Below are 57,671 nucleotides of genomic sequence, written 5' to 3' on the forward strand. Positions count from 1 at the left end.
AAAGTAGGACATTACCAGGCTTCAAATTGTAGAGAGCCCGACTAGAAATAGTCGGGCTTTTTTACGTCTGCAGAAAATTGAAATGTGCGCAATTAACATACACTCATATCGCGACACAAAGAGAGTGTAGCATTTCACTGTGGCTCTCTACCGCTATGGGCACTACGACATCCTACTGCGTAGCGCACCGACTTCAAATTGTAGAAAGCCCGACTAGAGATAGTCGGGCTTTTTTACGTCTGTAGAAAAGTAAAATGTGCGCAATTAATGCACACTTACAGCAACACCCATCACGTAGGTCGTTCGAGCGTAGCGACTCCCGACGTTAAAATCACATCTAGGAGTGTGCAATTAATATTTATAAAAGTAGGATTGTTAATGAGAGCAGAGATATTTAGTCGTTAAGCATTACTTAAAGTTTTATCTAGTTGTCCTGTTCTCATTTTTATATAGATACTTCTAATAAAGTACTTAAGAAAACTGTACTATTACAGGTGTTTTAAAATAACTATAACGAGAAACATATGAAATTATTAACTGCAGCAACTTTATTACTTGCTTCATCGACAGCCTTTGCACGCCCTGCACCATTAGTGTCTATTCCTACTCATGATGCCTTTTTTAATAGTATTGCAGCGCATTGCGGTAAAGCTTTTGAAGGTGAAGTAGCGGTAGATAACGCGAAAGGGCCAAGCTCATTTACAGATAAAAAACTGGTTATGCATGTACGTAAATGTAGTGAGACTGAGTTACAAGTACCGTTTCATGTAGGAGACGATGCATCACGTACGTGGATCATAACTAAAACGGGTAGCGGCTTGAGTTTAAAGCACGATCATCGTCATAAAAATGGAACAGACGACGCATCAACTATGTATGGTGGCCATACGCTTGATGCAGGGTCTGCGCAGATACAGTCGTTTCCAGCAGACCAATACTCTAAAGAGTTATTTGTAAAACAAGGTCTTGCGCAGTCTGTAGGTAATACATGGCAAATGTATATTTACCCAGAAGTATTTACTTATCGATTAATTCGCCAAGGACGTGAATTTAAGGTGGATTTTGATTTAACTAAACCGATTACTCCACCATCAGCACCTTGGGGTTATAAAGACTAAGGTTACTTACCCTTGTTTGTATCTTCTTTAGTTTCGCATTGGAGTAAAACACTTAAATCTGGTTGGTAAGCGCGTGGTTTTGTTGGAAAACGTTCGTACTCTTGCACGCCTTCAAGTACTTTCAACATAAAGGTATTGCCGCGGCATAGACGGTCAGCATGGCGTAACAAAAATACACTTTGATTGGTAAAGTGTTTGTAATCGTCTGACTGGATTTCTATTTTATAGTTGTCTTCGCCAATTTGTGTTTGGTAGTAATGTACTTTGTTATCAAAGTCGTAGAGCTTCTCGGTTTCGGCTTTTTCAGCAAGTGCAGTATTTGCACTCGAAAGGGCCACCAGCGTAGCGCCTATAAATAAGCGTGGTGTGTTTATTCCTTTCATAAAATGTATCCTTTAATTTGCGAACTTTATACCCATTAATAAGAGTAATAAGGTCGATTTCTTTACGTATTAGTCTAACACCCAAAAAGGGAAAGTGTGATGTTCAAACAAATAAAACAACTTTTTGCTGTATTCGATGAACAGCAGCCAAGTATGCAAGAGCACGATTTAAAAACAGCGGTTGCTGCATTATTAATTGAAGTTATGCGCGCAGATACCAAGCTTGAACATGATGAACAACGAACCCTGACTGTAACCTTAAAAAAGTACTTTAATTTAACAGACACTGAGGTTAATGAGCTTACTAATAATGCGGCAAGTAGCTTAGATGATTCGATAGATTACTTTCAGTTTTCAAAGCAGATTAATGAGCATTGTAGCGCGGCGCAGCGAATAGAAATAATAGAGTTATTATGGCGCTTAGCGTATGCTGATGGAGAAATAGATCCCCAAGAAGACTACGTTATACGTAAAGTAGCAGGGCTTTTATATGTAACGCATACCGACTTTATCGCCGCCAAAATAGCAGCGACAAAGTAAGTAGGCGTGCGTGCAAGTTATTTTAACTTACTTGCAACGCTTACTAACTGATGAGCGAGAGCTGATACTTTTTCAGCCGTTACAGGTTCATTTATTTGCCCATTTTCATTAAACAATGTGTGCACAGCGGGTACTGCAAGTTGATCGGCAAGCACTAACGATCCAATACCGCTTAATATATCACGCACATGATTTAAACCGCGTAAGCCGCCAAGCCCACCAGGCGATGCTGCAAACAAAGCAACCACTTTATTACGAAAAGCAGGAACAGCACCTTGTTCTGTGCGCGATGCCCAATCAATCGCATTTTTTAGTGCTGCGGTAATAGAGCCGTTGTATTCTGGGCTTGCTAGTAAAATACCGTCGGCTGTACGTAGCTTATCTTTTAAAAGCTGTACATCGCTAGGTGTACCTTGCGCTTCAATATCTTCGTTAAATAGTGGGATGTTTAATTCGTTTAGTTTTATTACTTCTACTTCAGCACCTGTTTGTAGAGCAAAACGTGCTGCCTCATTGATAATTTTTTGATTAAAGCTTTCTTGGCGAAGGCTTCCAGCTAGGGCGATAATTTTTGGTGCTGACATGGTAGTGGCCTTTTAATGTTTTAAGTTACATGACTAATGTAGCAAAATTTCACTTGTAGAAAACCCTAATAAACGCAACACTTATGTGCGTATATGCACATAAGTAAAAGGTAGGCAGCATGGCGATAAAATTTGAAGATTGGCAAGACGTTAAAGTTGCGTTTGAAGTAGCACGGTTAGGCACGCTGACAGCGGCGGCCGAGGAGCTTAATGTGCACCACAGCACAGTGCTTAGACGCATTAATAATCTTGAAGAAAACTTAAATGCACGGCTTTTTCATCGCCATGCTCGTGGCTACAAGGTTACTGAAATTGGCACCAAGTTATTTGCAACAGCACAAACAATCCATAGCTCCTTAGAGCAGTTACATAACGATATAGTAGCGGCCGATAGCGCCCTTAGAGGTAGTTTGTTGCTAACGACGGTAAGTGGCTTTATGGATATACTTGGTGATGTATGTGAGCAATTTCAGGCGCTACATCCACAAGTGCAGCTTGAGGTTATTTTAGAACAAAAAAGGCTAAGGCTCGATCACGGACAAGCACACATTGCAGTGCGTGCAGGCCCAAGACCTGATGAAGGCGATTATATTGCTCAGCATTTGGCGCAGCTTTCATCGGGTTTATACGCTAATAAACGTTACATTAATAAGTACGGTATGCCTAAATTATTAAGTGATTTACAACAACATAATTTTGTATCGGGCGTGGCAGGTTTTAATGCCCGCGTGCCTTATTTTGCATGGGCTGATGAACATATTCCTGCATCGCAAATTAAGCTGCGAGTATCTGAAACCGCAGAAGCGACTCGTGCAATAATTAAAGGGCTAGGCATAGGCGGATTACAGCATGACGTAGCGGCGCAATACCCTGATTTAGTGCCTGTATTGCACAGTGAGTTAAGCTGGCCTACCGATGTATGGTTAGTCACGCATCACTTAGTGCATCGCACTGCTAAAGTGCAAGCTTTTGCAGGGTTGCTAAAAACACATTTTAGTAAGTTAGCTGCTAATCAATAGTTTTATACCAACCTGCATAAATCTTTGATCAATTTAACGAATTAAATTTCACTATAACGTCGTTAAAAATTTTTTATTTAGAACAACTAGATACAAAAATTTTTGCCTAGTTCTAGCGTAATTTTCTTAACGTTAAATAGACCCCATATATAAGCAGATTGGTATTAGCAGCATTTTAGCTGTGTTTTAAATGATTATAGTGTTTTTTTTACTTCTATTCCTAGGCGTTTAGCCAAGCGTACTAAGTTTGCTCTATCTAATTCAAGTACTCTTGCTGCTGCCGACCAGTTGTAGTTATGCTGTTTTAATTGCTCGGTAATTATGTTGTATTGCAACGATTCTACAGCTTGTTTTAAAGGTTGGTTGATTAAGGCGTTCGCTGTACTTCGGCTCTCTGCTATAGGGGGTTGCAGCGCACTCGGTGTTAAATCACAGTGCTCGCTTGTAATGGTTATTATTGGATTTTGCCATTGGCTTTGTTTTGCTTTTAGGGCGCTGCGGCTAATGACATGTTCAAGCTCGCGAACGTTACCTGGCCAGTTGTACTGATTAAGCAATGCTTGCGCTTCGGGGCTTAGTTTTAATTGTTTTATCCCTAATTTACGGGCTGTTTGCTCAATAAAATAACCAGCTAAGAGTGTTATGTCGTGCTCGCGTTTACTAAGTGGTGGCACAGTAATAGGGTAGACACTGAGGCGATGGTATAAATCGGCTCTAAAGCGACCTTGAGCTACTTCTTCTTTTAAATTTCTGTTGGTTGCAGCAACGACGCGTACATCTACGTACTTTGGCGTGTCTTCTCCTACCGTTTGTATTTCGCCACTTTGTAGCACTCGTAATAGTTTACTTTGCATGGCCAGGGGCAGTTCGCCAATTTCATCTAAAAATAACGTGCCGCCATCAGCTAATTGAAATTTACCTTGGCGCGAATTTTGTGCGCCTGTAAAAGCCCCTTTCGCATGACCAAAAAATTCACTTTCAGCAAGGCTTTCGGGAAGTGAGGCGCAATTTAAGTGAATAAGCGGTTGATCTTTGCGAGCTGAATTTAAGTGAATATTACGCGCAACAAGCTCTTTCCCTACCCCTGTTTCACCTAATATAAGCACGCTAAAGTTAGATGCTGCAACGAGTTTAATGTCGTTTTTAAGTGTTTGCATTAGCGGACTTTGGCCAATAATTTCACCGCCGTCCCGTGTTAATGCTTCACGATTTAGTTCTTGTACTAATGCACTTGAGTGCTGTGCATGCTGTTTGTAATGGGCAAGTTCTAAGGCCGTTTTAAAGTGCGCGCTACACAGCGTTTGTAAGGTATTGAGTGTATCAGCGCTTATGCTGTTAAATGCATTGGCGTTAAGGCTATCAAACGTAAGTACGCCAAGTAGCGCGTTTTTATCATAAAGAGGTAAACCTAAACATGCATGTACCGGTATGTCGCCGGTTTTAGCTAATAGCAATCCGTCGTATGGATCGGGTAGTGGGCAGTCGTGCGCAAATTGAAGCGCGAGTGTGCTTTTGCAAATAGCTTCTAGGCGAGGGTGTTCTACTATTTTAAATCGTCTGCCTAAACTGTCGGGCATTAATCCTTTAATTGCCAGGGGTTTTAATTGTTCGCCCTGAAGCACTAATAACGCACTTGCATCACTAGGAATAACCCGTTCAACCGTTGCTAGTAATTGATCAAAGCTATGCTCGTGTAGTGTACTTTGAGCAAGCTCTAGAGCAACTTGTGTAAGGTTGAATTGCTGGTTCACGTCAAAATGACCTATTTGTGTTTTTATGAGTTAATTTATAGTAGGTCATAAAGACTCACACTGTAAAGTGATTTAATTTAACTTGTTGAATTTAATTAATTAAACTTGTTGGCACAGTATGTGTAATAGCTAAGTAACGTAGTTAGTTACAGAGATCGCCATGAACACACTAATGCTGAATAATTTAAATAATCAAACACAGTTTAGTTCACTGCATGAGGCACTAGCGTGCGCTGAATACTTTTTTGCTCAGTATGGTGTAGGGCAGGAAATAAAATAATGCGCCCTATAAACTTAACAGAGCCAATGCCAGCACGCGTTGCTATTCATCAAGTATCTCAATGGCCGTTATGGATGCTAGCTTTTAGGCCTTTCTTTTTAGGCGGTGGCTTATTGGCATTTTTGTCAGTGGGGTATTGGCTACTTATTTTAACAGGCCATGCAAGTTGGCACTTATCGATACCTGCGACATTATGGCACGCGCACGAAATGCTGTTTGGCTTTGCAGGAGTTGTAGCTGTTGGCTTTTTACTTACCGCAGCACAAACGTGGACAGGCGTGCCGAGCATAAGTGGCAAAGCCCTTATGTGGCTCACGTTTATATGGCTTGCAGCGCGCTTAGCCTTTTTTGTGATATTGCCTGATATTGCTCATTTTAATTTATATGCTGCACTTACATTACAAGTTATTTGGTGGCTAGGCGCCATAACCGCGTTGGCTAATATGTTATTAAAAGCCAATAGCAAAAGTAACTATCCGTTTTTAGCTATTTTAGCTGTGCTTTGTGGGCTCAATGTATTGTATTTAATACTTGTTTTACAACAAAACATGCAGCTTGCACTTGGTGTGGTTGATACCGCAGTACTGGTAATTACTTTACTAGTTGGCATTGTTGCGGGCCGCGTTTTACCATTTTTTACCGCTAAAGGTCTAGGTTTAGCCGCACAAGTTCGCACTCCTAAAATAGATAAAGCGGTGATGTATTTATCTATTTTGGCTATCACTTTGTTTTTCATCAACAAGTTGTTTTTGAACACGATTAATCCTGCGTTAGTTGTTGCAACTGTTGCTGCGCTTCACCTGCTTAGGGCTGGTTGTTGGTGGGATAGCAAGGTATTGAGAGTGCCGTTGTTATGGTCTTTACATTTTTCTTACTTAGCGTTAGGCGTAGGGTTAATGATGGTTGCATTTAGCTTTTATAGCAGTGCAATACAATTTAAAGATGCGCTGCACTTAATCACTATTGGCACAATAGGTATGATGATTTTAGCAATGATGACGCGTGTATCACATGGTCATACAGGGCGGACACTCGCTATTCCCCATTACATGGCTGTTGCTTTTGCGTTTTTGCTTGTGGCCGCTATTACTCGTTCATTACTCCCTTTTATTATTGGGCCTCACCTTGCTTGGCAAATAAGTGCTTTGCTGTGGTTAGTGGCTTTTTCATTATTTTTAATTCACTGCACACCTATATTAACGCGGCGTCGTGTTGATGGGCGTCGTGGTTAGTTCATCCATAGGAAACACATATGTTATCTGATAAAACCATTGAGATTGTAAAAAGCACAGTTCCGTTATTAGCGCAGGCGGGTACGGTTGTTACCGATCATTTTTATAAGCGTTTATTTAGCCATAATCCTGAGCTTAAAAATATTTTTAATATGGCGAATCAAGATACAGGTCGTCAGCAATTTGCACTTTTTAATGCATTGGCTGCGTATGCACAAAATATTGATAATTTAGCCGTATTAAAAGAAGCGCTAACACGTATTAATCATAAGCATACCAGCTTGAATATTTTACCTGAGCATTACCCTATTGTAGGTGCACACTTAATTGGTACGCTTAAAGAGCTTCTTCCTGAGCAATTTACTCCCGATGTTGAATACGCTTGGCGCGAAGCTTACGGCGTACTTGCTGATATTTGTATAACCGAAGAAGCTGCTTTGTATGAGCACAGTAAAAATAAACACGGTGGTTGGGCGGGAACTCGCCAATTTGAAATAACCAACAAACAGGCCGAATCAGAACTAGTAACGAGTTTTACACTTACGCCAGTTGATGGCGAAGCTGTTATTACACATAAACCAGGGCAGTATTTAGGTATTAAAGTTAAGCCAGAGGGCGCTGAATATGAAGAAATTCGCCAGTATTCTATTTCACAAAAAAGTAACGCTAAAAACTACCGTATTAGTGTTAAAAAAGAGCTACAGCCAAAGCCTGGCATGGTGTCTAATTATTTACACTCATTAGAGCAAGGCACTATTGTTGAGTTGTACCCGCCGGCAGGAGACTTCTTTTTACGCAATAACACAAGTCCAGTGGTTCTCATTTCAGCAGGTGTTGGGCAAACGCCAATGCTGGCTATGCTTGAAACGTTATTAAGTGACAACTCTAATCAAGAGATTATGTATTTACATGCCTGCGAAAATACTCAGCAGCATTCGTTTTCAAAATATTTAAATGAGTTAAATGTAGTTTATAACCGCTTACAAACAATGACGTGGTTTAACCAAGCGACAGAGGGCGCTGACTTTACTGGGTTAATGAACCTAAACGCAGTACAAGCACAGCTACCATTGAGTAATGGTGACTTTTACTTATGTGGTCCTGCCGGTTTTATGGCATTTATAAAAAACCAGTTACTTGAGTTAGGTGTTAAAAACGAGCAGATTCATTATGAAGTGTTTGGTCCGCATCAAGACTTGTAATAACGCTTTAAAATAGAAAAAGGCGTGCAGCGATGTGCTGCGCGCCTTTTTTATAAACTTTAAAGTGCCTTATAACTCTTTACAGGTCACACCTTCAAGTACTGTAGTAAGCTCTTTTTTAGGATAGTAAAGTTCGCATTGATTATTACGTAGTTGCAAAATAAACTTCTCAGATTTTATATTATGCGCGCCCATAATTACTCTGCCATCAGACCCTTTACTCATTGCATGATCAATTAGCAGTTCGCTACGTTTAGTAAATACGGAATCGGAAAGTGTTACTAATGCGCCTCCCTTAGCTTGTTGAATTGCCTGTTGTAGTGTTGTAATAACGCTGGGATTAACGCTCGTTAATATAGCGGGTTTAGCGGGCTCACTATTTACACTTTGGCATCCTCCCAAAGCGAATAAGGTAGCTAATGGGAGTAATAATTTAGCCATTACCTTTCCTCACTCAGTGTTGGCCAAGTTAAGTCCATATTACGCTGGGTAAATTGCTCAGGCATATTTAAAGGAATGAGAGATTCACGAGAGCTTGAAAAATTAGCTGGCTCTGCTTTTGCAGCAGCCGTTCTAATTGGACAACTGCCATTTTCAACATGAAACAATGCGGTGGCTAAAACGGCCTCGTCACTGTCGCCTAACTGATGATCAAAGTCGTCCTCAATTTCACAACCTTGAACATCAGCATCAAATTGTGGAGTAGGGGTTGGTGTAAAACCCGCAGCGTATTCGCCAAATCCTTTGCTATTTACGCCACTAAATTGAATAGTGTAATAGGTTGTTGCGCAGTTATGAGTTGGGGTAAAGCCATAGGGCTTACCGCAGGTTGTGTCGCCAATTAAAATAACTTCTGCGTCTATACCTTTTAAACCATTAATAAAAGCTTCTGATGCCGAACAGGTGCCTGATGTGCTTAATACATAAACCTTTGATAGGTTTAAATCAGGTAGGTTTTCACCTGTGCTAAAAAAAGTAGAGTAATCTATTTCTTCATCAATAAATGGAAAAGGTGAATCAACGGGTTGTTTATCGTTTTGTTGAGTTTGATAATAAAAGCGGTTGTTAACGTTGGCATTACCGGCAACCATATAAGCCAATTGTGCTGACAGTGCTAATAAACCACCACCGTTATATCTAAAGTCGATTACAAGCTCATCAATACCATCGGTTTTAAACTTATTTACTGCATCAATAAGCCCTTCTTGGGCAATGCTTATATGGCTATTAAATTGCATGTAACCCACGCTTGAACCATTTGCGGTTGTAATCGTTTTAACATTTTGAACTGGTGTTTGTTCAATATTGCCAGCGGTTACATTAAATGTTTTTTCGGCACCATCGTTACTGCGTACAACAATAGTATGTGAGTCGCCGTTAGTAGGACTAAATAAACCTTCGTTAAGCGTATCTACACCCGACTGTGTATTGGTATTAATGCTAACACCGTCAACTGAAAGTACAGTATCACCACGTTGAAAGCCTATTTGGCTTGCAGGTGAATCATCTTCAAGATAAGCGACGCGTAAAATACGGTCGGCTGTATCGCCAATAAACGCCCAATTTATACCGTAACCAGAAGTAACGCCCGATTGCGCTTCTTGGAAGTAATCTTCAGTAGGTTCTGAAAAATGAAAGTTATCTTTTTTTGCACCTGAGTCGGTAAGCTGCTCTGTTTTTAATTGGGCAAAATAATCGGCTACTGTGGCAAAGCTTTCAGGATCGTTATCGGCAATCTCATCATACCAAAGGTAGGTTTCGTCGCTCCAAGAGCGAAGCCAGAGTTTTTCGTAAAGGGCAGAACCGGCTTGATCTGGGTAAGGCTCGTTGTTATTAAAGGGATCATTACCCGTACGCGGGGTTTCGCAAAAGTTTTTTAAATCGTTAGAGGGTTCAAATACACCCGCAGTCCATGTTGGACTGCTACTAACAGGTGTTGTAACTACAGGGGCTGAGTCGATACCGCTACCGCCGCCGCCACAACCGGTCAAAGCAAAGCCCGCAAATGCAGTGAAAATGGCAAGCGAGGTTTTATTTTTTTTAAACATAGGTAAGGGCTTTTTTTTGTAAATAAGTTGTTTAAAATATTACAACACTCGCTCGTTTATTCAACATTTATAACTTTGATTTATGTAAATGAGTGTTAAAGCTTAGAGCTTGCTCGCACTACTTGTATCTGCGAATGCTTGCTTTTTCCACGCATTAAATAACTTTTGCTGTTTATCAGAGATTTTTAAACCGTATGTTTTCTGCATGTAAGCGTAAGTGTCGGCTATACGTTTACGTGCATAGACAGGCGGTTCAACTACACGTTGCTTAAAGTTTACTTTTACTTCGCAGCGACCATACTGTGTGGCGTTTTCGCTAAGCATGCCAAAACGATAATTAGAGCGATCGGCATTAATTTCGCCAATAGCTGGCGCTAAGTTATTTATATCAGCTTCCATTTTTCTAAATTTAGCACTTACTTTACGGCAGTTTTTACGTCCGCCATCTTGCCAACATTGTAGCTGATGACCAAATTCCCACGCCGGAACAATATGTTCCCACTCAATGCGTAGTGCTCGCACATTTACTTTGCCTGAGCGGGTAAGTGTATTTCGAGGAATGTAACCACAGTTAGAAGGATCAGGAATGAGTTTTTTGCCTTCTTTTTTAATATCACAGCCGCAGTAAATGCTTTTGGCGTTGTCAGGTAGGGTTTTAATTAAATGTCTTTTAGCCGTTGAAAAACGGGTAAATTGTTCGGCTGATACCGAAACGCACACACAACAAGCCAATAAGGCCAGAATAAATCGAGTCATATCCATCACAAATGTGAACTACAGGAATAGGCAGTTTAAAGCCTTGAAGATAAAAGATAAAGTTAACTTAAGGCCTACGCTTATATTAATAAAAAGTGCCTGATTAATTTTTTACTCAAAGTTATTTTCACTATTCATTTATTTCTTACTATTTATCGTATTTTAACCACACAAGGTTACCCGTTAAGGAGTATGCTTAAAGCTTACTCAATATGAGGATTTGGATTGCAAATGAAATTTGTTGATTATTATGCAGTGCTTGGAATATCGCCTGATGCAGATGATAAAGCGGTTAAAGTAGCTTATAAAAAGTTAGCCAGAAAATATCACCCAGATGTAAGCAAAGAGCCTCAAGCAGAAGATAAGTTTAAAGAAATAGCAGAAGCTTACGAAGTCATCCATAACAAAGAAGAACGCACTAAATACGACGAGTTACGTCGTCACCAACAAAATCGTGCTCGTCAACAGCAAGGCCATTATGGTGGTAACAATGCCTCTTCGCAAAGTAATTATCAGCAAAGCGATCCTCAAACCGACCAAGAGTTTTCTGACTTTATTAATTCAATGTTTGGCGGAGCTGGTGGATTCGATCGTTCCGGGCAGAGCAGAAGTAACGCCGCTCGCGCGCAAAAAGGACAAGATGTGGAAATAGAGTTCCCAATTTTTCTTGAAGAGACTTTAGTTGATACCGTGAAGCCTGTTGAGTTTATGTTACCGCAGCGAGACAGCAGTGGCCGTGTCACTGAAATTAAAAAATCACTTAAAGTGAAAATTCCTGCAGGCTCAGTAAATGGCGAACGAATTCGACTAAAAGGGCAAGGCGGATTAGGGTCAGCGAATGGGCAAAATGGCGACTTGTATTTACAAATTAGTTTAGTGCCTCACCCATTATTTGATGTTGAGGGTCATAACCTAAATATAGTTGTCCCTCTTGCACCATGGGAAGCGGCTCTTGGTACAAAGCTAAATTTACCTACGTTGACAGGAAAAATCCAATTAACTATTCCTTCTAATAGTCAGTCTGGTCAACGCTTGCGTATTAAAGGTAAGGGATTAATGAGTAAAAAAGCTAAAGGTGATTTATTTGCTGTGCTTAAAATTGTTAATCCAACATCTGTTGATGATACCAGTAAAAAACTTTGGGAAGAATTAGCCGAAAAAGCTCACTTTAATCCCCGTAATAACTGGAGCAAGCCATAATGCAAATTATCGTGACACAAAAGGACGATTTACTTACTAGCAAAGAGCTATGTTTGAGTAGTGATATTAGCGAAGCAATTTTATATGAGCTAGTTGAGCATAATATTGCGGTTCCAATTGAGGGGGAGCATGTTACACAGTGGCAATTTACGGTATCTGCAGTGACCTTAGTTAAAAAAGCGGCCCGTATCCAACATGACTTTTCGTTAGATTGGTCGGCAATAGCTTTAGTTTTACAATTACTGGATGAGCGTGATGAGTTGATTTTCGAAAACGAAATGTTAAAGCGACATTTGAGTCGATTTAAGCACTTGGAATAAAATAAGCACTAGGCTTATTTACTCTTTGATAAGTGGGCGCTAGCTCTCAAAAACCAATATGACTACTTTGATTTATTCTTATTTTTAATTCGGATAAATCGTTTTAGTCGTATATTTTGTATAAGTAGTAATATTCCACTTAAACAAAAAAGTACACTGGTTGCTGAAAAGCTAATAAGCAGTGGATTATTAAAATTCTCTCGCTCATCGTAATCCATAATATGTAACATCCAAAAAAAGTCGAATATTCGCCATAGCGTGCTGCGAACGGTGACAACTTTGCCGTTATTTTCTGACAAGTACAGTGTTGTGTTAAAAGTGTCGTCAAATTGGACCTGCCAAACATTGGTTTTATATCCGACTTCCCGCGTACCTTGCTTTAGTAGTACAACGCTTGTTACTTGAGCGTCAATAAGTAAGTGTGCTTTAGCATTTGCGGTAATTTGTATTTTAGTTGGCGGTTCAAATGGTCGGCCTGTTATGCCATTGAAGCTTTGCTGCTCGTTATTACTAAAGAAAGTAATAAGTGGTGTAGTTAAGAAGTTCTCAAAAATTATTTGTGTTGGATTAACCACCTGAGAGGCAATATCGTCAAGGGAGGCAACATAATCAGCCTGCGTAAATGGGTTATTAAGAGTACGTGTTGCAAGATGCTCCCCATGAACTTTATCAAGAGGGATTGCACTCATAATTAAACCACCTAGTAACCATGCTAAAATTTGTAGTGCTAATAAATAACCTAACCATTTATGTAACTTGCGAGCATGTTTAAATATTTTTTTATTCATGTTTTAGTCTTATTATTTTTAGAGGCTAGTTTATTACATTAATGGGATAAGTTACTGCGACATTTTGTCGCAGTTTGTACTATAGCTTACTGTAATCATTTAAAAATAAAAAAGATTACACTTAAATCCCTAACATGACTTATCTGTTTAATTGAGCTGGATGTTTGATATCCAGCTAGCTTTAAATGCTAAAAAATACTTAAAAGCTGCGAAATATCCATATAAAGTGGTTAATAGAGCATAGTTGATTTGGTATAACGGTAAAACTGCGTTAAAGTTTGCAATGAAATTATTAGAGGATAAATACGAAACGATGTCGGAAATTCAATTTTTAAATGTAGATCTTGAGCTTGAATCAAAGCAAGATATTAGTTTGCTAGTGGCGGACTTGAAAAAAGTCGCGACGATTTTACATTATGACAAAGACGAATACCGTCAACTAGCGCGTATTGAAGCTACAGGTGAGGTGAGCACACCTGATAAAGCCATAAACCATATATGTGAGCTTATTGAATCGTGTTCGCGTAACGCGCTAAAGCAATGGTTAAGCTGTTCACGTAGAACGTTTGATATTGGTTTTGAATCAGGGACTTCTCCTAAGTGCTTTAATCAAGCCTTAGATGCAGATACATTATTGCGTATATCTGCGATTGGTGCGGGTATGGAAATTACCATTTACCCAATCGAAAAGTAACTATCTTCGCTCTACGACTGCTGCGGTCATTTTTGATACGCAGCACAGCTCATTGCGGCTATTTGTAATTTTTATTTCCCACACTGAACTACGTTTGCCAATATGAAATGCTCTAGCCGTGGCTGTTAAAGTGCCGTTGCGAGATGCTTTTAAATGACTTGCGCTAATCTCCTGCCCTACACAGTAAAATTTAGTAAAATCGACAACAAAGTTAGCGGCATAGCTGGCAACTGTTTCGGCAAGTACAACGTTAGCACCGCCGTGAACCATGCCCATTGGGTTATGATGTTCAGGAATTGCCGGCATTGTGGCAACCAAATAATCATCGCCAATTTCTGTGACTTCTATCCCCATAGTTTTCATTAATGTTCCTTGGCCATTAATGCCTTGCTCTAACTGCTTGCACAGCTCTAAGGTGATGGGCTGGTACCAAATACTCATAATGTCTCCTTTGCATTTTTAATCATTTATAAACTTAGCTTTAGTTATATCCTTGAAATGTACACAAGTGAAATTACTTTAGCTATTTTAAGGCTTAATTTAAATTTGCGATTTTTATTTAACTGTATATACTCACAGTTAAATGTACTGTATGGAAAACCAGTTGTATGCGACCATTAACGAACCGCCAAGCTCAAATACTCGAACTAATTAAAGTTTTTATTAAAGACACTGGTATGCCCCCTACACGTGCTGAAATAGCGCAAACATTAGGTTTTAAAAGTGCCAATGCTGCTGAAGAACATTTAAAAGCACTTGCTAAAAAAGGCGCAATTAAAATGAAACCAGGTGCAAGCCGTGGTATCCAATTAATTGAAGAAGAAGAGCCAGAACAATTAGGTTTACCGCTTATAGGGCGTGTTGCTGCTGGTTCACCTATTTTGGCGCAAGAGCACGTTGAAAGTCACTGCAAAATCGATCCATTAATGTTTAAACCGGCTGCAGATTTTTTACTACGCGTTAACGGTATGAGCATGAAAGATATTGGTATTATGGATGGTGATTTACTTGCTGTACATCGTACTCAAACCGCTGAAAATGGACAAGTTGTTGTTGCTCGCCTAGACGAAGACGTAACTGTAAAACGTCTTGAGAAAGCGGGTCGTAAAGTATTACTTCATGCTGAAAACGACGATTTTGACTCTATTGAAGTAGATCTTGAGAATGAGTCTTTTAATATTGAAGGCTTAGCCGTTGGCGTTATAAGAAACGCTGATTGGATGTGACTTGAAAAATAGCTTTTAAACAAGCAGTTTTATAAATGCGTACTAATTAGTACGCATTTTTGTTTTAAAATTTGTACTAAAAATAGGGCGTAAACAGCCCACTGACTATTTAAGCTGTAAACTTTTTTGCACTTATATTTTCCCCCTCCGAATGCGTTAAACCCCTTTGTTTTGCTCATATTTTGAACTTCCTGTCGCCCAGTTGATTACCGATTTTTTATTAATTATTCAATATCACCTGATTGTTTTTTATACTAAAACTTGCTTGTTGTTCGTTTTTTAGCTAATTGTTAATGTGCTGAGCTAATAATAACTCACAGCTTTTTAGTTTTGAGAACACACAATATACACAAACCCGTTGTTGGCGCAGCAAAACCAATCAATATTAAATGAGATTGACTAAAAAAATAAAAATAACGAATTGGCGTTTAAGCCGTATGCCTCTTCGCTTTGCATTCGCAATAGCATCAAAGGAGCCGTCACATGGGTAAACTGACCTCTACCTTGTGGCTTATATTATGTGTTTTTTCGCACCCAGTTTTGGCTAACAGCCAATACAATATGCGCAAAGGCGTAACCGATATAAGCAATAATGTATATCAGCTGCACATGACCATATTTATAATATGTTGTGTGATTGGGGTGATAGTGTTCGCAATTATGTTCTGGGCACTTATTCATCACCGTAAATCTAAAGGGGCTGTACCTGCCCAATTTCACGAAAGCACTAAAGTAGAAATACTTTGGACTGCAATTCCGTTTGTTATTTTAATTGCTATGGCAGTACCAGCCACTAAAACCCTAATTGCAATGGAAGATGCCAGCAAAGCTGATCTCACTATTAAAATTACGGGTTCGCAATGGAAATGGCATTATGAATATATGGGCGAAGATGTAGAGTTCTACTCTATTTTATCTACCCCGCAAGATGAAATCGCGAATCTTGCAGATAAAAATCCTAACTACTTACTTGAGGTTGATAAGCCTCTTGTACTGCCAATAAATCAAAAAGTACGATTTTTAATGACTTCTGACGATGTTATTCACTCTTGGTGGGTACCTGATTTTGCAGTTAAAAAAGATGCGAACCCCGGCTTTATAAACGAAACATGGACGAACATAAACGAAGAAGGTACTTACCGAGGACAATGTGCTGAGTTGTGTGGTAAAGACCATGGCTTTATGCCCGTTGTGGTGGTCGCTAAATCTGAAGCTGATTTTAAAACATGGCTTGCAGATGCAAAGCAGGCTAAACAAAAAGCAGCATTAGCAGATGCCGCATTACTTGATAAAACCCTCCCAAAAGAAGAATTAATGACTTTAGGCGAACAAGTATATATGGCTAATTGTGCTGCATGTCATCAACCTACTGGCATGGGGTTACCGGGCGTATTTCCTGCACTTAAAGGCAGCCCGATAGTGCTTGGCGATATAAAAGATCACATTGATGTAGTTATCCATGGACGACCCGGTACGGCAATGCAAGCTTTTGCCAAGCAGTTATCTATAAAGCAATTAGCTGCGGTTATTACTTATAAACGTAATGCGTGGGGTAATGATACGGGTGATGTTATTCAACCGAGTCAAATACAGACAGCACTTGATGCCAAAGTGGAGGCGAACTAATGAGTAGCATAGTAGAACAACCTAACGCCAATGAAGCTCATCATGCTCATCACCCAGCTAAAGGTTTTAAACGCTGGCTTTACACAACTAATCATAAAGATATAGGTAGTTTATATTTAATTTTTTCGCTGACCATGTTCTTAATTGGTGGCGCAATGGCTATGGTGATCAGGGCTGAATTATTTCAACCAGGTTTACAGTTGGTCGATCCTCACTTTTTTAATCAAATGACCACAGTGCATGGTTTAATTATGGTTTTTGGTGCGGTTATGCCGGCCTTTACAGGCCTTGCTAACTGGATGATACCACTCATGATTGGCGCGCCAGATATGGCATTGCCAAGAATGAATAACTGGAGCTTTTGGATTTTACCGTTTGCGTTTTTAATCCTATTGGCATCGTTATTTATGCCTGGTGGGGGTCCTGCATTTGGTTGGACTTTTTATGCACCACTGTCCACAACATACAGTAATGATAATACTGCATTGTTTGTATTTGCCGTACATATTATGGGAATTAGCTCGATAATGGGCGCAATCAATGTGATTGTAACCATAGTGAACTTACGTGCCCCCTGCATGACATGGATGAAGTTGCCCTTATTTGTATGGACGTGGTTAATTACTGCCTTTTTATTAATAGCCGTAATGCCAGTGCTTGCAGGGGCTGTCACTATGGTACTTACCGATAAGTATTTTGCGACCAGCTTTTTTGATGCCGCAGGCGGTGGCGACCCGGTGATGTTCCAACACATTTTTTGGTTTTTTGGTCACCCTGAAGTATACATAATGATTCTTCCTGCCTTTGGCATTATATCGACCATAGTGCCTACCTTTTCTCGTAAAAAACTTTTTGGTTATGCATCAATGGTCTACGCCACATCCTCAATTGCGCTACTTAGCTTTATTGTTTGGGCGCATCATATGTTTACCACTGGGATGCCGGTCGCTGGCGAGTTGTTTTTTATGTACGCGACCATGCTTATATCGGTACCTACAGGAGTAAAAGTATTTAATTGGGTTGCCACAATGTGGAAAGGCTCAATAACTTTTGAAGTGCCAATGCTTTTTAGTATTGCGTTTATTGTGCTGTTTACCTTGGGTGGTTTTTCGGGATTGATGCTGGCAATTACACCTGCTGACTTTCAATATCACGATACTTATTTTGTAGTGGCGCACTTTCATTATGTATTAGTAACAGGGGCTGTATTTTCGATAATGGCAGGGGCTTATTACTGGCTGCCCAAGTGGACGGGCAATATGTTTAATATCACATTGGCTAAATGGCATTTTTGGCTATCGCTGGTGAGCGTGAACGTACTGTTTTTTCCTATGCATTTTGTAGGGCTTGCTGGTATGCCGCGTCGAATTCCCGATTACGCTCTTCAATTTGCCGACTTTAACGCAATCATAAGTATTGGTGGGTTTGCCTTTGGTTTATCGCAATTGTTGTTTGTAGCTGTGGTAATTAAATGCGCGCGTGGCGGTGATAAAGTGCCTGCAAAAGTATGGGAAGGAGCAGAAGGGCTTGAGTGGGAAGTTGACTCTCCAGCGCCATATCATACTTTTTCTACGCCGCCGGTAATTAAGTAATGACACACGCACCGCTACTCAAACGTTTGGTACTTATTTGCATAGGCATGTTTGCCTTTGCCTTTGCTTTAGTACCTTTGTATGACGTGTTTTGTGATGTAACAGGGCTTAATGGAAAGCCTTCGCTTGAGCAAGCAGAGCAAAGTACACAAATAGTACAAAACCGAGAAGTCGGCGTTAGCTTTACTACTCACGCACAAAGTGGTGCACCGTTTGAAGTTAAATCAAAAGAATACAGTGTAGTGGTAAAACCCGGTGCAATGCGTGAGGTAATGTTTAGCGCTAAAAATAACAGCAATCTGGATAAAGTAATGCAGGCTGTACCATCAGTCTCACCAGGTAAAGCGGCAAAGTATTTACATAAAATAGCTTGTTTTTGCTTTGATCAGCAACCTCTAAAAGCAGGGGAAGAACTTGAATTTAAATTACTTTTTTATGTTGATACCGCATTGCCAAGCGACATTGAAGAATTAACTTTATCTTATACCGTATTTGATATTAGTGAACAGCTGGTGGCAAGTAATAACTAGCTTTTTAAACTAGTGTGAAACTAGGAGTAAATAAAATGAATCAAGAATATGAGCATTATTACGTACCTGAGCAAAGTCCGTGGCCTATTGTAGGTGCTGTTGCATTGTTTTTTATTGCAGTAGGGGCAGGCTTAACAGTTATGAGTGTAGGTAAAGAAAGTGGTAGCGGGGTTTATCTGCTTTATGCCGGTATTGCTGTACTTGTGTATATGTTGTTTAGCTGGTTTAAAAATGTAATTAGTGAGTCGGACCAAGGTTTGTACTCAGCACAAATGGATCGCTCTTTTAGACAAGGTATGAGCTGGTTTATTTTTTCTGAAGTTATGTTTTTTATGGCCTTTTTTGGTGCGCTTTTTTATGCACGGGTATTGTCGGTACCTTGGCTTGGAGGCGCAGGCAATAATGCAATGACTAACGAGGTATTATGGCCTACTTTTGAAGCCGTTTGGCCGCTAGTTTCAACACCTGCTGGCGAAACTACTCAAGCTATGGGCTGGCAAGGCTTACCACTTATAAATACCTTAATACTGCTTACTTCCTCAATTACTTTACATTTTGCCCACGTAGCGATGGAAAACAATAAACGCACTCCACTTAAGGTTTTTTTAGGCGCTACTATTTTATTGGGCGTTTGCTTTTTAGGGCTGCAAGTTGAGGAGTACATGCATGCATATAATGACCTTAATCTAACGCTAGATGCGGGCATTTACGGTAATACGTTCTTTTTATTGACTGGTTTTCATGGCATGCATGTAACGCTAGGAACCGTACTTTTATTTGTAATATTTTTACGGATATTAAAAGGGCACTTTACTAAAGATAAGCACTTTGCTTTTCAAGCAGCTGCTTGGTATTGGCACTTTGTAGATGTGGTGTGGCTGTGTTTGTTTGTATTTGTATATGTGCTGTAGCGTTTATTGGCGAATTATTTGCTTTAATAAAACCAAGTTTAAGCGCTGCAATAACAACAACTAAAACAACGACCGAAAACAATACGCGACGACCTAAAAAGTGAGACATAGGTCGTCCCTCTGTTTTCCCTGACACCATAATAAACAATGCTCTAAATAAGTTAAAAAGTATAAATATTAACAACAGTACGATAATAATTTTAATAATCACTGAGTTGACCCTTTATGCAGTTAGTTTTATGGCACAAACAAAAGCTTAGCTCACTAATCACACTTTGTATGGTTGTGGTTGTTGTACTTGTGTGTGTGCGATTAGGGTTTTGGCAGTTGGAGCGAGGTGAGCAAAAGCAGCAACAACTAACCGCCATTGCTAAGCAACAGACTCGTGGTGTGATGAGCTGGTCTCAATTACTTAACCTGCCTGATAGCTGGAACAAAACTGGTGTATTGGTTGAGTTAAAAGGGCGGTTTGTACAAAACCAATATTGGCTTTTAGATAATCAAGTTTATAACGGGCAAGTAGGGTACGACTTACTTGCTTTAATAAAGCCAGAAAGCGAAGAAAAAGTGATTTTAGTTAATTTAGGATGGGTAAAAGCGCCTATATCTAGAGATACACTGCCAAAGGTTGCTCTGCCTACAGGTGTTTTTATTCTTAAAGCGCAAATAAAAGAAAATAACTTAAGTAGCTTTACGCTTGAAGATAAAACTACAAATAACGACTTACCTACAAGAATCCAATCTATCGACTTGAATATGCTGAGCACCCAAAGCCAGCAATCATTAATTAATTTTATGGCTTACAGACAAGGTACTGGTGATGAGATTGCAACACCTCATTATGAGGCCGTTGTTATGAGCCCTCAAAAGCATAATGCCTACGCTGTGCAATGGTTTTTAATTGCTGTTGCATGTGCTGTTGTGGCTATTTTTGCGAGTAAAAAAAGGACACATAATGAAAAATAATCCCCTTTTGTTGTTTGTGGGCTGCTGCGCAATCCCATTGGTTTTGGCATATGGCGCTTTAAAGTTTGATTGGTTGCCTACTGCAATTACTAATAATGGTGAGTTTTTAAGCCAAGAAATAAAACTTAAAAATTGGCCGCAAAATAATCCCAAACAATGGACTATCGCACTTAATTATTCAAACGAATGTAACACCCCATGCAGCGAACAGCTCAATGCACTTAATAACTTATATGTGGCACTTGGTAAAAACCAAGGCAAGGTTGATATGGCTGTAATGGGAAGCCCCGACAATAAAAATCTACCATGGAAAATTATTACCGAACAACAGAGTTTAAATCCTGCAAGTTTATATTTAATTGATCATATGGGGTTAGTGGTACTTGAATATCCCTTTAAGGTCGAGCCACAAGAAAACCGTTTAGTACAAAAAGGGTTATTAAAAGATCTAAAAAAATTACTTAACTATTCTCGTTCTAGCTAATTAAGTTGAGCTTAAGGTGGAGTATCTGATGTATAAAAATTATAAAAAATTAGTATTAATAACAGGATTACTCGCTTTGATTGTAGTTGCTTTAGGTGCGTACACCCGCTTAAGTGATGCAGGTTTAGGGTGCCCCGATTGGCCTGGTTGTTATGGCTTTTTAACGGTACCTAAGCATGAGGCTGACATAGCCTTAGCAACTCAAAGCTACCCCGATATGATGTTCGAAACCGCAAAAGCGTGGAAAGAAATGATTCATCGCTATTTTGCAGGTGCTTTAGGCTTACTTATTTTAGGTTTATTTGTGTTGGCTTTTTTAAAACGCCAATATCCAACTACGCCAGTTAAATTGCCTTTGGCTTTACTTCTACTAGTGGTGTTTCAGGCAGCCCTTGGTATGTGGACAGTAACCATGAACCTTCAGCCGCTTATTGTAATGGGCCACTTATTAGGGGGCTTTAGTATTTTGTCACTTATAACGCTTTTATATTTACGGCTAACCGCAAAACCTATTATGGGTGGTGATAGCGGCGCAAAACGCTATTTTGGTTTAAGTTTAGTAGCGCTCAGTGTATTGATTATCCAAATTGCACTTGGTGGTTGGCTGGCTGCAAATTACGCCGCTCCTCATTGTAGTGGTTTGCCATTGTGTAATTACGCACAACCGTTTTCATTGAGTAGCGTATTTCAATTACCACTTGAGCACAGTAATTATGAATTTGGTGTGTTATCGCAGCAAGCGCGTATGTCTATTCATTTATTACACCGCATTTGGGCACTGGTTACTTGCATCGTCCTGGCGCTAATTATGTGGAAAATATACAGCCAAGCGTACTCTAAAAAAATTAAAAATTGCGTGGTGAGCGTATTACTTACCCTGCTTTGCCAAATTAGCTTAGGGCTTATTTTAGTACATTGGCATATTCCGTTGGGAGTTGCACTGGCGCATAACTTGATGGCTGCCATACTATTATTAAGTATGGTTAGGTTGTGTTATTACCTAAAATCACGCACATAAAGGGTAAATATAATGGCACTTATAATTGATAAAAAAATACTGCTACCCGTTAATACTCAATCGCTAATTTCGCGTACTCATAATTTGCTGCAAGACTACTTAGCAATTAGTAAATTTAAAGTGGTAGCCATGCTGGTACTAACAGCTTGGGTTGGTTTAGCGCTGGCTCCTGATGTAGGGCGAGGTATGGCTGTACAGTTTATTAGCTTGTTAGGTATAGGACTACTTTCTGCTGCTGCAGCGGTTATTAATCATGTGGTTGATAGTGAGATAGACTCAAAAATGGCAAGGACTCGTCATCGTCCTGTGGCTAAAGGGCGCTTAAGTAAAACACATGCGCTTAGTTTTGCAGCTGTTATTGGGGTTGCTGGTTTTATTATGCTAATGGTGTGGGCTAATACCTTAACCGCTATATTAACGTTATTTGCATTGGTAGGTTATGCATTTGTTTATACATCATTTTTAAAGCGTGCTACACCGCAAAATATTGTTATAGGTGGGTTGGCTGGCGCAATGCCTCCATTATTAGGTTGGGTGTCAGAAACAAACCAAATGGCAGCAGCCCCTTGGTTACTTGTAATGATAATATTTACCTGGACTCCGCCACACTTTTGGGCGCTGGCTATAGCACGAAAAAGTGATTACGAACGCGCTAAAATCCCTATGTTACCAGTAACCCATGGAATCGACTTTTGTAAAACGTGCGTCGTTGCCTACTCTGTTTTACTCGCTGTTGTTTGCGTATTACCTTATTTAATCGGTATGTCTGGATTAATATATTTAATAGGTGCGTGTGTATTAAATGCAGTGTTTATATATAAAGCCGTCAAATTAAAAATTGCTGGAAATGATGAGACTGCAATGGACTTATTTCGTTTTTCGATTATTCATTTAATGGTACTCTTTGTAATCTTATTTATAGATAAATGGCTCCCTTTATGAAGCAGTTATGGCTTGGATTAATTGTTATTTTAGTTTTGTTTTTATCGGCATGTTCAAACGAAAATAGTCCGCCAGATGTAGATGCATTAGTTTACGAAAATGCAAAGCCACTGTCTGATTTTACGTTAAACGATCAGCGCGGCGAATTAGTGACTAAGCAACAATTTTTAGGACAGTGGAATTTAGTATTTTTAGGCTACACAAGCTGCCCAGATATTTGTCCATTAACACTAGCTAAGTTAAATGCTGTTTATAAAAACTTACAGGCAGATTATCCGCTACAAATTTGGTTTTTATCGGTTGATCCAAAACGCGATACACCAGCTAAACGAAAGCAATATATAGATTACTTTAATCCTGACTTTTTAGCTGTATCAGGGGAACATAAACACCTTTTTCCTGTTGTTAGAGAGCTTGGTTTAATTTACGCGATTAGCGATAGTAGTGAATCAGAATATGCAGTTGATCATAGTGCTTCGGTCGCTATGGTTGATCAAAATGGAGCCGTTAGAGCTATTTTTAAACCAGAATTTAAACAAGGTAGTGTGCCATTAATTAACGCGACGATTTTAACGCAAGAGTTTAAAAAAATAGCCGATTACTACAAAAACTAGTTTTTACTTTTTACCAATTTGAAAGGAGCTTTAGGCTCCTTTTTTTGTTTTTTAACGACGATTTAAATTTAATTAAGCATTTTATGGCAATTTTAATAACTAGGGCTAAGCTTTTGTTATGAATTGAATTGACAGGGAATGCACCTACAAAATGCTAAAACTTCCGAGCGAACTTGCTATTACGCAAGTTGAAACACTACATCAAGATTTACTGCACGAACTCAATAGCAACGATGATATCTGTCTTGATATTAACGATGTAATTTCTGCTGATACTGCCTCAATTCAACTTTTATGCGCCTTACAAAAACACCTACTTACCATACAGCACAAAATCATTTGGGTAGGCAGTAGCGAGGCCTTAACACATACAATCAATAAACTTGGCTTAAGCCAATACTTAACAACCGAAAGTAAAAGTTAGGGGTATATATGAAAAGAATTTTAGCGGTTGATGACTCAGCATCGATGCGTCAAATGGTGAGCTTTACATTAAAAACCGCAGGGTTTGATGTAACCGAAGCTAAAGATGGCAGTGAGGCTCTCGCTATAGCCAAGCAGCAAGACTTTGATGCCGTGATCTCAGATGTAAACATGCCAATAATGGATGGAATTACATTAATACGAGAGTTGCGTACTTTGCCTAGTTATAAATTTACACCATTACTGATGCTTACAACGGAGTCGGGTTTAGAAAAAAAAGTAGAAGGTAAAGCTGCTGGGGCAACAGGTTGGATTGTTAAACCATTTAATCCCGATCAGCTACTAGCGGTAATTAAAAAAGTTATTCGCTAAGGAGCGCAGTGTGAGTATAGATTTAAGTCAATTTTTTGAAGTTTTCTTTGAAGAGAGTTTTGAAGGCCTAGATACCATGGAGGCTGAGCTATTAAACTTAGTGCCAGGTGAGGAAGATTTAGAAACTATCAACACTATTTTTAGAGCTGCTCACTCAATAAAAGGAGGCAGTGGGACATTTGGTTTTAGCTCCGTTGCTGACTTTACTCATGTACTTGAAACACTACTGGATCAAATTCGCCAAGGTGAACGAGAGCTTAGTACCGAGCATGTTAATTTATTACTCAAAGCTGTGGATTGCTTACGCGCTTTACTTGCTGCACTTCAAGGTGAACAAGAGCCAGATTTAACCGAAGCAGATTTGTTAAAAGTACAATTTGAACATGTACTTGGAATGAAAAATGAAACACATGAGAATAAACCTCAAAGCTGTGAAGAGCAAACAAGTAGTAATACCTATCAAATAGACTTTAAACCTCACCATCATTTATTTAAAACAGGAAACGAGCCACTGTATATGATCAGTGAGCTTGAAGAGCTAGGTGAGTTAGAAGCCACAGTATTTTACGATGAAGTTCCAGAAATCACCGATTTAAGTAGTGATGAATGTTTTTTACATTGGCGCTTTTTTTTAAGCACTAGCCATGATGAAAAAGCCATAAAAGAAGTGTTTGAATGGGTTGAAGACGATGCCGATATAAAAGTTGAATTATGTGGCGGCTTATTTGGCAATGATGAGCCAATTCCACCTAATCAAGATGAGATACCTAAAGCTGTTGAGCTTGAAGAACCCGATTCAATAAAAGTAGCTGAGTTACCAAGTAAGCCACAGCAACCCGTTGCTAATAAAGATAAAAAACCTGCAAGTACACCAGAGTCTACCTCCATTCGCGTTGGCATTGATAAAGTTGATTCGTTAATAAATATGGTAGGTGAACTTGTTATTACACAAGCCATGCTAAATCAACTCAGCGAACAAGAAATCACACCAGCCACAATCACTTTACTACAAGAAGGCTTAGCACAACTTGCACATAATACGCGTGATTTACAAGAAAATGTGATGCGTATTCGTATGCTCCCAATTAATTTTGTATTTAGTCGTTTTCCTCGATTAGTGCGAGATATAGCGCAAAAGCTAAATAAGCAGGTTGAGCTAAAGCTGATTGGAGAGCAAACCGAGCTTGATAAAACAGTAATGGAAAAAATATCTGACCCTATGGTGCATTTAGTAAGAAACTCACTTGATCATGGATTAGAGACTGTTGAGCAAAGACTGGCGGCAGGTAAAGATCCCATTGGCACAGTAACCTTAAATGCATTTCATCAGGGTGGAAACATCGTTATTGAAATAATGGATGATGGACAAGGGTTAAATACAAAAAAAATAAAAGAAAAAGCCATCGCTAACGAATTAATCTCAGCTGATAACCATCTCAGTGACGATGAAATAAATGAGCTTATTTTTATGCCGGGCTTTTCGACGATGGATGAGGTAAGTGACTTATCTGGACGTGGAGTTGGGATGGATGTTGTTAAGCGAAATATCCAATCATTAAATGGCTCAGTGGAAGTAACCTCAGCGCCCGGTGTTGGTTCTACGTTTACTATTAGATTACCCCTTACTCTCGCTATTTTAGATGGGCAATTAGTTAAGGTGGCTCAGCATACTTATATTATTCCGCTCATTTCTATTGTGGAGTCACTGCAAATTGATATTGCAAAAGTGAGTCGAGTGGGTAAAAGCCTTGATGTATTGAGGCTTCGAGACGAATACATTCCTATATTAAGACTCTACGATATTTTTAATCATAAAAATGCCATTGAATCACTCGATAAAACGCTGCTTGTTGTTGTAGAAACAGATAACCAAAAGGTGGGTTTATTAGTTGATGATTTACTGTCTCAACAGCAGGTTGTTATTAAAAGTTTAGAGGCAAACTACCATAAAGTTGATGGCGTATCGGGAGCCACTATTTTAGGCGATGGGCGTGTATCGCTGATTGTGGACATTAGCGGCTTAATAAAGCTCTCAGGTTTAAAAAAACCAGGTAGCCAAGAACTAACTATTGAAACGCAAGCCACTTTGGAGGCGTTATGAGCTCAGATCAAAGCCAGTTAAGTAACCAATTAAATCTTCAGCAACAGCAAGGTGTAAAACAGTTTTTAACTTTTATTATGGCTGATGAAGAATATGGCGTTGATATTTTAACAGTACAAGAAATTCGCAGTTGGGAAGAAATTACAGTACTGCCCAATGCACCTGAATTTGTAAAAGGCGTTATTAATTTACGCGGAACAATAGTGCCAATTATTGATTTACGGTTGCGCTTTGGATTACCAATTGTCGACTATGGACCATTAACGGTGGTTATCGTTGTCAAAATAGAATTTGAACTAGGTAGTAAAATTATAGGTGTTGCTGTTGATGCCGTCTCTGATGTTTACAGTATTGCGGAGCAAGATGCGAAAGCTGTTCCTAGTTTGTCTGAATCGAGTAATTGTGAATATGTAGCTGGGTTGGTGAATGTTGGTGAAAAAATGGTAGCGCTAATTGACCTGCAAAAAACAATGAATATTTAGCAAATAGAAACTAAATGAATAATAAACTTAAAGGTGGTGATGAGCATGGGATGGTTTAGTAATCCAAAGCAGTCAAAATCAAGTAATGATTTAATTGTAGACGCATTGAATAAATCATTAGCGGTGATTGAATTTGAACCTAACGGAAAAATAATTACTGCAAATATGAATTTTCTAAACGCGATGGGCTATCGTCTTGAGGAGGTTCAAGGCCAGCATCACTCGATGTTTGTTGACCCAGATGAAGCTCAGGGCAACGATTATAAAAACTTTTGGCAACGCCTGCGTAATGGCGAGTTTATCTCAGATGAGTTTAAGCGTAATGCTAAAGGTGGAACTGAGGTATGGATCCAAGCAACTTATAACCCAATTGTTGATGAGCAAGGGCAAGTATTAAAAGTAGTTAAGTTTGCCACCGACGTGACTGAGCAAAAGTTAATAACAGCAGAAGCTTCAGGGCAAATTAGTGCTATAAGTAAATCTCAAGCGGTTATCGAATTTAATTTAGATGGCACTATTATTGATGCCAATGATAACTTTTTAAATGCGCTTGGCTATCAACTTAGCGAGATTAAAGGCCAGCACCATAGGCTTTTTATTGATCCCGAACATGCAAATAGTATCGAATATAAAGAATTTTGGGCCAAACTAGGTCGCGGTGAATTTGATTCAGGGGAATATTTAAGAATAGGAAAGCAGGGTCAGGAGGTCTGGATTCAAGCATCTTATAATCCAATTTATGATATGAATGGCAAGCCGTTTAAAGTGATTAAATATGCATCTGATATTACTGAACAAAAAGAGCTTGAAAAAGCATCTCGCAAAGCAGCCGATTTAGCAAATGCGCTTAAAGTTTGCCAAGCAAACGTAATGATTGCTGATGAAAACCTTAATATAGTATTTGTGAACGACCGTGTTCAGCAAATGCTAAAAGTCCGCGAAAAAGAATTACAAACCGTATTGCCAAGCTTTTCTGTTGATAATTTAATTGGCACCTGTGTTGATGATTTTCATAAGCACCCTAATCATCAACGTGATTTATTAAAAAACCTAGATAAGCCCTATAAAGCCGAGCTACTGTTAGCAGGTGTCACTTTTACCTTGATTGCTTCACCTTGGATCAGTCAAGACGGAAAGCATTTAGGCACCATTGTTGAGTGGGAAGATAGAACCAATGAAGTTGCGCTTGAAAAAGAAATTGCTGAGCTTATTGGCGCTGCAGGTAATGGCGAATTAGATACAAGAGTTGCGGAAGATGGGAAGGAAGGGTTCTTTTTACGTTTGGCTCAAGGATTAAATAGCTTAGTTAAAATAGTTGATGATGCCGTTGCCGACACTGGCAATATGCTCGATGCGATGGCAAGTGGTGATTTATCAAAACGAGTTGAAAAAGAATATAAAGGCTCATTTGATAAACTCAAACGCGATGCTAATGCAACGGCAGATAAATTAACAGAAGTGATTAATCGCATAAATTCATCGGCAACGTTAGTAGCCAGTGGTGCAGAAGAAATTTCTCAAGGTAATGCTGATTTAAGCCAACGTACAGAAGAGCAAGCCTCGTCACTTGAAGAAACCGCTTCAAGTATGGAGGAAATGACCAGTACCGTTCGTCAAAATGCTGATAACGCAAAAGTAGCAAACGACTTAGCAGAAGAAACCTGTGAAAAAGCAATTCAAGGTGGTGAAGTTGTTAATAAAGCTGTTACGAGCATGTCGGCAATTAATGAGTCGAGCAAAAAAATTGCAGATATTATCGGTGTAATAGACGAAATAGCGTTTCAAACGAATTTATTAGCGCTTAATGCCGCAGTAGAGGCAGCAAGAGCCGGTGAACAAGGGCGAGGCTTTGCGGTTGTTGCAGGTGAGGTTCGTAACTTAGCGCAGCGCTCTGCGGGCGCAGCGAAAGAAATTAAAGAGTTAATACGAGATAGTGTAGGCAAAGTAGCTGATGGCTCTCAATTAGTTAATGAGTCGGGCGCTACACTTAAAGAGATTGTTGTGTCGGTGCAAAGAGTGACGCAAATGATTTCTGATATTACAGAGGCATCTGAAGAACAAAGTGCAGGTATTGAGCAAGTTAACAAAGCTATTTCTCAAATGGATGAAATGACGCAACAAAATGCCGCTCTAGTAGAGCAAGCCTCTGCTGCTGGTGAGTCTATGGCTGAGCAAGCTAATGAGATGCGCCGATTACTTAACTTTTTCTCAGTAGATCAGCAAGAGATGACAATGATGTCATCAACTATGCGAACCCCTGAACTATCTCATAAGCCGCAAAGTCGTTTTGTGAGTAATAAGCCCAGGGGCGATAACTTTGTAGACTCAGCTGATGAGTGGGAAGAGTTTTAATATTTAGCCTTTTTATGCCTCGTCTAATAAATAGTTACAGCGAGGCACTACTTGTTAGCGTTAGGTTTAATTGAGAGCGAACAATGAAAGAGTTTTTGTGTACCGACCGCGACTTTAAGGAAATTGCCAGTTTAGTTTACAGCGCATGTGGAATTGTATTAGGGGATCACAAGCGAGAGATGGTTTATTCACGCTTAGCAAGACGTATTAGGGAGCGTAAATTAACTGATTTTAAAGCTTACTTAGAGTATCTGAATAGTCATAAAGATCAGGAGTTTGATGCCTTTATTAATGCAATAACAACGAACTTAACGTCTTTTTTTCGTGAAATACATCACTTTGAATTTATAAAATCTGAGCTTGTACCTGCTCTTTTAAAGGCAAATAAAAACAGTAAGCGAGTAAGAATCTGGTCTGCAGGTTGCTCCACAGGGGAAGAGCCTTACAGTTTGGCGATGACTTTAAATAACGCATTTCCGAGCAATTGGGATGTAAAAATACTAGCAACCGATTTAGATTCTAATGTATTGGCAAAAGCACAAAAAGGTATTTACACCGCAGCGAATGTTAACGGCTTAGATGACGTGCAACTTAAGCGTTGGTTTTTAAAAAGTAAAGACGGTGAAAATTATAAAGTTAGAGATAAACTAAAAGAGTCTATTTCTTTCAAGCGTTTAAACTTATTGCAAGACTGGCCAATGAAAGGATCATTTGATCTTATTTTATGTCGTAATGTTGTTATTTACTTTGATAAAGAAACAAAAGATCAGCTTTTTAAGCGCTACGCTAATATATTAAATGAACAAGGTTATTTGTTTTTAGGTCACTCAGAAAGTATGGGTAAAGAGCATTCACAATTCAAAAACTTAGGGAAAACTATGTACCAAAAGGGACAAAATGCACGCTGAGTTTAGGCCGGTATTACCTAACTTTGAACATATTAAACGATACTGGGATTCGGGCCGAGGTAGCGTTGTTGCTAAAGTACTTCCGGGTGAGTTTTATGTTTCTAAAAATAATGAACTAATCTCTACAGTTCTGGGTTCGTGTATTGCGGCTTGTGTATACGATGAAGTACTTGGTATTGGCGGGATGAATCACTTTATGTTACCAATTCAAAAGGGAGTAGAACTTAAAAATGCGCATAGTTTAAGTTGTCGCTACGGTAATTGGGCTATGGAGTATCTTATAAACGAAGTTTTAAAAAATGGCGCGTCTCGGTGTAACCTAAAAGTAAAACTTTTTGGTGGGGGGAAAATTATTAGTGCGATGACTGATATAGGGCTGGGTAATATTAGTTTTGCAGCAGCGTATATTAAAGAAGAGGCATTAAATCTAGTTGCCCATGATATGGGGGGGCCGTGGCCGCGAAAAATATTTTTTCACCCGAACACCGGTAAAGTTCACATGAAAAAACTTAAAAACCTACATAATAATACGATTGAAAAACGCGAAGTCCGTTACTTACAAAACCTTAAAAAGCAAGAAGTAGTAACCGATATAGAGCTGTTTTAGGAGTATGCATGATTAAAGTATTAATAATTGACGACTCCCCTTTAATTAGGCGTTTACTCACTGAAATATTACAACAAGCTAAAGACATTACAGTAGTGGGGAGCGCAGAGGACCCCTATGAAGCTCGCGAAATGATAAAAAAACTCAGTCCTGATGTATTAACGCTCGACGTAGAAATGCCAAAAATGGATGGTATTAGTTTTTTAAAAAACTTAATGCGATTAAGACCAATGCCAGTAGTGATGATTTCAACTCTGACGCAAAAAGGCTCTCCTATCACACTAGAAGCACTCGAATTAGGGGCTGTTGATTTTATAGCTAAGCCTACTAATAACGTAAGAGAGCAATTGAGCCAATATGCATCACTTGTCCAACAAAAGGTGCGAATAGCTGCTGGAGCAAGAGTAAGAAGCTATAAAAAAACGGTCGTCACAAATGAGCCTATTAATACCCATTCTCAATTTTTACTTAATAAAGTAATAGCGATAGGTGCTTCAACGGGGGGAACTGAGGCTATAAAAGAAGTGCTTATTAAAATGCCACAAAATTGCCCGCCCATTGTAATTACTCAGCATATTCCTCCTGTGTTTAGCGCTTCATTTGCTGAGCGAATGAATCGTACATGTACGATAAATGTGAAAGAGGCTGAACATGGCGATAAGCTTAGCACTGGCTGGGCTTATATAGCACCGGGTGGGTTTCATTTAAGTATTAAAAAACGAGGTGTTAGCTTGTATTGCCAGCTTGATGATGGCGAGCCGGTGAACAGACATAAACCTGCGGTAGATGTGTTGTTTAACTCATTAGTCGAAACTGGGGCTAAAAACGTAGTTGCAGCCATACTAACAGGAATGGGGAGTGATGGCGCAAAAGGGTTACTTGCACTAAAACAAAACGGTGCACATACCTTGGCTCAAGATGAGTATTCGTCTGTGGTATGGGGTATGCCTAAAGCAGCAGCTGAGCTAAATGCAGCTGACGAGATAGTTGCGCTGGATAAAATAACCCAGCGGCTTTTACATCAGGCTGTTAAGGTTTAGATGCTTCAATTACCCAAGGCTGCGAAAACCAAAAGTAATCACCAGGGCTTGAAATAGAAGGGGCCGTACAATTAAAACGAGAACGCCCTTTATTAAGCACCTTTGGTGAGGTGATTTCGACAGTATTTTTAGTTATCCATTTTAAATCTGCTTGGCCTACGCTTGATACATAACAGGCAAATTGGCTCTTATGAAAATCACCCATCTTAAATTCAATTGTGAGCGTGGGTGGATTTTGCTGTGTAACGCTATCTTGATAAGTTAAATTGGTGATATTAAACGCGCGTGAGTTAAGCTTAGTAATAAGGGCTTCTAGCTTGCTGTAAAAGCCTGATGCAGGAAAACGCGGCAAGCGGCTAAAATTAGAATCTTTATTTACGGCGCCTGAGTGCTGGCCAATACCTACAAAGCCAAGCTCTGTCACGAGTGCTTGCAGCTCGTTATTAAACTCACCATACGGGTATGCTAAGTATTTATAGTTGTGGCCTATTTCTTCTTTTATGCGCTTTTGAGAGTTAAGAATATCTTGCTTAATACGTGATTGCCATTGTGCATCGGTTTCGTTTTCAAGCTTAAGGTGTAAGTAATCATGTTGTCCGCTATGATTGGCTATTAATGCCCCTTTTTTAGATAATTCTTTGAGCTTATCCCACCCCATTACGTAACTCATACCTTCGTCTATTAATTTAGGATTTACAAAGATAGTGTACGGGTAGCCAAACTTTTCTAAAATAGGTGCGGCTTGTTCATAGTTATTGTTATAACCATCATCAAAGGTGATGGCGAGTGTTTTATCAGGTAAAGTTTCACCTTGTTGAAGCGCGCTAATTAACTCATTAAGAGGAATAACGTTAAAGTTGTGCTCTTTTAAATAGCTTAAATGCTCCGTAAATGTATTTGCGCTAACGCTCGTGACAGCGGGTAGGGTTTCACTAACATGATGATACTGTAAAATAACGGCTGCTTGAGCCCGCACAGATATACTAATGAGGATAAATAACACTAAATGAAACAATTTCTTATACATAATAAGGCACACCATAAAAGCTTGCTGTTGTTAGCGGGTCCGATGATACTATCAAATATCACAGTGCCGTTGTTAGGAATTGTTGATACTGCTGTAATTGGGCACTTAGGAAGCGCTCATTACTTAGCTGGAATTGCCCTTGGCTCTGCAGTTATATCTATTTTATTTTGGCTTGCTGGTTTTTTAAGAATGAGCACCACGGGACTCGTGGCACAAGCATACGGAAAAAACGATTTAACCCAACTTGCCGCTTTACTTAAACGAAGCCTATTGCTTGCAAGCGCAGTGGCCGTGCTATTAATTGTGTTATCCCCATTAATAAAGCACGCGATTGCTTACCTCTCCGCAGCTAATGGCGACGTACTTAACCAAGCTTATCAGTATTTTAGCATTCGTATTTTTAGTGCTCCAGCAGCATTATGTAATTTAGTGTTACTGGGTTGGATGCTTGGTGTGCATTATGGTCGAGGTCCATTTTATTTATTACTCGTCACTAATATCGTTAATATAGTGCTCGATATTTATTTTGTTGTTTATTTAGATTGGGCAGTTGCAGGCGCTGCATGGGCGTCACTTATTGCTGACTATACAGCACTAGTATTTGCACTGTTTTTAGTGGCTAAACTAGCTAAAAAACAAGGCATTGAGCTAAATGTACCGAATTGGTTGAGTATTAGCAAAATGGCTGAATTATTGAGTTTGAATAGGGATATATTTATTCGCTCTTTAATACTGCAATTATGCTTTAGTTTTATGACATTTTACGCGGCGCGTATAGGCGAAACCACATTAGCTGCTAATGCTGTTTTACTTAACTTTTTAATGTTGGTGAGCTTTGCTCTTGATGGCGTTGCTTACGCCTCTGAGGCAAAAGTAGGGCAAGCGAAAGGCCAAGGAAGTGTTAAGAATATAGAGCTATGGGTTAAAATAAGCGTATTTTGGGGTATGCTTTTTGGTGTGTTATATAGCCTGTTTTTTGCATTATTTGGCAACACCATAATCAAGCTTTTAACCAATGTGCCAGAGGTTATTCAAGAGGCAACGCATTATTTACCATGGATAGTAGTATTACCAATTTTGGCCATGAGCTGCTTTTTGTTTGATGGTGTTTTTGTAGGGCTTACGCGAGCAAAGAACATGCGTAACAGTATGATACTTTCAGCTGGAGTTGGCTTTTTTGGTGTGTTTTGGGTGTTTATAGACTTGCAAAATAACGGGTTATGGCTGGCTATGAGCTGTTTTATGTTAATGCGCGGGGTTACATTAATAATTAAATATCACCACTTAAAAATAAATAATCAGCTATTAGATTAAATAAATGGTTTATTTCCAGAGATCGGGGTCGTGGTGTCTAGGGCCCATATCTTTTAAAACTTGTGAAAAACGATTGGCAAAAATACCGCAGTAGCCCCAACCGGCAAAAAATAATGCGGGGAGTAAAATTATAACGCCAATTATTTGTAAGCTGTAGTGGGTGTAATACCCAATAGATATGAATATCACGGCTAGCACAAACAGTGCTAAGCCGCGAAAAAAGCGCTTTAAGCTCAGCTTAGGATTGCTCCCTAAGCGATAGATAAGCTGCTTTAGCATTTACAAGGCCTAATAGTAAGAGTGATCGCCCGCTTCGTGTTCTGTTATATCAGCAACACCGGTGATTTCTTCAAACTTAGCTATCATTTCTTTTTCAATGCCTTCTTTTAGTGTTACATCGATCATAGAACAACCGTTACAACCACCACCAAACTGAAGTATAGCTATACCTGCAGCTGTAATCTCAACAAGGCTTACTTGACCACCGTGGTTAGCAAGTTGTGGATTTACTTCGGTTTCTAGCATGTGCTGTACACGTTCGTTTAACGATGCATCGTCACCTATTTTACGCGCCTTTGCATTTGGTGCTTTTAGCGTTAACTGAGTACCCATTTTGTCGGTAACAAAATCGATTTCAGCTTCTTCTAAAAACGGAGCACTTTCTGCATCTACAACGGCATCAAAACCGTTAAAGTTTAGGCGAATATCGCTCGCTTCTACAGCGTCTTCTGGACAATAAGACACACCACATTCCGCTTGTGATGAACCAGGGTTTACAACAAACACACGAATATTGGTTTGTTGTGATTGATCTGCTAATAGTTTAGCAAAATGCGCTTGCGCTGTTTCGGAAATAGAAATCATAAAACCATCTATACTTGACTAAATTACTCGGATACTGCGTATCATACTCCGCTCATCGTGTTGCGGCTAGTGTTGAGCGTAAAAAGTTGGCATCTATTTTAAGCAATGGTAGCGTGCAAACAACGAACATTTTTTGAGTGATTTATATGCGTTTGGTATTAACATTAATGGTGGTGTTGCTTAGCTTTTCAAGTGTAGCTAAGCCACTTTCGTATTATTTTGAACAAGATGTAAAATTTGACCCTTCAATTCCTACTCCTGAGCAAGTACTCGGTTACGAAGTAGGAGAGTGGCACGTGAGACACGATCAGCTCGTACGTTATATGGAAATACTTGCTGATAAAAGCGACCGTATAAATTTTGAAGTGATTGGCCGCACACATGAACAACGCCCCCTTGTCATGCTAACAATTACAGCAGCTGATAAGTTATCAAGCATAGAGCAGACACGCCAAGCTCACTTAGCACGCTTAAGTAACGATGGATCAGATGCTAATTCTACAAAGCAGCCTGCCGTTGTATGGATGGGGTATAGTGTGCATGGTAATGAGTCATCAGGTAGTAACTCATCTTTGCTGGTGGCATATTACTTAGCTGCTGCACAAGGTGCTGAAATAGATGAGTTATTAAACAACACGGTTATTTTACTCGACCCTTCGCTTAATCCTGACGGACTTGCTCGTTTTGCTAACTGGGCCAACAGTAACCGAGGTATGAACTTATCAAGCGACCCTAAAACCCGTGAACATGTTGAAAACTGGCCAAGTAGTCGTACCAATCATTACTGGTTTGATTTAAATCGTGACTGGTTATTACTACAACATCCTGAATCGCGCGCGCGTATTGCTAAATTTCATCAATGGAAACCAAATGTCTTAACCGATTTTCATGAAATGGGACCAAACAGCAGTTACTTTTTTCAGCCAGGTATCCCTAGTCGTAAACACCCAATAACACCGGATGAAAATGTAACGTTAACTAAAGCGATTGCTAACTATCACGCAAAAACGTTAGATGAAAATAACGCACTGTACTTTACCGAAGAAAGCTTTGACGACTTCTATTACGGTAAAGGCTCAACTTATCCCGATGTAAATGGTGGTGTAGGTATTTTATTTGAGCAAGCAAGTTCTCGCGGGCATATCCAAGACACTATAAATGGACCTTTGAGCTTTCCCTTTACTATTAAAAATCAACTATTAACGAGTTTATCTACTTTTAAAGCCGCTGTTGATAACCGCCAAGCATTACTTGATTACCAAGCTAAGTTTTATAATCAAGCTACTGATTTAGCCAGTGATGAAAGCTTTGAAGGTTATGTAATTGAGGGCGCGGATGACAACACTCGTATTAAAGATTTTTTAGGGTTGTTGAAACAGCATCAAATAGATGCTTTTTCGCTTACTAAATCACTCAAGGCAAATGGCAACAACTATACAACCAATAGCTACTTTGTGCCCTTAGCCCAGCCACAGTACCGCCTAATAAAAGCTATTTTTAGCGAGCAAAAAAACTTTGCTGACAACACCTTTTATGACGTATCTGGCTGGACTTTAGCGCATGCGTTTAACTTACCTTTTGCAAAAGTAAAAAGCAGTTGGGGTTTAGAGGTTGCAAGTAAACCGTGGCAAAAAGCGGTAAAACCTTCTTTTGCTTCACTTGAGCAAGGCTATGCGTTTGGCTTTTCGTGGGATGATTACCTAGCACCTAAAATGCTAAACAGCCTGTTAAAGCAAGGTATTAAAGCGCGTGTAGCGCTAAGCCCATTAACAGCCAAATCAAGCTCAAGTGAAGTAAGCTTTGATGCTGGTAGTATTATTGTGCCAGCAGGCTTACAAACGAATAATGATTGGGTTGGAATATTAAATAAAGCACAAAACGAGTTTGGAATTGCAATCAAGCCTATTAACTCAGGTCTTACAAGCAAAGGAGCCGATTTAGGGTCTCGTACAATGGCGGTTGTTAGCGAGCCGAAAGTATTATTGGTAGGTGGTAAAGGCGTAAGCCAGTACGAAGCTGGGGAAGTATGGTATTACCTCGATCGCTTTGTAGGTGTTGCGCCAACAATTGTTGAAATGGAGCGTTTAAACTCTATTGAACTCAGTAATTACAGCCATATAGTACTTGCTCATGGTAACTATAATAGCTTATCTGATGCCGACAAAGTGGCTATAAAAAGCTGGGTAAGAAAAGGCGGCGTTATTTGGGGGCATAAAGGCGGTGCTAAATTTTTAGCTGATCAGCAATTACTCAAAGCAAGCTATCTATCACGCCAAGATGTAGCAAGTGCATTTAAAACAAAAGGTTTAAGCTACGCCGATAAGGACCATTTAGCAGGACGTCAACGCATTGCAGGTGCTATTTTTAATACTAATGTAGATTTAACTCATCCGCTTACATTTTCACTTAAGCGCAATACATTGCCCGTATTCAAAAACAGTACTTGGTTGCTAAAAGCTTCCGATGCGCCATTCGTAAATGTACTTACCTACACTAAAAACCCATTATTGGCTGGTTTTACTGATGCCGTTAATGTTGATCAAGTTGCTGGTGGTGCTGGCTTAATTGCGCACTCATATGGACGAGGTACAGTAATAGGCATGACCGACGACCCTGTATTTAGGGGTTACTGGTATGGGACTAGTCGACTACTAAGCAATGCGTTATTTTTTGGTCATACGTTTCGTGCAAATGGCGAATAATACCAATTCGCTTAATTAAGTGATTTATTTTGAGGATGGAAAAACGTGTTGATAGCTAGGCAAAAAATTCGCTATTTAGTTGTTCTCGGCAATTGCTCCTGCATTGCTCTACCTTCTGCATCCATGCAGTCGTAAATGAGAATTTTTTAACACAGATAGCGACACGTTTAGCCCCGCAAAATGATTAAGTATTATTGCGGATTGGTATAATACTTTTTAATAATTAAATAGGCGTTAAGCAAGTTGTAAAAGCCCACACTTGTTTAGCGCCTGCTTGTTTTAGTGCACTAGTAGCTGCGTTTAATGTTGCCCCTGTCGTCATCACATCATCAACAATAGCGACTGTTTTACCGCCCATATCCTGTGTACAAATAAAGGCATTTTTTAAGTTTCTTATACGCTTTGCTTTGGATAGCTCCGACTGAGCTTGTGTTTTTTTATCGCGAATAAGAACATTACTTAGTGGGGCGTAATTAGCTAAACAGGGTTGCCATACTTGGCTTACCTGATTAAATCCGCGAGTAATAAAGCGGCTTTTATGAAGAGGTAAAATAATAAAGGTATCAGGCAAGTTAGGGCTTTGCTCAAAAAACTGCGTTAACTGTTTTTGTATAATTTGCTGCAATGCCTTTTTATAATGAATTTGATTATTAAATTTTAGCCTTTTAAGCCAATGCTCAAAGGGAGGTTGATAAAAAGCGCATGCAAATAATTTATCAAACTCGCAATTAGGAAACATCTCAATAATATCAGGTCGATGCAATAAACTCGTATGCTTACTAAAATCAAACAATGGTAAATCTTCAAGGCAATAATCACATAGCCCTAAAGAGGTCGTAATCGAGTTTTGACACTGCACGCAATAAGAGGGAAATAACCAATTTAAAACGGCTTGTTTCACAGACTCGCTCCTTGCATTGCAATCGCCTTTCTAAACGTTATGATGAGCCTAAGTTTGGTAAAGGTTAGGCAAATATGCAAAATGAGTTAGTGTTATTACATGGTTGGGGAATGAATCAGGGCGTATGGCAGTTAGTACAGCCAGAACTTGAGTTTTTATATTCAGGAAATGTACGTAGCCTTGACCTACCTGGGTTTGGTAATAGCGATGTATGCCCAAGCCCTTATACTTTGCATGATGCAGCAGAAATTTTAAGTAAGCAATTAAAGCCGAAGAGCATTTTAATGGGGTGGTCGTTAGGTGGTTTATTTGCACTTTATATTGCTAAGCATTGGCCTGAAAAAGTATCTAAGGTTATTTTAATAGCATCGACTCCTTTTTTTGCTGAGGCAGATAACTGGCCTGGAATAAAAGCGAATGTATTGGCGCAGTTTAAAGAGCAGTTAGTTAATCATCGAGAAAAAACAATAGAGCGTTTTTTAGCTATTCAAGCAATGGGTAGTGAGTCGGCGCGAGATGATATAAAGCAGCTTAAACAATTGCTAAATCAGTACAGCGCACCCCAAAGCGATGCCCTGAGTGCTGGTTTAGATATTTTACAAAACGACGATTTACGTGACTTATTTACTCATTGCCCAGTCCCTATTAGAGGAGTATTTGGCCGGCTTGATGCTTTAGTACCTTATAAAGCGATTAGCAAAATGTCAGCACTAAATACTGAGTTTGAATATGAAGTACTAGATAAAGCATCTCATGCACCATTTATTTCTCATAAAAGTGAGTTTTTATCTGTCGTTAAATCAATGCTTTAAAATAGAGCTAAGAATAGCGCTGTTTAAAGCTTTATTTTGAGCAGAACCTGAGCGATAATTAAACAATGTTTATTTGGTGGAGGTTTTAATATGCCAATCGGATCAGTATTTAATAGTGGTATAGAAGGGTTTAACCGAGCTAGCCAAGGTATTGAAAAAGCCAGTGCTGAGATTAACCGTGCCAGTATAGAACAACAAGATGACGCGCAATTAGCGCAGCAACGTCAGCTTACGGCAGCACGCCCTGAAGAAGCGATTACTGCACCAGTAGCACAACCAGCTCGTGTTGATGAAGCGCTTGTTAACTTAAAAGTTGAAGAATTTAATGCCAAGGCAAACACGCAATCAATTCAAACGGCCGATGATGTACTTGGCACGTTAATCGATATTAAAGTTTAGTATTATGAATATTGTCACGCCATTTCCGTCTATCAATATAAACACCGCAAATGTTTATACGGAAACCGCACGGCGTGACAACCAACTACGCGAAGTTATTCCCGCTCCCGCATCTAGTAGCGCAAGTAATACAGAAACCAAAGCGCAAAGTGATGCTGAAAAAGCAAAATTGCCAGGTAGTAGCGATGGTGCGACGTATAACGCAACGGGAAAAATAGCAGACGAAAAGTCAGTTCAGCAGCGCGATGGAAACTCAGAAAATCCTGAGGGCACTGAGCAAGAAAGTGAAGCAATCGAGAAAAAAGAATCTGAGCAAGAAGAGCTGCAATTAGAACAAGAACAACAACAAATTACAGAGCTAAAAGCACGAGATACTGAAGTACGAATACACGAACAAGCACACGCTTCTGTAGGCGGGCAATATGCTGGCTCGCCAAGCTATGAATATCAACGTGGCCCAGATGGTACTAACTACGCAGTTGGCGGAGAAGTACAAATAGATGTATCAGAAATTCCGGGTGACCCGCAAGCGACTATAGACAAAATGCAAACGGTACGCGCTGCCGCATTAGCGCCTGCAGAGCCTTCGGGAGCTGATCGCTCTATTGCTGCAGATGCTACGCAAAAGCTAGCAGCGGCTCAAGCTGAGCTTGCACAACCTGAAAAAGAAGACGACGAAGACGCAAAAAGTAAACTTGAAGCGTCATTCTCTAGCGATGAAAGCAGCGATACAAAAACAGCTAAAAGTGATGAGCAAACACGTGATGCCGATGTTGAGGCACGGGCGGGGCGTATTGCTAATTTTTACCAAATGGCTACATCGCCAGCGAGCCAAAGTAGTTTTTCAGCGTTAAGTTAATAATTTAGCAAAACATAACCACAAAAAAACCGCTTACGCGGTTTTTTTCGTTTTAGCTTAGTTGTACAAGTATTATTTTTTTACTTTAGCATTAGCGAACGCATCGGCAAATGCATTGCCCATTAACGCATTACCGTTGTCACGTTTAGGCTTTGCAGCGCGAGGTTGCGAATTATTAGCACGTGCTTGTGGCTTTTGCGTAGCTGGAGCTGCTGACTTATTACTTGTGTCAATATCGTCATCTAAGCGCATAGTAAAGCTTATGCGTTTACGTGCAGCGTCTACTTCAACAACTTTAACCTTTACAATATCACCAGCTTTAACAACTTCACGCGGATCTGATATAAATTTATTCGTGATTGCTGAAATATGCACTAAACCATCTTGGTGAACACCTACATCAACAAACGCACCAAAATTAGCAACGTTTGAAACCACGCCTTCTAAAATCATACCTGGTTTTAGGTCACTAATTTTTTCAACACCGGCTTTAAACTCAGCTGTTTTAAATTCAGGTCGAGGATCTCGACCAGGTTTATCAAGCTCAGTAATAATGTCGGTAACGGTTGGTAAGCCAAACTTTTCGTCAGTGTAATCGTTAGCAGCAAGTTTAGTTAAAAAGTCGCTGTTACCAATTAGGTTACTGACATCTACGCTATTGCGTTCACAAATACGTTTAACAACAGGATAAGCTTCAGGGTGAACTGATGAGTTATCTAGTGGATCGCTACCATTGTTAATACGTAAAAAACCAGCCGCTTGTTCAAATGCTTTTGGCCCTAAACGTTCAACCTTTTTAAGCTCACTACGTTTAGTAAATGTGCCGTTAGCATCGCGATAATTAACGATATTTTGCGCTAATGTTTTGTTTAAACCAGATACGCGTGTAAGTAGTGGTACCGAGGCCATGTTTAAATCTACGCCTACTGAGTTTACACAGTCTTCAACTACTGAAATAAGGCTCTGGCCTAATTGGCTTTGCGATACATCATGTTGGTATTGGCCAACACCAATTGATTTTGGCTCAATTTTAACAAGTTCAGCAAGAGGATCTTGAAGGCGGCGTGCAATAGAGACAGCCCCTCGTATAGAAACATCTAAATCTGGAAATTCGTTAGCTGCAAATTCAGAAGCTGAGTAAACCGATGCACCTGCTTCGCTAACCATAATTTTACTAAGTTTAAGTTCGCTGTTTGCTTTGATAAGCTCAGCAACCAACTTATCTGATTCGCGTGATGCAGTACCGTTACCAATCGCAATTAGCTCAACTTTATGCTGACGGCAAAGTTGCTCTAACGTACGCACTGATTTATCCCAATGATTTTGTGGTGCATGAGGGAAAATAGTTTGTGTAGCTAGTAATTTACCTGTGCTATCAACAACGGCAATCTTACAGCCAGTACGAAGGCCTGGATCAAGACCTAAAGTAGTACGAGGGCCTGCAGGTGCAGCCATTAATAAATCTTTTAAGTTTTTAGCAAATACATCTATTGCACCGGCTTCTGCTTTTTCGCGCATTGCTGCAAAAAACTCATTCTCTAGGTGTAACCCTAGCTTAACTTTCCACGCCCATTGAACAACGTTTAATAACCAAGGACTTGCCGCTTTATATTTAATATCTAAACGGTAATGCTCAGCAATCATGTTTGCACATAATTGTGCTGAATTTTCAGCACTAGGTTCAGGGTTTATATTTAACTGAAGTACACCTTCATTTCGAGCTCTAAGCATTGCAAGCGCACGGTGAGAAGGTACTTTTTTAAGAAGTTCTTGATGCTCAAAGTAATCACGGTATTTTGCACCGGCTTGCTCTTGGCCTTTAATCACAGTACTTTCAATTGCGCCATTTTGGCTAATGTGGCTTCTAAATTTAGCAAGTAATTTTGCGTCTTCAGCAAAGCGTTCCATTAAGATGAATTTAGCGCCTTCAAGTACCGCTTTTGTATCTGCAAAACCTTTTTCAGCATTTACAAACTGCTCTGCTTGTTGCTCTGGGTCAAGGTTAGCATCTTTAAATAGTGCATCCGCAAGAGGCTCTAACCCAGCTTCAATTGCTATTTGGCCTTTAGTACGGCGCTTAGCTTTATATGGTAGGTATAAATCTTCAAGTTCTGTTTTACTTTGTGCATTAGTTATATCGGCACTTAGCTCTGGCGTTAATTTATTTTGCGATTCGATTGTCGATAAAATAAAACTACGGCGCTCTTCTAGTTCACGTAAATACGATAAACGCTGCTCTAAAAGGCGTAATTGGGTGTCGTCTAGGCCGCCTGTAACTTCTTTTCTGTAGCGGGCAATAAAAGGAACAGTTGCGCCTTCATCAAGTAACTTTGTTGCAGCAACAACCTGTTGCTGCTGTGCGTTTAACTCACCGGCTAAACGTGCAGAGATATCGCTCATGCAAAAACCTTTTTATACAATAAAATAAGACCAGAAGCGTGTTACTGGCGCTGTTAATTGCTTGAATAATATCACAGGAGGTAGTAATGAAAAGCTCTTAAAGCAAGCTATTTTACTTGCTTTAAGATGGTTGGGTCGGGAGTAAATCAATTCAACTAAAAGAGCGCCCTAGTGAGGGTGCTCAATGTTTTCTAATACTTCACTGAAAGAGTGAGCAATAGGTGAGATATGTACAGGAATATGTAATGTTTTAGCTATTTGGCGAGCTGAAATTAAACCACAAATTTCGTTACTCGCTGTTGTAACTAATAAAAACATTGTGCCCTGATGCTCCATCGTTTGCAGCGCATCACCAATGCATGCGTAGCTTAAGCTTTGCATACTTACACCTGTAAGGCGGCTAACTGGTGTCATAATGTCACGTAAGCTTACTTCGCTTCGTTGCATATTTAAGCGCTCTGCAATAATAGTAATTTTAGAGCTTTGTAAATCGGCGCTAGAAACTAGGCCAATCAATTTTTGGTGTTCGTCTGTTACTAAAACAAAGTCAGATTGTTGTGCACTTACTTGTTTAAGTGCATCTGTAATCGTTGTTCCATGCTCTGCACGAATAGGTGTTTTTTGAGTAAAGTTATTCACCATTTTTAGCGCTGGAGAAGATAAATCGATTAATGGTTGATCATCTGCAAATGTGCTAGCAATAACGCCATGAGAAATATTTTGGGTACGTAATTCTTTAAAGTTAGACATAGTAGTCACCTTAGTAGTTATAAAATTTAATTAAGTTGTAAAATAATGAATTAAATTAAATAGCTAGGTGGTCCGCGTTGGTATGCAGTGCTAAAAGGTCTGTTTAGATTAGTGCTCTTATAAAAAGAATCTACGACATTAGGAAGTGGTTGAGGCGACCTAAAGGTAATAGTGTTAACGTGAGAGTCCACGTCAAAATCGAGGTTTGCTTGGTCAGGAATATCACAAGTAATAAAGTGATTAGATAGTTTAGCGTTATCAAGGTTTACGTCAGTGTTGCTGGCATGCAGCGTCAAACTTACACTCATTAAAAGTGCAAACAATACGGCATTACTAAATATGCGCTGTACCATGTTTGACATAATCACGACCTTAATTAACTGCTTTCAAATTAAACAAATCAACTTGAATAATTCAGTTATAGCTTATTGCTTTAATTTACACAATCAAAAGTTAACATGATCTGAATCAAAACTTTTTATTTCTTTTTTTGGTAATCGATACTGTTTACATACCACTGCTTTTTTCCCTGAGGAGTGGTCACTTCAAATTCATCGTCCACTTGTTTTTTAATCAACGCACGCGCCATAGGTGAGTCTATTGATATGTAATCTTTACGGTCGTAAATTTCATCAGGACCTACAATTCTGAACTTTTTAACTTCACCTTCTTCGTTTTCAATTTCAACCCATGCACCAAAAAATACTTTTCCATCTTGCACGGGAGAGTAGTCAATAATTTTTAAATCAGGTATGCGCTTGCGTAAGTAGCGTACCCGGCGGTCAATTTGACGCAGCAATCGCTTGTTATACTGATAGTCTGCGTTCTCAGAGCGATCTCCGAGGCTGGCCGCCCAGCTGACTATTTTTGTTACTTCTGGGCGTTTAACGTTCCATAGTTGATCGTGTTCTTGTTGTAATTGCAAGTAACCTTCGCGGGTAACTAAATTTGTTTTCATGGCCAATTCTTTATTAACTCTAATGGTGTGCACGTTATTAAATTTGCCAAAACTTGTCGAGCGTAAAATGTAATAAAGTACGAGTAAGGAAGCTTTGAAATGTTCAGTAACAATCTAAGCAAGTAATTAGTTTTTGATTATTAAGTTTTTCATTTATATTAACTAGTAATTGGATATAAAAATAAGAAAGAGATTATGGGACACGAGACCACAAAAGTATTAGTTGTTGATGACGATATGCGCTTACGCAGTTTGCTTGAACGTTATTTAGTAGAGCAAGGCTTTATTGTTAGAACCGCAGGAAACTCGGAGCAAATGGATAGACTCCTAGAGCGAGAAAACTTTCACTTAATGGTTCTCGATTTAATGCTTCCAGGCGAGGATGGTTTATCTATTTGCCGCCGACTACGCCAAAAAGAAAATGAAATTCCTATTGTTATGCTTACAGCAAAGGGCGACGAAGTAGACCGTATTATTGGCCTTGAACTTGGCGCTGACGATTACATTCCAAAACCATTTAATCCACGTGAGCTACTTGCTCGCATAAAAGCAATTTTACGCCGCCGCGCAAAAGAAGTGCCAGGTGCTCCAGCTGCTGAAGAAAACTTAATCGCTTTTGGTAAATTTACGCTTAATTTAGCAACGCGCGAAATGAGTGAAGGGGATAAAACAATATCGCTTACCAGTGGTGAGTTTGCAGTGCTTAAAGCGCTTGTTTCGCATCCGCGTGAGCCACTTAGCCGCGATAAGCTAATGAACTTAGCGCGTGGGCGTGATTACAGTGCGCTTGAGCGAAGTATTGATGTGCAAGTGTCGCGACTTCGCCGCATGATTGAAGTAGATGCTGCTAATCCGCGATATATTCAAACCGTTTGGGGTTTGGGGTATGTGTTTGTTCCCGATGGTGAAAAGTAATATTTATGGGCATGTTTCCGCGCAGTGCTTTTGGGCAAACTGTTTTTTTAGTGGCGGCTTTGTTGCTAATAAATCAAATAGTGTCTTATGTTACGGTTAGTTTTTATGTTGTAAAGCCAACTATTGAGCAAGTTAACTTGATGCTTGCTAAGCAAATTAAAACGGTATTTATTGACTGGGAAGATGGCGTTGAAATAAACGACGAAGTATCTGCGAAGTTTTTTGAAATTACCGGCATTGAAGTGATGACTCAGCGCGAAGCAATGCGTCAAGGACTTGGGCAAAGCCGCGAATATTCTATGCTATCGCGTAGCATGACTGAGCAACTTGGTGGTTATTCTCGTGTACGTATTAGCCAAACTGATCCATTGATTTATTGGGTGGAAGCACCGCAAGCGCCAGGTTATTGGGTAAAAGTACCGCTTAAAGGTTTTAAAGAGAATAACTTAGAGTTTTTAACTTTTTACTTATCAAGTATTGGCTTTTTAAGTGTGCTGGGTGGGTGGTTGTTTGCAAGGCACCTTAATAGGCCATTAAAAGCACTGCAACAAGCTGCAGTGAAAGTAGGTAAAGGCGATTTTTCTACCAAATTAGAAGAAGAAGGCTCAACAGAAGTAATAGAAGTAACGCGTGCGTTTAATCAAATGTCGCGCGGAATTGCCGCACTTGAAAACGACCGCCGTTTACTAATGGCTGGTGTATCGCATGATTTACGTACGCCGCTTACGCGTATCCGTTTAGCCACCGAAATGATGGTTGATGAAGACGACTATCTTCGTGAAGGTATTATTTACGATATAGAAGATATGAACGGGATTATCGATCAGTTTATTGAGTATTTACGCCACCATAAACGTGAAGAACTAAGTTGCGAAGATATAAATGCTTTAGTTGCCGAGGTTGTTAATTCTGAGCTTCAGCATCAACGTACTATTACGTTTAAAAGTAATCCAAATATAGGCAATATACCCTTAAGCTCTGTGGCTATTAAACGTGTAATTACCAACATGATTGGTAATGCGCTGCGTTATTCTGAGGGCGATATTGAAGTACTTAGTTACTTTAATTCAAACAAAAAATATGTAGTTATCGCTGTAAACGATAGTGGTCCTGGGATCCCTGAAAACGAATTAGAGTCTGTGTTTGAGCCCTTTAAGCAAGGCGATGCTGCACGTGGCAGTGAAGGTAGTGGCTTAGGCCTTGCCATTATTAAACGCATTGTTGATATGCACGACGGTAAAGTAAAACTAGAAAACCGCCCAGAAGGCGGTTTAAGTGCACAAGTATATTTGCCAATCAAGGTATCAACCCCTGCACAATAAATGCAGGGGTTTTATTGTACTAAAGTGCTTTAAAGCGAATAGCAGTACCGCCACTGGTGGCCAGTTTAAGCGTAAGTTTATCGTTTGCAGTTACAACACGTTTTTCGATAGCTAGATCGTACGGATTGTTTTTCCACTCTGCATTTTTACCATCTTTATAAATTTGTGCTTCAAACTTTTTGTCTTGCTCTAAAAAGTTGAGTTTCACTTCAATTGTTCTGGCTTTCTCGTCAGTAACAGCACCTAGGTACCAATCGTTTCCTGAGTATTTAGTGCTTTTACGTTCTTTACGGGCAAATACAATAAAGTCGCCTACTTCGCCATCAAGGGCAATACTTTGCTGCCAATCTGTTGGTACGTCTTGAATAAATTGAAATGCGTCGGGCTTAGCCAAATAGTTTTTAGGTAAGTCGGCAACCATTTGAATTGGGCTATACAACACAACATAAAGTGCAAGTTGTTTGGCAAGTGTAGTTTGTGGGCGGTTTGTATCGCCTCCTAAACCATTAAAGCTCATATCAAAAATACCTGGCGTAAAGTCCATAGGGCCAGAGAGCATGCGGGTAAAGGCAAGCATTGGTACGTGTTCTGGTGGGTTAGGAGGCGAACCCCATGCATTATATTCTTGCCCGCGTGCACCTTCGCGCGCGATCCAGTTTGGGTAAGTACGGCGCAGGCCTGTATCTTTAATTGGCTCGTGAGTATTAATGCTAATTTTATGTTTAGCCGCAAGCTTTACGTTATAAAGGTATTCGTTAACCATAAATTGGCCGTCATGCCATTCATGGCGCGCAATACCGTTTTTGTCTATACGTTTTATATTTCCGCCATCGGCTACATAACCTGTTTTTACTTGGCTGACGTTTGATTTTTCGTAAAGTGTAAAGGCATCTTCCATTTGGTCTCGGTAGTTGCTTACATTGCCTGATGTTTCGTGATGGCCAATGAGCTGTACGCCTTTTTCTTTGCCGTATTGAGTCAGCGCTGCTATATCAAAATCATCGTACGGTTTGGTAAAGTTAAATACATCGCCATTAAAGTACCAATCGCCATCCCAGCCAATATTCCAGCCTTCAACGAGTACGCCATCAAAACCATACTGCGCTGCAAAATCCATATAGTATTTTGTGGTTTGCGTAGTGGCGCCGTGTTTTTTACCGCTACCCCAAGTTTGCGTGTTTATATGCATACCCCACCAAATACCGACGTATTTGCCAGGTTTAACCCACGACACGTCACCGAGTTTATTAGGCTCGTTTAGGTTTAGTATTATATCTGAATTAACTAAGCCAACAGCGCTGTCGGCTATTTGAATGGTGCGCCATGGTGTTTTAAAAGCGCCTTGCTTTTTAACGGCAATACCATCTGACCAAGGGGTTAAGTCGGCTGTAAATGTGCCTGGACGGCGCTGATTAAGCACCATACCCGCGTAATCAACAAGAGCGGCTTCATGAATACTAATATGAGTACCGTCACTTGTTTTAAACGTAAATGGTGTGTGAGCTAGTGGAGCTTCGTTAAGCGCGGTGGTGTTATAAACATATTCGTAGCGGTTCCAGCCACGAGCAGGTATCCACCATGCTGTTGCATCATGGCTATTGTTTATTGCAAATTCAGTCAGCTCTTTGGTTATTTCTGTATGTTCGAACCCGGCTTGTTGTGGTACTTCGTATCGAAAACCTACACCACTATCAAATGCTTTAAATCGAATAGTGTAGGCGCCTTTATTTGGCTCGTTTTTTGTAAAGGTAACGGCTACTTCGTTATATTCGTCAACAACGTTTTGGCGTTCGCCCCAAGGTTGTTGCCACTGAGAGTTAACGCTTTGTTGTTCAATGTTTTTAATTTTAAAACCGTCGCTAAAGGCCGCTTGTGTTTTAAATTCAAACCCCAGTAAAGACTTGTTTATAACCGCTTTGTTTTTAAATTTTATTGCGTAGCTTGGCGTGTTGTTTTCGTCAGAGATGCTTACTGTTATTTGTGTGTCTGGCGATTTTAGCTCTACGGTTTGTCCGTAGCTATTACTAGCAAAGGCTAAAAGCACAAGTGCAGGAATTCTCATGGTGTGTCCTTAGATGAGTCGGTGGTGACATTTAAGGATAATGACTGTTGATGATTAATACGACTGCCTACATACGTATTCAATGTTTTAAAAAATAGAAAGAATTTGGTGGCTTAATCGGTCTATAATGTAAACAAATTGATAATAGCGACAAGAAAATGATAAAAAGCTTACTTTGTGTATTTTTACTAAGTGTTAGTACTGGAGTTTTTGCAGCAAATATTACAATTAAAAATGCTAATAATGACCCATTACCTAATGCTGTTGTGTGGTTAACTGCAGGTGATTCCTCTAGCGTTATTCCTCCAGAAGCACCTTATGCGATGACCCAGCAAAATCGAGAATTTAAGCCGCGTATTTTAGTTGTCCCACAAAATGCAAAGGTAGAGTTTCCGAATGCGGACTCAATCATGCATCATGTTTATTCATTTTCTAAAGCTAAAACATTTGAATTAAAGCTATATAAGGAGCATCCAAAAGCGCCCATTACTTTTGATCAAACAGGTGTTGTTGAGCTTGGCTGTAATATTCATGATTGGATGTTAGGTTATATTGTGGTGGTCGATAGTACTATTTTTGCAATCACTGATGAAAATGGTCATGTTGATTTAAATGCCAATGTAGGCGAATACACGTTAAGTGTTTGGCATTCTGGGTTTAGTGATATTAGTAAGGTTGAATCTCAAACTATTACTGTGGCTACTAACCCGATCACTTATAAAGTAAAGCAGGAAATTGCGGAGCAAATTGACTTTGCTACGGATGAATTTGATGACTATTAATCGCTTAATGAGGCTGGCATTTTTAGCCGGTGCTTTATGTTTTAGTAATGCATTGTATGCACAAGTAAAAGGCTTGATACAAATTAGAGCCGTGCAGGGGGACGATATACGTAGCTTCCAAGAGGGCGGCCTTGGCGGCCTTGGGCTATATCGGCACGATACTAAAAGCGACGAACTTATTTTATCCCAAGGTATTTTAGATTTTAATGTTGATTTAGCATCTAGTTGGTCGGCTCATGGGGTGTTAAATGCGAATCAAGATCCTGATGTTGGCCTTGGTTTTACACAGGCTTATATAAAGTATCAGCCGCTATCTAACAGCAACTATAAATGGCACATGCGCGTGGGGGGCTTTTACCCACTTATGTCGCTTGAAAATCCTGATATAGGGTGGACATCTCCTTATAACTATACAAACTCAGCTATTAATAGCTGGATAGGCGAGGAAGTACGCACTGTTGGCGCAGAGGTAACTATTAAGCGCCCAGCAAAACGTTTCAACAGCGCTCATAGCTTTAGTTTTGTAGGTGCTACATTTAAAGGCAATGATCCTGCAGGTACTTTGCTTGCGTGGCGTGGTTTTGCATTACACGATAGGCAAACTACATTTAACGAAAGTGTTAAATTTGCGCCTGTAGCGGCATTAAATGCGTATGAATTACGCTGGCAAGCTAATCAGGTTTTACCGTTTGAAGAAGTAGACGGGCGTTTTGGCTATTACGCTGGCGTACATTGGGATTACTTAAAAAAATCACAATTTCGAATTTATTATTACAACAATAACGGTGACCCAACCACGCTTAATATTAGTACAGGGCAATATGCTTGGGATACTCGCTTTACTAGCGCCGCTTGGCTTTATAAGTTTAATAATAAAACACGTTTAATAGCACAGGTGCTCAATGGTAAAACCGAAATGGGCGCTAATGCTTTAATAGATAATGCCTTTTACAGTCATTATTTAATGTTAAGCCATAAAGAAGGCAAGCATCGAGTTTCAGTACGCTACGATTACTTTAAAGTGACAGATAACGACACAACCGCGTTTGACCCTAATGCAAGTAATGGGGAAGGCTTAACCGCAACATGGCGCTACCAGCTCACTAATAAACTACAAATAGGGGTTGAAGGTTCTGCACTTAAAAGTGTTGCAAAAAATAGAGAGCCAATTGGATTTAATGAACGAATCTCGCAGCAGCAAATAATGCTAAACGCTCAATGGCGATTTTAGGTTTTATAAACTAGATTTATTATCAAAAAGGTAGGTATTAAATGTGATTTTTTTTGGAGTAAGTAATGAATTTGAATAGTATCCGCGTCAAAGTCTCTTTTCCTATTGTTATTTTAGGTATTGCTATCTTGTCGTTAATTATTGGGTATTCATACTTAATTAACTTACAAAAAAATGCATTAGATGTGCAATCCGATAAATTTATTAAGGCTGTGTCTCTTGCTTTGAGTGCCGACAGGGATTTGTATCAAGCAAAGGTTGCTGAGTTAAATTTAGTCGCACATAACGACAATAAAGAAGCTTATTTGCAAGAGCATAAAGAAAATGCTGAGCAAGTAACGCAAAGGTTAGAGCAGTACTTAGCTTTGTTATCGGATTATCCAAAAGCTATAAATGGGCTTCGCGGTTTTGATGGTGCTTATAATACTTGGTTAAACGCTTCACTGGCCTATATGAATGATAAAACAAATCTAAAAAAACAGTCTCAATCAGAAAAAGCATTTGACGAATTAAGATCTACGCTTGATCAAGCTGGTGAATTAGCAGAGCAAACATCGGTCGAAGAAGTTCAAAAACTATCAGACACAATTGCTTCAACTAAGTTAACTATGCTTATTTTTGTCATATTAATTTTATTAGTGGCGTGTTGGTTTAGTTACCTTATTCCTAAGCAATTAACAGAGCAAATTAACTATGTAACTTCTCGTATTAACGATATAGCCTCTGGTGATGGCGATTTAACTGGCAGGATCGCTATAACGTCTAAAGATGAGTTTTCTGAACTTGCAAGGCAGTTCAATCGTTTTCTCGACAACTTACAGCAATTAATTCGCGATATTTTAGAGCAATCAAAAGAGCTAAGTGAATTAGGAGGTGAGTTAAGTCAGGTTGCAAATAAAAACAATGCTGTAAATCAAACGCTCAGCCAAGCCTCTGAGTCAATAGTAAGTGCAGTGCATGAGATGAGTGTAGCAAGTAGAGAAGTTGCAGGTGTTGCTCAGCAATCATCAACAGAAGCTGATAAATCGTTAAATTTAGCTCAGCAAGGACTAACAGCGGTTGCGCACTCTAGTTCTCGTATTATTTCTTTGTCGCAAAATATGGAGCAAGCTATGGCGCGCTCTACAGAACTACAACAAAGTTCTGATAACATTGCCAAAGTACTTGAGGTTATTCGTGCAATTGCAGAGCAAACAAATCTGCTGGCGCTTAATGCTGCTATTGAAGCCGCGCGAGCTGGTGAATATGGCAGAGGTTTTGCTGTGGTAGCAGATGAAGTAAGAACATTGGCTACACGCACGCAAGTAAGCACAAACGATATTCAAAAAATGATAGAGCAATTTGCAACGAGCGTAGAACAATCAATTAAAGCGATAGATGAAGGTAAGCAATTTGCAGATGATGCGGTTGGCTCGTTTAGTCAAACTAATGATGTGCTTAATGCAATGCAAAGCTCGTCTACTAAAGTAAATGATTTGGCGATGCAAACAGCGCAAGCGACTGAAGAGCAGACAACGGTTGCAGATGAAATAAGTCAAAACCTATCATCATTAAACGATCAAACTTTAGAAGGGGGGGCGCTTGCTCGAACTACTGAGGATGTATCTAAAAAAATGGAACAATTGACTGATGAGCTAAATCACTTAGTGCATCGATTTAAAGTTTAAATAAACTGATTATTTGGTTAGATAGCTCTTTAAGGTTTTGAAATATGACTGTACTTATGTTGTTTGCTAGCTCGAGTTCAGTTTGAATAGTCATTATAAAAATAAAAAGGGACTTTAAAAGTCCCTTTTTTAATGCAATTTTAACCTTGAGAAGTCAACAAAGCCTAAAGTGAATTAGTATTATTTTTTATCAAAAGCGCGTTTCATGTAGTTAGGTGTAGCGAGTGCACCATGATGAATACCGCTGTTGTAGTATTCGCTATGCTCAGCTATTTGTGCTGCGCCGTCTTCTCTAAAACCGTCAAATGCTTGTGATTTACGCGCAAGTGTTACTGACCATAAGCCGCTTGGGTAAATTGGTTGTGGGAATGGCAGTGTTTGTAAATCGTTAAAGCCTACGCTTAGCATTGCTTCGCGCATTTCAACTAATAATGGCATGTGCATAAGTGGCGATTCACTTTGTTGTACTAAAATACCACCGGGGCGCAGTGCATCTAAACAGCTTGTGTAAAACGCATGGTTAAATAAACCCTCACCAGGACCTACCGGATCTGTGCCATCAACAATCACTACGTCGATAGATTCGCCAGCGGCTTCGCGCATGTATTTAATACCGTCGTCAAACATAACCGTTGCACGGGCGTCGTTGTTAGATTCACAAAGCTCTGGGAAGTATTTTAACGACATTTGCGTTACTACTTCGTCTATATCTATTTGCGTTACAGTTTCTACGCCTGGGTGTTTTAATACTTCGCGTAAAGTACCGCAGTCGCCGCCGCCAATAATAACGACGTTTTTAGGGTTTGGATGCGCTAAAAGTGCAGGGTGGCTGATCATCTCATGATAAAAGAAGTTTTCGCGGGTTGTTACCATAGTACACCCGTCGATGATCATTAAATTACCAAAGTCTGTGGTTTCAAACATTTCTACCTTTTGAAAAGGAGACTGTTTTTCATCTAACTTTTTATTAATACGTAATGAAAATGCGCTGCCATCGCGGTCGCTAATTTCAGTAAACCACTTACTTTGATCTAAATTTGCCATAGTTACTATTACACTTTTTAGGTTGAGTATGAAAAAGGGGCAATTCTGCCAGTGCTTGGCGTTTTGCTCAATGACATTTTAACTGATTTGACGAATAAAGTTAGTTAGGAGTGAGTGAAAGTTCAATTTTTGTTAGCCTAGTGGATTGTGACGTATTAAAATGCGCCTTTATACCTAATTGACTAAAGAAGAGTTGCCATGACCTGGGGTTTAGAAACAGCACGCGCCACTTATAACGTTGCTCATTGGAGTGATGGCTATTTTGATATTAACGCACAAGGCGAACTGGTGGCTTACCCAGATGGCGACCAAACAAAACCGGCCATTTCTTTAACGCAATTAACAGAGCAGTTTAAACAACAAGGTTTAACGTTGCCGGTTTTAGTACGCTTTACCGATATTTTAAAAAATCGTGTAGACACCCTTACTAATGCGTTTACGCAAGCGCGAGCAAATCGTGAATATAACGGTAAATACACCTGTGTTTACCCAATAAAAGTAAATCAGCAACGTTCTGTAGTAAGTAAGCTATTAGCGCATCCAAGCGGGCTTGTTGGCCTAGAAGCAGGCTCAAAGCCAGAACTTATGGCTATTTTGGGCGTAGCAAAAGAGCCAATCACAATAGTGTGTAACGGCTATAAAGACAGTGAATTTTTACGCTTAGCATGTATTGGTCAAGCCATGGGCCACAGCGTAAAAATTGTGGTAGAGAAGCTTTCAGAACTGACCACACTACTTGAAGAAATAGACAACCTAGGCATTGAACCTGCTATTGGTATTCGTATTCGCCTAAACTCAGTAGGCAAAGGCAAGTGGCAAAACACGGGTGGCGAAAAAGGCAAGTTTGGTTTAACGGCAGGCCAAGTACTAAGTGCTGTTGAAGTGCTGAAAAAGCATAATAAGCTGCACTTAATGCAAATGGTGCATTTTCATATTGGTTCTCAAATTGCCAACATTCGTGATATTCACCGTGCTTTGCGTGAATGCGCACGCCACTTTGCTGAGCTTACGCAATTAAACGTACCGTTAAATACCGTTGATGTAGGCGGCGGCTTAGGCGTTGATTACGAGGGCTCTGGCTCGCGCAGCGCGTGTTCAATGAACTACACAGTAGAAGAGTACGCGCGTAATGTAGTGAATGCATTTGCAGAAGTGTGCGATCAGCATAACCTTACGCATCCGGCCATTATCACCGAATCGGGGCGCGCTTTAACCGCTCACCATGCGGTATTAATTACCGATGTAATTGACGTAGAAAAAGCGCCCAATCATTTAAATCCAGAGCCACCGCTTGAAAATAGCGCGTTAGTGCTTGATGAAATGTGGCAGTGTTTACAGCGTTTAAACCCGCGTATGGCACTTGAGATTTATCACGACGCTATGCACTTATTTAGCGAAGCGCACGATCAGTACGTGCATGGCTTAGTAAGCATGCTAGAGTGGGCGAAAATAGAGCAGCTTTACTTTACTATTTTACATCGTGTACGTGCATCGCTTAGTAATAACGCGCGCGCGCACCGTGAAGTCCTCGACGATTTAAACGAAAAGCTTGCCGATAAATTGTTTGTTAACTTTTCATTATTTCAGTCATTGCCTGATGTATGGGGTATTCAGCAGTTGTTTCCGGTTATGCCAATCGAAAACTTAACTCAACCATTGACTCAGCGCGCGATTATTCAAGATATTACCTGTGACTCTGACGGTCAAATCCGCGAATACGTTGAAGGCGCTGGTATCGAAACCAGTCTACCAATACCAGAATATAAGCACGGCGAGCAATACCACATTGCTATGTTTATGGTGGGTGCATATCAAGAAATTTTAGGCGATTTACACAACTTATTCGGTGACACTGATTCAGTGCATGTAGAGCTTAACGATGAAGGTTATGTGTTAACCAATGCCATAAAAGGTGATAGCGTTAAGGATGTATTAAAGTTTGTTGACTATGATAGCGCCATTTTAGCTGACAACTTTGCGTACCAAGTTAATAAACTTGATGTATCAGCGCAGTGTAAAGAAGGTTACTTGGCTGAGCTTAATGCAGGCCTTGAAGGCTATACCTATTTTGAAGATTAATTTGTAAGCAACTGAAAGCGCAGTATTAGTGGCTGCGCAATGTTTAAAGGAATGGAAGTAATGTCAGTTATTCGCGGTGTATTTAGTATTATTTTTTACACAATAAACACACTTTTTTGGTTTGTGCCTATTTTTGTTTGTGGGCTTATAAAGCTTATACCTATTAAGCCTCTACAAAAGATTATGAGCTGGGCTGCAAAGAAATTTGCAACTATTTGGGTGACTTTTAATAGCTTAAATCAAAAGTTATTTACGCCAACTAAACTTAATGTAACTGGCCTTGAAGAACTTAAACTGAAGGATTGGTACCTAGTAATTGCAAATCACCAAAGCTGGGTCGATATTTTAGTATTGCAGCGCGTGTTTAACCGTAAAATTCCATTTTTAAACTTCTTTTTGAAAAAAGAGCTTATTTACGTGCCTATTCTAGGTTTGTGTTGGTGGGCGCTTGATTTTCCGTTTATGACCCGCACGAGTAAAAGCCAACTAAAAAAGAATCCAAAGCTGCGTGGCAAAGACTTAGAAACCACGCGTAAAGCCTGCGAAAAATTTAAAGAAATGCCAGTAAGTGTGGTTAACTTTGTAGAAGGCACTCGTTTTACTACACAAAAGCACGCGCGCCAAAATAGCCCGTTTCCACATTTATTAAAACCAAAAGCGGGCGGTATTGCCTTTGTAATGCAAGCAATGGGCGAGCAAATTACTAAAGTGGTTAACGTTACAATTCATTACCCTGATGGCATTCCTACATTCATGGATTTTGCAGGTGGTAAGGTAAAAAATATCAACGTACATGTGGATGTAAGGCCGGTAAGCGAAGAGCTTATTGGTGACTACACCGGCGATTCTGAATTTAGAGTGCGCTTTCAAAGCGAGCTAAATCGTTTATGGGAAAATAAAGAGCAAACATTACAATCGCTCGAAAAACATCCCAAATAAAAGGCAAAAATATGAGCTTACAGTTATGCTAAAAAAGTGGTTACCAAATTGGCTTAACGGCTTAATTGTGGGCTGCGTATTGTTTTCTAATGTAATGCTTTTTGGCTCACTAGTATTTGTACTAGGGCTTATTAAGTTATTACTGCCTTTGTCTGTTGTTAACTCTTTATTGCATAGCGCTTATCGAGGGTGGTGTAATGGCAATCGGTTTGGCTTGTGGCTAGGTTGTCCTAATATTGTGGTTGATATAAGTGGCGATTTAAATTCAAAAAGTTGGTATTTACTTATATGTAATCACACGAGTTGGTTAGATATAACCGTGCTTAGCTCATTACATGCATTGCCAGCCCCTAAGTTTTTTTTAAAAGATGAATTAAAATACGTGCCTTTTATTGGCACTGGTGCGTGGGCTATGGGTATGCCGTTTATGAAACGGGTAAGCAAAGCACAGCTTGCTAAAAACCCAAAGTTGAAAGGGTTGGATGTAGAGCGCACAAAGCACAGCTGTCGCAATTTTCGTCACTATCCTACTACC

General features: G+C 39.7%; 58 protein-coding genes (1 of these 58 running past the window's edge). 39 read left to right on the top strand and 19 right to left on the bottom strand.

What is annotated here, in order from left to right:
* The first annotated feature begins 524 nt into the window (after positions 1-524).
* Positions 525-1,118: a hypothetical protein gene (locus QMA08_RS18215; RefSeq protein ID WP_290175176.1), complete on the top strand. Its 594-nt coding sequence runs from the start codon at positions 525-527 to the stop codon at positions 1,116-1,118.
* A 2-nt stretch (positions 1,119-1,120) separates the two neighbouring features.
* Here QMA08_RS18215 and QMA08_RS18220 read toward each other — a convergent pair whose 3' ends face one another.
* Entirely contained in the window at positions 1,121-1,501 is a 381-nt protein-coding gene (locus tag QMA08_RS18220; protein ID WP_200219641.1) for a hypothetical protein, read from the bottom strand.
* Between the two features lie 99 nt (positions 1,502-1,600).
* Here QMA08_RS18220 and QMA08_RS18225 point away from each other — a divergent pair, with 99 nt between their 5' ends.
* A complete protein-coding gene (locus QMA08_RS18225) occupies positions 1,601-2,041 on the top strand; it encodes a TerB family tellurite resistance protein (RefSeq protein ID WP_002959645.1) in 441 nt (146 codons plus the stop codon).
* Between the two features lie 17 nt (positions 2,042-2,058).
* On the opposite strand, the gene QMA08_RS18230 is transcribed toward QMA08_RS18225, so the two are convergent.
* Positions 2,059-2,625, bottom strand: coding sequence for an NAD(P)H-dependent oxidoreductase (locus QMA08_RS18230; protein ID WP_024605004.1), 567 nt, complete (start codon positions 2,623-2,625; stop codon positions 2,059-2,061).
* A 119-nt stretch (positions 2,626-2,744) separates the two neighbouring features.
* Between QMA08_RS18230 and QMA08_RS18235 the strand changes: the two genes are divergently transcribed.
* Positions 2,745-3,644 (top strand): LysR family transcriptional regulator, encoded by a 900-nt coding sequence (locus QMA08_RS18235; protein ID WP_290175177.1) that lies wholly within the window; start codon positions 2,745-2,747, stop codon positions 3,642-3,644.
* A gap of 194 nt (positions 3,645-3,838) precedes the next feature.
* Here the strand turns inward: QMA08_RS18235 and norR are convergent, their stop codons facing one another.
* The gene (gene norR, locus QMA08_RS18240) at positions 3,839-5,395 is read right to left on the bottom strand and encodes a nitric oxide reductase transcriptional regulator NorR (RefSeq protein ID WP_188162120.1); all 1,557 of its coding nucleotides are present in this window, start codon (positions 5,393-5,395) and stop codon (positions 3,839-3,841) included.
* Positions 5,396-5,674: 279 nt separating this feature from the next.
* Here norR and QMA08_RS18245 point away from each other — a divergent pair, with 279 nt between their 5' ends.
* The gene (locus QMA08_RS18245) at positions 5,675-6,907 is read left to right on the top strand and encodes an NnrS family protein (RefSeq protein ID WP_290175178.1); all 1,233 of its coding nucleotides are present in this window, start codon (positions 5,675-5,677) and stop codon (positions 6,905-6,907) included.
* 20 nt (positions 6,908-6,927) lie between these two features.
* Positions 6,928-8,109: an NO-inducible flavohemoprotein gene (gene hmpA / locus QMA08_RS18250; RefSeq protein WP_290175179.1), complete on the top strand. Its 1,182-nt coding sequence runs from the start codon at positions 6,928-6,930 to the stop codon at positions 8,107-8,109.
* Positions 8,110-8,178: 69 nt separating this feature from the next.
* Here hmpA and QMA08_RS18255 read toward each other — a convergent pair whose 3' ends face one another.
* The 3 genes from QMA08_RS18255 to QMA08_RS18265 all read right to left on the bottom strand — a co-directional run bounded on the left by QMA08_RS18255 (position 8,179) and on the right by QMA08_RS18265 (position 10,913).
* The gene (locus QMA08_RS18255) at positions 8,179-8,550 is read right to left on the bottom strand and encodes a hypothetical protein (protein ID WP_138489796.1); all 372 of its coding nucleotides are present in this window, start codon (positions 8,548-8,550) and stop codon (positions 8,179-8,181) included.
* Complete coding sequence (locus QMA08_RS18260) at positions 8,550-10,157, bottom strand: S41 family peptidase (RefSeq protein ID WP_290175180.1); 1,608 nt, start codon at positions 10,155-10,157, stop codon at positions 8,550-8,552. Before QMA08_RS18260 ends, QMA08_RS18255 begins: the two co-directional genes overlap by 1 nt.
* A 102-nt stretch (positions 10,158-10,259) precedes the next feature.
* On the bottom strand, positions 10,260-10,913 hold the full coding sequence (locus QMA08_RS18265) for an endonuclease (protein ID WP_033012759.1): 654 nt from the start codon (positions 10,911-10,913) through the stop codon (positions 10,260-10,262).
* A gap of 231 nt (positions 10,914-11,144) precedes the next feature.
* Here QMA08_RS18265 and QMA08_RS18270 point away from each other — a divergent pair, with 231 nt between their 5' ends.
* The gene (locus QMA08_RS18270; protein ID WP_290175181.1) at positions 11,145-12,113 is read left to right on the top strand and encodes a DnaJ C-terminal domain-containing protein; all 969 of its coding nucleotides are present in this window, start codon (positions 11,145-11,147) and stop codon (positions 12,111-12,113) included.
* Positions 12,113-12,433 (top strand): chaperone modulator CbpM, encoded by a 321-nt coding sequence (locus QMA08_RS18275; protein ID WP_002959626.1) that lies wholly within the window; start codon positions 12,113-12,115, stop codon positions 12,431-12,433. Before QMA08_RS18270 ends, QMA08_RS18275 begins: the two co-directional genes overlap by 1 nt.
* A 62-nt stretch (positions 12,434-12,495) precedes the next feature.
* Here the strand turns inward: QMA08_RS18275 and QMA08_RS18280 are convergent, their stop codons facing one another.
* On the bottom strand, positions 12,496-13,221 hold the full coding sequence (locus tag QMA08_RS18280; protein WP_278382040.1) for a hypothetical protein: 726 nt from the start codon (positions 13,219-13,221) through the stop codon (positions 12,496-12,498).
* A gap of 313 nt (positions 13,222-13,534) precedes the next feature.
* Between QMA08_RS18280 and QMA08_RS18285 the strand changes: the two genes are divergently transcribed.
* Positions 13,535-13,915, top strand: a complete 381-nt coding sequence (locus QMA08_RS18285) for a hypothetical protein (RefSeq protein WP_024595094.1) — start codon at positions 13,535-13,537, stop codon at positions 13,913-13,915.
* On the opposite strand, the gene QMA08_RS18290 is transcribed toward QMA08_RS18285, so the two are convergent.
* Positions 13,916-14,356, bottom strand: a complete 441-nt coding sequence (locus tag QMA08_RS18290) for a PaaI family thioesterase (RefSeq protein ID WP_149603343.1) — start codon at positions 14,354-14,356, stop codon at positions 13,916-13,918.
* Positions 14,357-14,523: 167 nt separating this feature from the next.
* Here QMA08_RS18290 and lexA point away from each other — a divergent pair, with 167 nt between their 5' ends.
* From lexA to QMA08_RS18315, 5 genes are all read left to right on the top strand, one after another.
* A complete protein-coding gene (lexA, locus tag QMA08_RS18295) occupies positions 14,524-15,141 on the top strand; it encodes a transcriptional repressor LexA (RefSeq protein WP_024595093.1) in 618 nt (205 codons plus the stop codon).
* Between the two features lie 483 nt (positions 15,142-15,624).
* The gene (gene coxB, locus QMA08_RS18300; protein ID WP_039489140.1) at positions 15,625-16,767 is read left to right on the top strand and encodes a cytochrome c oxidase subunit II; all 1,143 of its coding nucleotides are present in this window, start codon (positions 15,625-15,627) and stop codon (positions 16,765-16,767) included.
* Complete coding sequence (gene ctaD / locus QMA08_RS18305) at positions 16,767-18,359, top strand: cytochrome c oxidase subunit I (protein WP_290175182.1); 1,593 nt, start codon at positions 16,767-16,769, stop codon at positions 18,357-18,359. Before coxB ends, ctaD begins: the two co-directional genes overlap by 1 nt.
* Entirely contained in the window at positions 18,359-18,889 is a 531-nt protein-coding gene (locus QMA08_RS18310; RefSeq protein WP_002959612.1) for a cytochrome c oxidase assembly protein, read from the top strand. Before ctaD ends, QMA08_RS18310 begins: the two co-directional genes overlap by 1 nt.
* Positions 18,890-18,924: 35 nt before the next feature.
* A complete protein-coding gene (locus tag QMA08_RS18315; protein ID WP_290175183.1) occupies positions 18,925-19,800 on the top strand; it encodes a cytochrome c oxidase subunit 3 in 876 nt (291 codons plus the stop codon).
* Here the strand turns inward: QMA08_RS18315 and QMA08_RS20320 are convergent.
* Positions 19,703-20,011, bottom strand: a complete 309-nt coding sequence (locus QMA08_RS20320; RefSeq protein WP_081824568.1) for a DUF2909 family protein — start codon at positions 20,009-20,011, stop codon at positions 19,703-19,705. The genes QMA08_RS18315 and QMA08_RS20320 overlap by 98 nt on opposite strands.
* Positions 20,012-20,025: 14 nt before the next feature.
* On the opposite strand from QMA08_RS20320, the gene QMA08_RS18325 reads away from it, so the two are divergent.
* From QMA08_RS18325 to QMA08_RS18385, 13 genes are all read left to right on the top strand, one after another.
* Entirely contained in the window at positions 20,026-20,766 is a 741-nt protein-coding gene (locus QMA08_RS18325; protein ID WP_278382042.1) for an SURF1 family protein, read from the top strand.
* Positions 20,756-21,250 carry a hypothetical protein gene (locus tag QMA08_RS18330; protein ID WP_002959602.1) on the top strand — a complete coding sequence of 165 codons (495 nt, stop codon included), beginning with the start codon at positions 20,756-20,758 and terminating at the stop codon, positions 21,248-21,250. Before QMA08_RS18325 ends, QMA08_RS18330 begins: the two co-directional genes overlap by 11 nt.
* Positions 21,251-21,278: 28 nt before the next feature.
* The gene (locus QMA08_RS18335) at positions 21,279-22,268 is read left to right on the top strand and encodes a COX15/CtaA family protein (RefSeq protein ID WP_138489789.1); all 990 of its coding nucleotides are present in this window, start codon (positions 21,279-21,281) and stop codon (positions 22,266-22,268) included.
* Between the two features lie 12 nt (positions 22,269-22,280).
* The gene (gene cyoE / locus QMA08_RS18340) at positions 22,281-23,210 is read left to right on the top strand and encodes a heme o synthase (protein WP_138489788.1); all 930 of its coding nucleotides are present in this window, start codon (positions 22,281-22,283) and stop codon (positions 23,208-23,210) included.
* The gene (locus tag QMA08_RS18345) at positions 23,207-23,824 is read left to right on the top strand and encodes an SCO family protein (protein ID WP_193225493.1); all 618 of its coding nucleotides are present in this window, start codon (positions 23,207-23,209) and stop codon (positions 23,822-23,824) included. Before cyoE ends, QMA08_RS18345 begins: the two co-directional genes overlap by 4 nt.
* Before the next feature lie 151 nt (positions 23,825-23,975).
* A complete protein-coding gene (locus tag QMA08_RS18350) occupies positions 23,976-24,248 on the top strand; it encodes an STAS domain-containing protein (RefSeq protein ID WP_002959595.1) in 273 nt (90 codons plus the stop codon).
* 8 nt (positions 24,249-24,256) lie between these two features.
* Entirely contained in the window at positions 24,257-24,619 is a 363-nt protein-coding gene (locus QMA08_RS18355; RefSeq protein ID WP_002959593.1) for a response regulator, read from the top strand.
* Between the two features lie 10 nt (positions 24,620-24,629).
* Positions 24,630-26,720 (top strand): chemotaxis protein CheA, encoded by a 2,091-nt coding sequence (locus QMA08_RS18360; protein ID WP_290175185.1) that lies wholly within the window; start codon positions 24,630-24,632, stop codon positions 26,718-26,720.
* A complete protein-coding gene (locus QMA08_RS18365) occupies positions 26,717-27,202 on the top strand; it encodes a chemotaxis protein CheW (protein WP_290175186.1) in 486 nt (161 codons plus the stop codon). The genes QMA08_RS18360 and QMA08_RS18365 overlap by 4 nt, the downstream gene beginning before the upstream one ends.
* A 45-nt stretch (positions 27,203-27,247) precedes the next feature.
* Positions 27,248-29,554, top strand: a complete 2,307-nt coding sequence (locus tag QMA08_RS18370; RefSeq protein WP_290175187.1) for a methyl-accepting chemotaxis protein — start codon at positions 27,248-27,250, stop codon at positions 29,552-29,554.
* A gap of 83 nt (positions 29,555-29,637) precedes the next feature.
* A complete protein-coding gene (locus QMA08_RS18375; RefSeq protein WP_033020851.1) occupies positions 29,638-30,462 on the top strand; it encodes a protein-glutamate O-methyltransferase CheR in 825 nt (274 codons plus the stop codon).
* Entirely contained in the window at positions 30,452-31,069 is a 618-nt protein-coding gene (gene cheD / locus QMA08_RS18380) for a chemoreceptor glutamine deamidase CheD (protein ID WP_039489124.1), read from the top strand. The genes QMA08_RS18375 and cheD overlap by 11 nt, the downstream gene beginning before the upstream one ends.
* A gap of 8 nt (positions 31,070-31,077) precedes the next feature.
* Positions 31,078-32,109: a chemotaxis response regulator protein-glutamate methylesterase gene (locus QMA08_RS18385; RefSeq protein ID WP_182734524.1), complete on the top strand. Its 1,032-nt coding sequence runs from the start codon at positions 31,078-31,080 to the stop codon at positions 32,107-32,109.
* On the opposite strand, the gene QMA08_RS18390 is transcribed toward QMA08_RS18385, so the two are convergent.
* Positions 32,099-33,136: a polysaccharide deacetylase family protein gene (locus QMA08_RS18390; protein ID WP_290175188.1), complete on the bottom strand. Its 1,038-nt coding sequence runs from the start codon at positions 33,134-33,136 to the stop codon at positions 32,099-32,101. The two genes, QMA08_RS18385 and QMA08_RS18390, sit on opposite strands and share 11 nt — an antisense overlap.
* Here QMA08_RS18390 and dinF point away from each other — a divergent pair.
* Positions 33,116-34,450 (top strand): MATE family efflux transporter DinF, encoded by a 1,335-nt coding sequence (gene dinF / locus QMA08_RS18395; protein ID WP_290175189.1) that lies wholly within the window; start codon positions 33,116-33,118, stop codon positions 34,448-34,450. The two genes, QMA08_RS18390 and dinF, sit on opposite strands and share 21 nt — an antisense overlap.
* A gap of 9 nt (positions 34,451-34,459) precedes the next feature.
* On the opposite strand, the gene QMA08_RS18400 is transcribed toward dinF, so the two are convergent.
* Together QMA08_RS18400 and nfuA are read right to left on the bottom strand one after the other, a co-directional pair.
* On the bottom strand, positions 34,460-34,729 hold the full coding sequence (locus QMA08_RS18400) for a hypothetical protein (RefSeq protein WP_290175190.1): 270 nt from the start codon (positions 34,727-34,729) through the stop codon (positions 34,460-34,462).
* A gap of 9 nt (positions 34,730-34,738) precedes the next feature.
* The gene (gene nfuA / locus QMA08_RS18405; protein ID WP_002959571.1) at positions 34,739-35,314 is read right to left on the bottom strand and encodes a Fe-S biogenesis protein NfuA; all 576 of its coding nucleotides are present in this window, start codon (positions 35,312-35,314) and stop codon (positions 34,739-34,741) included.
* A 146-nt stretch (positions 35,315-35,460) separates the two neighbouring features.
* On the opposite strand from nfuA, the gene QMA08_RS18410 reads away from it, so the two are divergent.
* Complete coding sequence (locus QMA08_RS18410; RefSeq protein ID WP_290175191.1) at positions 35,461-38,016, top strand: M14 family zinc carboxypeptidase; 2,556 nt, start codon at positions 35,461-35,463, stop codon at positions 38,014-38,016.
* Positions 38,017-38,239: 223 nt separating this feature from the next.
* Here QMA08_RS18410 and QMA08_RS18415 read toward each other — a convergent pair whose 3' ends face one another.
* Entirely contained in the window at positions 38,240-38,917 is a 678-nt protein-coding gene (locus QMA08_RS18415) for a ComF family protein (protein ID WP_002959566.1), read from the bottom strand.
* Between the two features lie 74 nt (positions 38,918-38,991).
* Between QMA08_RS18415 and bioH the strand changes: the two genes are divergently transcribed.
* The 3 genes from bioH (at position 38,992) to QMA08_RS18430 (ending at position 40,987) form a co-directional block, all read left to right on the top strand.
* Positions 38,992-39,729 carry a pimeloyl-ACP methyl ester esterase BioH gene (gene bioH / locus QMA08_RS18420; protein ID WP_197121603.1) on the top strand — a complete coding sequence of 246 codons (738 nt, stop codon included), beginning with the start codon at positions 38,992-38,994 and terminating at the stop codon, positions 39,727-39,729.
* A 90-nt stretch (positions 39,730-39,819) separates the two neighbouring features.
* Positions 39,820-40,128 carry a hypothetical protein gene (locus QMA08_RS18425; protein ID WP_002959563.1) on the top strand — a complete coding sequence of 103 codons (309 nt, stop codon included), beginning with the start codon at positions 39,820-39,822 and terminating at the stop codon, positions 40,126-40,128.
* Between the two features lie 4 nt (positions 40,129-40,132).
* Entirely contained in the window at positions 40,133-40,987 is an 855-nt protein-coding gene (locus QMA08_RS18430) for a putative metalloprotease CJM1_0395 family protein (protein ID WP_138489779.1), read from the top strand.
* A 72-nt stretch (positions 40,988-41,059) separates the two neighbouring features.
* Here QMA08_RS18430 and QMA08_RS18435 read toward each other — a convergent pair whose 3' ends face one another.
* From QMA08_RS18435 to greB, 4 genes are all read right to left on the bottom strand, one after another.
* The gene (locus tag QMA08_RS18435) at positions 41,060-43,387 is read right to left on the bottom strand and encodes a Tex family protein (RefSeq protein ID WP_290175192.1); all 2,328 of its coding nucleotides are present in this window, start codon (positions 43,385-43,387) and stop codon (positions 41,060-41,062) included.
* A 168-nt stretch (positions 43,388-43,555) separates the two neighbouring features.
* A complete protein-coding gene (locus QMA08_RS18440; protein ID WP_024595749.1) occupies positions 43,556-44,137 on the bottom strand; it encodes a CBS domain-containing protein in 582 nt (193 codons plus the stop codon).
* A gap of 50 nt (positions 44,138-44,187) precedes the next feature.
* On the bottom strand, positions 44,188-44,499 hold the full coding sequence (locus QMA08_RS18445; RefSeq protein WP_138489777.1) for a hypothetical protein: 312 nt from the start codon (positions 44,497-44,499) through the stop codon (positions 44,188-44,190).
* A 116-nt stretch (positions 44,500-44,615) separates the two neighbouring features.
* Positions 44,616-45,095 (bottom strand): transcription elongation factor GreB, encoded by a 480-nt coding sequence (greB, locus tag QMA08_RS18450; protein ID WP_002959554.1) that lies wholly within the window; start codon positions 45,093-45,095, stop codon positions 44,616-44,618.
* Positions 45,096-45,290: 195 nt separating this feature from the next.
* On the opposite strand from greB, the gene ompR reads away from it, so the two are divergent.
* Both ompR and envZ read left to right on the top strand, forming a co-directional pair.
* Positions 45,291-46,010 (top strand): two-component system response regulator OmpR, encoded by a 720-nt coding sequence (gene ompR / locus QMA08_RS18455; RefSeq protein WP_002959552.1) that lies wholly within the window; start codon positions 45,291-45,293, stop codon positions 46,008-46,010.
* Positions 46,011-46,015: 5 nt separating this feature from the next.
* A complete protein-coding gene (gene envZ, locus QMA08_RS18460) occupies positions 46,016-47,332 on the top strand; it encodes a two-component system sensor histidine kinase EnvZ (RefSeq protein ID WP_002959551.1) in 1,317 nt (438 codons plus the stop codon).
* 19 nt (positions 47,333-47,351) lie between these two features.
* Here envZ and QMA08_RS18465 read toward each other — a convergent pair whose 3' ends face one another.
* Entirely contained in the window at positions 47,352-49,394 is a 2,043-nt protein-coding gene (locus QMA08_RS18465) for a glycoside hydrolase family 97 protein (RefSeq protein WP_290175193.1), read from the bottom strand.
* A gap of 158 nt (positions 49,395-49,552) precedes the next feature.
* Here QMA08_RS18465 and QMA08_RS18470 point away from each other — a divergent pair, with 158 nt between their 5' ends.
* The 3 genes from QMA08_RS18470 (at position 49,553) to QMA08_RS18480 (ending at position 53,074) form a co-directional block, all read left to right on the top strand.
* Positions 49,553-50,176, top strand: coding sequence for a plastocyanin (locus QMA08_RS18470; protein WP_039490518.1), 624 nt, complete (start codon positions 49,553-49,555; stop codon positions 50,174-50,176).
* Entirely contained in the window at positions 50,166-51,407 is a 1,242-nt protein-coding gene (locus QMA08_RS18475) for a hypothetical protein (protein WP_290175194.1), read from the top strand. Before QMA08_RS18470 ends, QMA08_RS18475 begins: the two co-directional genes overlap by 11 nt.
* Before the next feature lie 65 nt (positions 51,408-51,472).
* On the top strand, positions 51,473-53,074 hold the full coding sequence (locus tag QMA08_RS18480) for a methyl-accepting chemotaxis protein (protein ID WP_290175195.1): 1,602 nt from the start codon (positions 51,473-51,475) through the stop codon (positions 53,072-53,074).
* A 180-nt stretch (positions 53,075-53,254) separates the two neighbouring features.
* Here the strand turns inward: QMA08_RS18480 and speE are convergent, their stop codons facing one another.
* A complete protein-coding gene (gene speE / locus QMA08_RS18485) occupies positions 53,255-54,118 on the bottom strand; it encodes a polyamine aminopropyltransferase (RefSeq protein WP_010554937.1) in 864 nt (287 codons plus the stop codon).
* Between the two features lie 198 nt (positions 54,119-54,316).
* Here speE and speA point away from each other — a divergent pair, with 198 nt between their 5' ends.
* The 3 genes in view from speA to QMA08_RS18500 are tightly spaced (at most 60 nt apart) and all read left to right on the top strand, a layout consistent with a single transcriptional unit that may run on beyond the window.
* Positions 54,317-56,197 carry a biosynthetic arginine decarboxylase gene (gene speA, locus QMA08_RS18490; RefSeq protein WP_002959544.1) on the top strand — a complete coding sequence of 627 codons (1,881 nt, stop codon included), beginning with the start codon at positions 54,317-54,319 and terminating at the stop codon, positions 56,195-56,197.
* A gap of 60 nt (positions 56,198-56,257) precedes the next feature.
* Positions 56,258-57,136 (top strand): acyltransferase, encoded by an 879-nt coding sequence (locus tag QMA08_RS18495; RefSeq protein WP_002959542.1) that lies wholly within the window; start codon positions 56,258-56,260, stop codon positions 57,134-57,136.
* A gap of 25 nt (positions 57,137-57,161) precedes the next feature.
* Positions 57,162-57,671, top strand: the 5' portion of a protein-coding gene (locus QMA08_RS18500; protein ID WP_290175196.1) for an acetyltransferase. Its footprint extends 411 nt past the window's final position; only the first 510 of its 921 coding nucleotides appear in the window; its start codon is at positions 57,162-57,164; its stop codon lies beyond the right edge, outside the window.

Origin of the sequence: Pseudoalteromonas sp. APC 3355 (assembly GCF_030407615.1) — a bacterium.
GTDB lineage: Bacteria > Pseudomonadota > Gammaproteobacteria > Enterobacterales > Alteromonadaceae > Pseudoalteromonas > Pseudoalteromonas distincta.

Bases quoted from the DNA above. Each gene is read 5' to 3' on its own strand.
- QMA08_RS18215 (WP_290175176.1), top strand. From the start codon at position 525: ATGAAATTATTAACTGCAGCAACTTTATTACTTGCTTCATCGACAGCC.
- QMA08_RS18220 (WP_200219641.1), bottom strand. From the start codon at position 1,501: ATGAAAGGAATAAACACACCACGCTTATTTATAGGCGCTACGCTGGTG.
- QMA08_RS18225 (WP_002959645.1), top strand. From the start codon at position 1,601: ATGTTCAAACAAATAAAACAACTTTTTGCTGTATTCGATGAACAGCAG.
- QMA08_RS18230 (WP_024605004.1), bottom strand. From the start codon at position 2,625: ATGTCAGCACCAAAAATTATCGCCCTAGCTGGAAGCCTTCGCCAAGAA.
- QMA08_RS18235 (WP_290175177.1), top strand. From the start codon at position 2,745: ATGGCGATAAAATTTGAAGATTGGCAAGACGTTAAAGTTGCGTTTGAA.
- QMA08_RS18245 (WP_290175178.1), top strand. From the start codon at position 5,675: ATGCGCCCTATAAACTTAACAGAGCCAATGCCAGCACGCGTTGCTATT.
- hmpA (WP_290175179.1), top strand. From the start codon at position 6,928: ATGTTATCTGATAAAACCATTGAGATTGTAAAAAGCACAGTTCCGTTA.
- QMA08_RS18255 (WP_138489796.1), bottom strand. From the start codon at position 8,550: ATGGCTAAATTATTACTCCCATTAGCTACCTTATTCGCTTTGGGAGGA.
- QMA08_RS18260 (WP_290175180.1), bottom strand. From the start codon at position 10,157: ATGTTTAAAAAAAATAAAACCTCGCTTGCCATTTTCACTGCATTTGCG.
- QMA08_RS18265 (WP_033012759.1), bottom strand. From the start codon at position 10,913: ATGACTCGATTTATTCTGGCCTTATTGGCTTGTTGTGTGTGCGTTTCG.
- QMA08_RS18270 (WP_290175181.1), top strand. From the start codon at position 11,145: ATGAAATTTGTTGATTATTATGCAGTGCTTGGAATATCGCCTGATGCA.
- QMA08_RS18275 (WP_002959626.1), top strand. From the start codon at position 12,113: ATGCAAATTATCGTGACACAAAAGGACGATTTACTTACTAGCAAAGAG.
- QMA08_RS18280 (WP_278382040.1), bottom strand. From the start codon at position 13,221: ATGAATAAAAAAATATTTAAACATGCTCGCAAGTTACATAAATGGTTA.
- QMA08_RS18285 (WP_024595094.1), top strand. From the start codon at position 13,535: ATGTCGGAAATTCAATTTTTAAATGTAGATCTTGAGCTTGAATCAAAG.
- QMA08_RS18290 (WP_149603343.1), bottom strand. From the start codon at position 14,356: ATGAGTATTTGGTACCAGCCCATCACCTTAGAGCTGTGCAAGCAGTTA.
- lexA (WP_024595093.1), top strand. From the start codon at position 14,524: ATGCGACCATTAACGAACCGCCAAGCTCAAATACTCGAACTAATTAAA.
- coxB (WP_039489140.1), top strand. From the start codon at position 15,625: ATGGGTAAACTGACCTCTACCTTGTGGCTTATATTATGTGTTTTTTCG.
- ctaD (WP_290175182.1), top strand. From the start codon at position 16,767: ATGAGTAGCATAGTAGAACAACCTAACGCCAATGAAGCTCATCATGCT.
- QMA08_RS18310 (WP_002959612.1), top strand. From the start codon at position 18,359: ATGACACACGCACCGCTACTCAAACGTTTGGTACTTATTTGCATAGGC.
- QMA08_RS18315 (WP_290175183.1), top strand. From the start codon at position 18,925: ATGAATCAAGAATATGAGCATTATTACGTACCTGAGCAAAGTCCGTGG.
- QMA08_RS18325 (WP_278382042.1), top strand. From the start codon at position 20,026: ATGCAGTTAGTTTTATGGCACAAACAAAAGCTTAGCTCACTAATCACA.
- QMA08_RS18330 (WP_002959602.1), top strand. From the start codon at position 20,756: ATGAAAAATAATCCCCTTTTGTTGTTTGTGGGCTGCTGCGCAATCCCA.
- QMA08_RS18335 (WP_138489789.1), top strand. From the start codon at position 21,279: ATGTATAAAAATTATAAAAAATTAGTATTAATAACAGGATTACTCGCT.
- cyoE (WP_138489788.1), top strand. From the start codon at position 22,281: ATGGCACTTATAATTGATAAAAAAATACTGCTACCCGTTAATACTCAA.
- QMA08_RS18345 (WP_193225493.1), top strand. From the start codon at position 23,207: ATGAAGCAGTTATGGCTTGGATTAATTGTTATTTTAGTTTTGTTTTTA.
- QMA08_RS18350 (WP_002959595.1), top strand. From the start codon at position 23,976: ATGCTAAAACTTCCGAGCGAACTTGCTATTACGCAAGTTGAAACACTA.
- QMA08_RS18355 (WP_002959593.1), top strand. From the start codon at position 24,257: ATGAAAAGAATTTTAGCGGTTGATGACTCAGCATCGATGCGTCAAATG.
- QMA08_RS18365 (WP_290175186.1), top strand. From the start codon at position 26,717: ATGAGCTCAGATCAAAGCCAGTTAAGTAACCAATTAAATCTTCAGCAA.
- QMA08_RS18370 (WP_290175187.1), top strand. From the start codon at position 27,248: ATGGGATGGTTTAGTAATCCAAAGCAGTCAAAATCAAGTAATGATTTA.
- QMA08_RS18375 (WP_033020851.1), top strand. From the start codon at position 29,638: ATGAAAGAGTTTTTGTGTACCGACCGCGACTTTAAGGAAATTGCCAGT.
- cheD (WP_039489124.1), top strand. From the start codon at position 30,452: ATGCACGCTGAGTTTAGGCCGGTATTACCTAACTTTGAACATATTAAA.
- QMA08_RS18385 (WP_182734524.1), top strand. From the start codon at position 31,078: ATGATTAAAGTATTAATAATTGACGACTCCCCTTTAATTAGGCGTTTA.
- dinF (WP_290175189.1), top strand. From the start codon at position 33,116: ATGAAACAATTTCTTATACATAATAAGGCACACCATAAAAGCTTGCTG.
- QMA08_RS18390 (WP_290175188.1), bottom strand. From the start codon at position 33,136: ATGTATAAGAAATTGTTTCATTTAGTGTTATTTATCCTCATTAGTATA.
- QMA08_RS18400 (WP_290175190.1), bottom strand. From the start codon at position 34,729: ATGCTAAAGCAGCTTATCTATCGCTTAGGGAGCAATCCTAAGCTGAGC.
- nfuA (WP_002959571.1), bottom strand. From the start codon at position 35,314: ATGATTTCTATTTCCGAAACAGCGCAAGCGCATTTTGCTAAACTATTA.
- QMA08_RS18410 (WP_290175191.1), top strand. From the start codon at position 35,461: ATGCGTTTGGTATTAACATTAATGGTGGTGTTGCTTAGCTTTTCAAGT.
- bioH (WP_197121603.1), top strand. From the start codon at position 38,992: ATGCAAAATGAGTTAGTGTTATTACATGGTTGGGGAATGAATCAGGGC.
- QMA08_RS18425 (WP_002959563.1), top strand. From the start codon at position 39,820: ATGCCAATCGGATCAGTATTTAATAGTGGTATAGAAGGGTTTAACCGA.
- QMA08_RS18430 (WP_138489779.1), top strand. From the start codon at position 40,133: ATGAATATTGTCACGCCATTTCCGTCTATCAATATAAACACCGCAAAT.
- QMA08_RS18435 (WP_290175192.1), bottom strand. From the start codon at position 43,387: ATGAGCGATATCTCTGCACGTTTAGCCGGTGAGTTAAACGCACAGCAG.
- QMA08_RS18440 (WP_024595749.1), bottom strand. From the start codon at position 44,137: ATGTCTAACTTTAAAGAATTACGTACCCAAAATATTTCTCATGGCGTT.
- QMA08_RS18445 (WP_138489777.1), bottom strand. From the start codon at position 44,499: ATGTCAAACATGGTACAGCGCATATTTAGTAATGCCGTATTGTTTGCA.
- greB (WP_002959554.1), bottom strand. From the start codon at position 45,095: ATGAAAACAAATTTAGTTACCCGCGAAGGTTACTTGCAATTACAACAA.
- ompR (WP_002959552.1), top strand. From the start codon at position 45,291: ATGGGACACGAGACCACAAAAGTATTAGTTGTTGATGACGATATGCGC.
- envZ (WP_002959551.1), top strand. From the start codon at position 46,016: ATGGGCATGTTTCCGCGCAGTGCTTTTGGGCAAACTGTTTTTTTAGTG.
- QMA08_RS18465 (WP_290175193.1), bottom strand. From the start codon at position 49,394: ATGAGAATTCCTGCACTTGTGCTTTTAGCCTTTGCTAGTAATAGCTAC.
- QMA08_RS18470 (WP_039490518.1), top strand. From the start codon at position 49,553: ATGATAAAAAGCTTACTTTGTGTATTTTTACTAAGTGTTAGTACTGGA.
- QMA08_RS18475 (WP_290175194.1), top strand. From the start codon at position 50,166: ATGACTATTAATCGCTTAATGAGGCTGGCATTTTTAGCCGGTGCTTTA.
- QMA08_RS18480 (WP_290175195.1), top strand. From the start codon at position 51,473: ATGAATTTGAATAGTATCCGCGTCAAAGTCTCTTTTCCTATTGTTATT.
- speE (WP_010554937.1), bottom strand. From the start codon at position 54,118: ATGGCAAATTTAGATCAAAGTAAGTGGTTTACTGAAATTAGCGACCGC.
- speA (WP_002959544.1), top strand. From the start codon at position 54,317: ATGACCTGGGGTTTAGAAACAGCACGCGCCACTTATAACGTTGCTCAT.
- QMA08_RS18495 (WP_002959542.1), top strand. From the start codon at position 56,258: ATGTCAGTTATTCGCGGTGTATTTAGTATTATTTTTTACACAATAAAC.